Below are 57,671 nucleotides of genomic sequence, written 5' to 3'. Positions count from 1 at the left end.
GTGAAGATCTGCACCGGCTATCGCCTCAACGGCAAGATCCTCGACTATCTGCCCAGCCACGCGGGCGATCAGGCGCGGGTCGAACCGATCTACGAGGAAATCGAGGGCTGGAAAGGCACGACCGCCGGCGCGCGTTCTTGGGCCGATCTTCCGGCGCAGGCGATCAAGTACATCCAGCGCGTGCAGGAACTGATCGAAACGCCTGTGGCGCTGGTTTCCACCAGTCCCGAGCGTGAAGACACGATCCTGGTGCGCGACCCGTTCATGGACTGAGGCCTTTAATGGACTGAAAACAGGTGTTTCGATCCGGAACGGATCAGAAACATCCTTGACTTGTTTTCAATTTGTTCTCTACTTGTTCGTGTTTAGAACAGGGGAGCACGATTCCATGTCTCAGGCCGCCGAAGCATTCCTATTCGACGAGACGGCCCCGGCCCAACGCCCCGCGCGTTCGGCCGCGGCCGGTATCTCCATCTTTGCTAGCCGCGATGCGGTGCGTTCGGCGCTTTGCGATCACGCGCTGGAACTTGGACTGGTGCTGCGACAGGCCGAACCGCTTGCCCGCCTGACGGGTGGAGACGCTCTTGTGTTGGGCGATGTCGTGATCGTCGATGCCCCGATCATCGATGCCGAACTGCTTGCCGCTCTCGCCCGGCTCGACATGCGCGCCGCGCGCAGCGGGTGCCAGATGATCGTATCGACCGCGCCTGATGCGCTCGACAGCGTGTTCGGTTGCGTGGACCAGTCGTCGGCCCAGATCCTCGTCTCTCCGTCAGAGAGTGAGCGGGCGCTGGCTCTGGGCACCGCATTGTCCCGCCTGCCTGTGGGCACGGTAAACGAACTGACGGGTGAAGACCGTCTCGCGCTCGTCCGCCTGACCGAACAGGTGGAACTGCTCGCGCGCAAGATGGACGGCTTCACCGGGCAGGATGACCTGCTTCCCGGCGAACGCGAAGAAGACAGCCGCTCGGTCCGCTCGCCAGGGCTTTCCTACATGGCTCCCGAGACGCAGCAGGCGGCACCTCGTCCGGATGGCGATGTGGCCCTGCCGTCGCCCGTCTTGGTTCGCGAAATCATCCGCCAGCGTCAGCTGCGCGCGCGCTTCTTCGAAGGCGATCTTTTCGCCGACCCTGCATGGGACATCCTGCTCGACCTCACCGCCGCAAAGGCAGAGGGACAGCAGGTCAGCGTGTCCAGCCTGTGCATCGCGGCCTGCGTCCCGCCGACGACGGCGCTGCGCTGGATCGGGCAGATGACCGAATCCGGACTGCTGGACCGCGTGCGCGATCCGCAGGACCGCCGCCGCGCTTTCATCGAACTCAGCGACAAGGCTGCGCGCGCCATGGCCGCCTATTTTCACCGCCTCGACAACGGGGCGGCGGTGGTTTGAAGGTAACGATGACAAGGCCAGGTAATTCAGTGCGTAAAAAGCGTGATGATTGCCTTGCCTTGTCGCGATTGCGGCGCTAGTTCGCCCCCTCTGCCGTCAGGCATGCGGAGCGGTGGCCGAGTGGTCGAAGGCGCACGCCTGGAAAGTGTGTATACGGTAACCCCGTATCGAGGGTTCGAATCCCTCTCGCTCCGCCATTCACCCCAGCACTAGTCTCTGTTAGTGAGACCCCTGCGCAGAGTCGCGGAACAGGCCGGTTTGCGGGTCGCAATCCGTAACGCTTACGAGAATGGCGGCATGTCTCTGGCGCTATCAGGCGCGTCGGCCTTGTCAGAGCAAATGCACCTGATTGAAAATTGAGTGTTCGAGGGTAGGGCAATTGGATGCCTCGTCCTCGAAAACCGGCCAGTCCGTTCCGCTACTTCAACTCCTCACCCGAGATCATCCGGCTCGCAGTCCTGATCTATGTCCGGTTTCCGCTGTCACTGAGGAACGTCGAAGATCTGCTGTTCGAACGAGGCATCCACATATGCCATGAGACGGTTCGGATGTGGTGGAAACCGGTTCGGTCCGATGTTCGCCGCGGATATTCGTAGGCAACGTGTCAGCCGGATGAAGGGCTCAAGGCATTGGCACTGGCACCTCGACGAGGTCTTCGTGCAGATCAACGGCGAGCGACATTACCTCTGGCGCGCCGTCGATCACGAAGGTGAAGTGCTGGAGAGCTTCGTCACGAAGAGACGGGACAAGGCTGCGGCTCTGGAGTTCATGAAGAAGGCGCTGAAGCGACACGGAAGAGCTGAGACAATCGTCACGGATGGGATGCGTTCGTACCCTGCTGCTATGCGGGAACTTGGAAATCTTGAACGTCGCGAGATGGGAAGGTGGTTCAACAACCGTGCCGAGAATTCACACCTGCCATTTCGACGAAGAGAGCGAGCGATGCAGCGATTTCGGCGCATGAAGTCATTGCAAAAGTTCGCCTCGGTTCATGCCTCTTTTCACAACCACTTCAATTCCGAACGCCACCTCGTCGATCGACAGACCTCTAAGACCCGCCGCTTGGCCCCCTTGGCCGAGTAGCAGAAGCTCGTGGGCTAAGATCGGCTGCTTCCAGGGGTCGTCGTGTCAATCGGAGACGAGTTGCTGTTAAACTGACACCACCCCTTCCAGTTCCAGACTACTCCAGCCCCGGCGTCATCCTACGCTGCGTAACGCCGAAATGATCAGCCAGGTCCTTGCCGGTAAAACCGCTGGTGAATGCTTCTAGGTCGAGCGGCAGCATCCGCCTCTCCCAATCTTTGTACTTCTTCACGAGATCCTGGTAGATGTCCGGACGGCGCTCTTTCATGTTCGCACGCTCCAGCGGGTCATCCGCGACGTTGAACAGAAACGTGTTGTCGAGAATCTTAAGGTATTTCCAGTCACCGCTGCGACAGGCCTCCTGGGTGAGGTTGAGATAGCGCCAGCAAAGCGTGCGGGATGTCGGTGCGGCACCTGCAAGCACGGCGCTGAGGTCGATGCCATCGGGTGGATAGGCCGGGTCGGGCCAGGTGCCGGCAAGCGAGAGCAGCGTCGGCACCCAGTCCATGGTCATCATGGTCTGGTCGCTCTTGCTGCCCGCCGGAATATGACGCGGATATTGCACGATCGCGGGTATGCGCAGGCCGCCTTCGAGAAGCTCGGTCTTCTTGCCGGAGAAAGGCCAGGTATCGGAAAAGCGTTCTCCGCCATTGTCACTGGTAAAGACGACGATGGTGTCGTCGCTCATCCCCGCGGCCTCGATCGCGCTAAGGATTTGCCCGATCTGTTCGTCCATCGCGGTGACCATGCTGGCGTAAACTTCGGCCGAGCCACCGTCCAGATGCTGGTAATCGAGGCTGGGGTCAGCCTGCAGACGCTGCGATTCCGCCTGATCCTCTGGCCCTTCCCATGGCCAGTGGGGCGCGGTGAAATGCAGGCTCAGGAAAAACGGTGTGTCGTCATCGCGATGGCTCTCGATGATTTCGATGGCCTTACGCCCCAGGAGTTCGGTCGCATAGCCCGGCTCAACGATCTCCTCTTCGTCGTCCCAAAAGTCGCGTTTGCCCATGAGGCTGTGGCTGAAATAGTCGATCGCACCGCCGCGAAGGCCCCAGAAGTGGTCGTAACCGCTCAGTCTTGGACCGTAATCGGGAAGTTCGCCGAGATGCCATTTCCCGACCAGGTAGGTCCGATACCCCGCGCGGCCGAGCATTGACGGCAATGTCGGATGCGAGGGAGGAAGGCCGACATCGCGGGTGTGAATCAGCGGTTCTTCCAGGCCGATCGCGAGCCGATCCTGATAACGCCCGGTCATCAGTGCCGTGCGCGTGGCCGAACAGACGGCCGAGTTGGCGTAACCTTGCGTGAAGAGCATTCCGCGCGCCGCGATGGAATCGATCGCGGGTGTCGCGTAATCGCGCCGCCCGTAACAACTCACGTCCGCATAGCCGAGATCGTCGGCCAGAATGAACACGATGTTGGGACGCCGACGGCGCCCCAACATCGTTGCAGAAGCGTTGCTTGCACCTGCGGCGGCAAGGCTGATCGTCGCAGTGCCGATCAGCGCCTGGCGGCGTGTCATGCGGTGGCGCTGCGATCCAGCTTCGGGGCGAAGCTTCATTTGCGATTCCTCGACTCTCGGATTCTGACGGAATTGAACATCATTGGGATCAGAAGCTTACGCCCACGCGCACGCCGTATTCGGCGCCGAAGGCCGGCGCGATGAAATCGCCGAAGACGTTCGCGACACCATAGCTGTAGTATTCGGTGTTGAAGATGTTTCGGCCGAAGACGGTGATGCGATACTTCTCGTCTTCGCCGATCGCGACGTAGGCCGAGGCGTTTACCAGTGTGTAGCTATCTTGCCGAAAGCGGTTCGCGAATTCGTTGTAAAAGCCGTCATTGTAATAGACGTTGGCCGCACCCCCGACCTTGCCGAACGAAGTGGGCACGTCTGCGCGGCCACCGACCGAGAAGGTGAACTCCGGTGCGCGGGGCAAGCGGTTGCCAGCCGCATTCCCGAATGTCGACGTATTGACGAAGGGCGGCGGTGTTCCAGTAAAATTCGGATTCGGCGCGGTCAATTCCGCCCCCGGGAAATCTCGGAACTTCGCATCGACATAGGAGAAGCTGGCGTCGAAGCTTAAAATATCGGTCGGATACCAGTTCGCTTCCAGTTCGAAACCCTTCGACCGCGCCTTGGCGGCATTGCGCAGTATCGCTTTCCCGTCGGTCTGGCTCGTCAGCTGAAGATCGCTGTAATTATAATAGAATGCAGCCCCGTTGAGCCGGAAGCTATAGCCGAATTCCGACTTGAAACCGACTTCGAAAGAATCGAGCGTTTCGGGATCGACGGGGTCGCCTGCCACTGTGAATACGCCGAAAATGCCGCTCTTGAAGCCCCGGCTGTACGAGCCGTAGACCATGATGTCATCGTTGAGCCGCTGGTTGAGAACGGCCCGGTAGGTCGGTTCGGTATATTTGGCAGACAATTCGACCACCGGCGGAGTTATCACTGTTCCGCCGACCGTGGTCAGCACCTGTGAACCGGTGAAAGTCCGCTCATCACGCGTCAGCCGCGCGCCCACTGTCAGGTTGGTGCTGTCGGTGAAATTCAGAACTGCTTCGCCGAACACGGAATAGGACTTGGTGTTCTGTTCGTTCGTGCGATCGATGCTGCTGTAGGGTCCACCCGGGGCTGGCAATACAGGAACGCCCGGGCCGCCGATCGCGAATGGATAAACTCCCGCACGGTTGTCCATGTAATACAGCCCGCCGATCCATTCGAGGAAGCCGCCCTGCGCAGATGTCAGTTGAAGCTCGGCCGTGAACGTGTCGCTTTCCAACGGCAGGTCGATATTGATGAAGGGGATCGGGTCGGAAATCTGATCGTTGCTGGCGAACGTGCGGTTCTCGCGATAGGATACGAGACCCATCAGGTCGACACCACCAAGGTCGAGCTCGGCCCGGGCGTATCCGCCCCACTGCTCGTTGCTGGAGGGGTGCGATTGCGCCTGGTTGATGCTCCAGAAATTCTCTGGCGGCGGCGTGCCGAACGATGTCGTCGAACCTTCCGGAATCCTGAGGTTGCTGCCGAGATCGGTATCGGTCTTGGCGTAGTCGGCTGAAAGGGTGAGGGACAGATCGCTCGATGGTTCGACCAGAATCTTGGTGCGTACGACCCGTTCGTTTCGATAGGTCGCATCCTCGCCGGTCACCAGGTTGGTGCCGAAGCCCTTGCCCTGCTCGCGCAGAAGCCCCGCGAAATCGATGGCTATCGTGTCGCTTAGCGGTCCGCTAAGATAACCCTTGAGCTCGACCGTTTCCTTGTTGCCATAGCTGACTGAAAAGTCCCCGGTGGGCGTGAAGCTTGGCGTGCGGGTGATGACGTGGATCAGGCCGCCGGTCGCATTGCGGCCGAACAACGTGCCTTGCGGCCCGCGCAGCACCTCGATCCGGTCAATATTGGCCAGCGCGAGGACCGCGCCATGGGCATCGGGCTGATAGACACCATCGACATAGACAGCGACCGCCCCTTCGGCACCGGGTGCCGAGTTGTAATTGCCGACGCCGCGGATGATCGGCGCGATGCTGGACAACTGGCGGGTCACGTTAAGGCCGGGCACCGCTGCGCTGAGATCCGCCGTCGTCGTAATCCCGCCGGAAACCAGAGCGTCGGATGTTACGGCAGTGATCGAAACCGGAACGTCCTGCAGGTTTTGCTCGCGCTTCTGCGCGGTGACGACGATTTCCCAAGCGGCTGGCTTGGTCTCGGCCTCATCCGCCTTGAGCGCGGGGAGCGGTGCAGGAGCCGGAGTGGGCTGCGCACTTGCCTTTACATAGGCAGCCCGCTTCGCACGCACGGCAAGCGTATCCGGAGACGGCCAGACCGTAACGACATTCTGGTTTCCGACCAGCCGGCGAAGTGCTTCGGCGCGGGTGAATGTCCCGACGACCGGATTTGCAGGCAGGGTCTTGATCTCTGCCACGTTGACGACGAGCTGGATGCCAGCCTGCTTCGCAAAGGTAGTCAGCGCCGTGTTAAGGTCGTTGCTGCGAATATCGAAACGCTGGGCCTTCTCCGCATTCGGCGAAGCGCTGATTTGCTGCTTGGCTTGGGCTGGAACGGCAACCGCAATTGCCAGCAGGCTGCTTAATGGAAGGGCCACGCCCCATGCTGCGCGGTACAAGGACCCCGATGTCTTCATATTCCCCTCCGTTTTGTTTCCGGCTGCTTGCCGGTTACAACAGGAACGCCGCACGGCTTCAGATTGGGAGGGAAATCCGAGTTTTTTTTGCGATGGGCGTAGCCAGCGGGACGTTCGCTCCGTTCGACCGTAGCCGGATCACGGCCGGATTGCTCGTGTCGACACGGATATCGAAGGCGACAGCAAGCCCTGCCAGCCAGTTTTCGATGTCCGCCGTCCGGATCGATCCACTGACGCGTATTTCGCCCACCCCTTCGTCTATTGTGATCGGCCGCGGTGAATATCGATTGAGGTCGCCTACAATGGTCTTCAGTGTGGCATCCTCGTAACTGAACTGGCCATCCCGCCAGGCAAGGACTCGCTGGACATCGACCGGTGCGGGCTCGCTCACTGTTCCGTCTGCCAGAACGTGCATCTGCGTGCCTGCCCGCATACGGACATCGAGCGGTAGTGCGGCATTTGTGGCGGCGACTTCCACCACGCCGTGCACCAGCGTAACCGTCATGTTATCAGCATTGCGATCAACGTCGAACGCCGTGCCAAGCGCGGTTATCATGCCATTGCCGCTCCTGACCACGAAGGGCCTTTCGCGATCCCTGGCGACATTGAACAGGGCCTGCCCCTCCACCAACTCAAGCCGGCGGGCATCCTGACGATAGGCGACAGTCAGTTTTGTCTGCCCGCCCAATACGACGCTGCTTCCATCGGGCAGCACAACCGTTCGGGTTTCGCCGATCGCAGTCGCATAGCGATCGGTGAAGGCGAGACTGCTGGCGGCATCGGGGCGCGACTGAAGAAAGCCGCCATTCATGACCAGCATGGCGATCGAGGCGATAGCCAGGAAGAGGCTTGCCGCAACGATCCAGCGATGCGCCGATGCCGGCCTATATCGTGTCGCTGTCGGACGAAACTCGTCGAAGCCATCGGGCTGTTGATCCCACAGGTCGAGCACCTTTTGCGCCCTGTCCAGTGCAGCCTGGTTTTCCGGTGCGCGCGCAGCCCACGCCAGTGCCTCCTCCACCATGTCGAGCGTCGCATCGGGATCATGGAGGATCGCGACATAAAACGCGGCCTTGTCATGCGTGTCGGGGGCGGTGTTCATTGCCCTTCCTCCCGTTCCAGCAACCGGGCGGCACAATGTTTGATCGCTTTGATCACGTGCTTTCGAACCATGCTCTGGCTCACACCCATGTCCCGCGCGATGTCTTCATATTCATGGCCATGGACGCGATGACGGACGAACGCCTCGCGGCATTTTGCCGGCAGCTCCTTCAGGCTTTCCTGCACAACCTCAAGCTGCTCACGCGCTTCCAGAACGCGATCTGGAACTTCTGCGGTGGAAATGTCGTCATCGACATCACTGGAATAGGCCTTCAGCATCGTCCTGCGGCGCATCCGTCCGCGAACCAGGTCGTTCGCGATGTTGCGGGCCGTCACGAAAAGCAGCGCGTCCAGATTCTCGCAATGCAGCGTTTCTCGGCGTTCCCAAAGGCGGACGAAGGTTGCCTGCACCACGTCATCCGCTGCGACGCGATCGCCAAGGCGATACCGCAGATAGGCTGACAACGTGGCACGCTTGCGACGAAATGCATCGTCCAGCGCAGCCGAAACCGACGACGTCGCATGCGCGAACATCGGAACGACGTTTGACGTCTCGATACGATTTTTCCCAGACTGCACCATTGCGTACCTACCAACGCTATAACGCCGCAGCTCGGTGATATGGGAACAAAATTCTGCGGCTCGTGGATTGTAATGAGATGGCAGGGCCCTGTCAGAGCAAATACACCTGCTGGTAAGCACTGAGTGGGCGGGCCGGCCTCATGCTCAGACCGCGCAAGCCAGCCAGCCCGTTCCGCTATTTCAGCTCCTCGCCTGAAGTCATCCGGCTCGTGGTGATGATGTACGTCCGGTTCCCGCTGAGCCTGCGGAACGTCGAGGACCTGCTGTTTGAGCGTGGCTACGATCTTAGTCACGAGACGGTTCGGTTGTGGTGGAACCGGTTCGGTCCGATGTTCGCGGCAGTCATTCGCCTCCGTGCACGCTTCCTTCCACAACCATTTCAATTCGGAACGCCACCTCGTCGATCGACAGACTTACAAGGCTTGCCGCTCTGCTGCGTTTGCAGAGTGGCAAAACCTTGCGGCATAAAGGCGTGATCTTTCGGAGATCCTTGCGCCAAGTGGAGACGAGTTGTCATCCGACTTACAGCACCGTTCAGCGTTCAATGACCCGATCGGTAGTTCGACTGCCGGATGCACCTCTAGCGCGATGCCGACACGCGAAGTTCGGCGCGGCGGCTTTGCCAATCTGCCTTGCCTGTCGGCTTTGCGACGTCATCGATGACTTCGAGTTTTATCGAACCCTCCGCCGCACCGAGCCCGATCAGGATACCGGCAATCTTTTCGCCGCGAAGGCGTGCCATGTCTTCGCGCTCTGTAAGGACCTCGCCATTGTCCAGCAAAGTGGCCCCGCGAAATGCACGAACCGAGATTGTCGTACCGGGCGTGGATTTCGCCAGCCGCGCAAGCTCCAGCAATTTCATGGCATCCGGGCCGGAGGCGCGATCGCGTTCGAAGGGAAAGTAGATCGTCTCTGTCCGGCCCAGCGCCACTTTGGGCACAGGCAAAGCGGGCAGGCGCATGATCTGCAACGAACGAGACGGATCGGCCAGGATCATCGCGCGCTGTTCGTCGGTGATGCCCGGCCTGCGACCCAGTTTGAGTGCGAGAATGTCCGGGGTGGCAGGCGCGATTTCGCTGCATTCGAGCGAGAGTTCCGGCATGACCGATGCGCGCCCGTCAATGCGCACGCCGCCGCATTCCTGCGCGCTGTCGTCGACGACGCCTTCGACCAGCAACTTGTGGCCCAATTGCGGCTTGCCCCAGTCTATCGGCAGCGCCACGCCGTATCGCACGCCGGCATGCACCACGAAAAAACAGACGTCGCTGCGATCGCCGGTATCCTGCGCCACCGGGCAGGTGACGAAGCTGAGATGCTGCTGCGCGGTTGCCTGCGCGGAAATGGCAAGCGAACCGAGCGCGAGCCATGAACAGATCGGACGCATGGGAAGCATCACAAGACACTCATGAAGTTGATCAGGTCCTGCTTTTCCTGATCGGTGTAACCGATGTTGAAGCGGCGGTCGTAGAAATCCACCATCTCGCGCAAGGTGTCGGAATCGCCGCCCATGAAATAGGGCGCACGGGCAGCAAGGCCGCGCATCTGCTGTGTCATGCTGGCGCCGATGTCCCGGCACTTGCCGGTGACGAGGGCGCGCCCCGGATCGTGCGTGTAGATGACCCGGCCCAGATAGGACTGCGGCACGGCGTCGTCGTGGCACGTCGCCTTGAACAGGGGAAGATCGTCCCGCTTATTCCACGGCCAGTTGTTCAGCCCCAGGTCCATGAAGCCCGGTGCCAGGTCCATGCCCGTCAGCACCGTGTTGTGACAGCCCGATGCGCAGCTGCGCTTGAAGGGGTTGCCCAGCCCCTTGTCATTGTAGACGCCGACGTCCTTGATGAAGAACCGCTTGTCGAAGAATACGTTGGCCCCGCGCGCCACGGATGCGCGAAATTCTTGCTTCGGGGTCGGTTTCGCGCCTGCCTTGCTTTCCGGGTTGAGCCACATGTCGAATGTGCCGAAAACGCGGTTCACCGGATTGTTGCCCAACTCTCCGGGCGGGCCGTCGCGCAAGGCTTCGGGGCCGAGACCCGGCGGATTGCCAGGGCCGCCCAGTTCTCCGGCCCGGTTGCTGTAGCCCTGCGCCACGTAGATCGCGCGTTCGAACGCCTCGATCTGGAGAAGCTCGTCCTCCGTCAGGTCGGCCAGCATTTCCAGATGGGTGAATCCCGCATCGCCCGCCTGGCCGCGCAAGGTGGGCAGCCTGCCGTCCGACATGAGCTGGACCGAGACGAATTCGCCCGTTTCGGGATCCTTGGGCAGCAGCGTCTTGTCGTTGTAGAGGAAATATTCGTGCGGGGTCACGCCGTGCGGCAGGCTGAGCATGTACTTCATGTTCGCCACCGGTCGCGGCCGACGGAACACCGATACGGTCGGATTGGCGCTGGTGAGGCCGTATTGCGGATCGAGATTGCATCCCGTCGGGTCGCTGACGACTTCCAGTTCGAATTCGCGCTCTATCTCGCTCCCGTCGGCGGCCTTGGGCGGCCATGGGCGGGCGATGCGGAAAAGCCCCTTGGTCAGCAGCAGCGAATGCGATGCTTTCTCGCCCTGGGGCAGGCTCGGGCAGTTGGAGCCGTCGATGGCCGCGAACAGCGGGTCCTTGCCGCCGGTGGCATCCCACCGTTCGCGCGCGGTCTTTGCCGAAAGGCTCATCGCGTCGGTCGGCTGATGACAGGTGACGCAGGCACGCCCGTTCTCTCCGATCGGCGCGAAGAAGGGGTGGTTCGCAGTGTTGATCGGATCGCCGGTATTGATGAGGCGAAGGCGTCCCTCGGCGTTGGGGAATTCGAGCGCGTCACCGATCACGTGCTCCTCGCCCGGTGACCACCACTGGCTTTCGCCGTAGTCGCCGCTCTGGCTCATGGCGGAAGCGCCGAAAACCAGCGTCGTGCCGACAAGCAGCATTCTCGACATCCGGTGCAGCGACAAGGGGCTCACTGTGCGTCTCTCGGCATAGGTTCGTTACGATGGCTCTTTATCATATCCATCCTGAACCGCACTTATTCGGCCTTCAATCAGCCCGCGCTCGTACATCCAGTCGATCAGGCGGCCGCCCCAAAGGTCGGGCGTCATCGTGAAATTGGGCACGTCGTATATGTGCAGTTCGGCCGGTTTGCGCTGATCGTTCCACATCCGGAACAGGGCGAGCAGACCGTCGGTCACCGGGCCGTGCCATGCCTCCGTTATCAGGAACAGCGGCGGGGCATCTTGCGGCACCGCGATATCCTGAAGCGCGGGTCCGAAGTTGGAGACGATGAAATCGGGCATCGCGCCATCCGCACCTGCCATCATCGTGCCGAACGCAACGCCGCCCCCGGCAGACGTGCCGAACATGCCGACGCGATCGGGATCGATATGCCACTCCCCGGCCTTGCTGCGCACCAGCCGTAGCGCGGCCTGTCCATCGGCCACGGCAAGGCGCAGCACTTCGTTCATCGCAGGGTCGTTTGGCGAAGGGTTTGCATTGGCGTTGCGGATTTCCATCTTCGGAAATTCTACCGGTGCGGACGAAGGCGGACGCGGCGCCGTGGCCTTGGCAACTTGTTCGGGCGACAGCTGCAACGTGCGATATTCCAGCACGATCACGGCGACGCCTTCTTCGTTCAGCATCGCGATCGTGTCGTGCATGTCGATGCCGATGCTCAGCTGGCGCAGGCCGCCGCCCGGCAGCATGACGATCGCCGCGCCATCGGCCTTGTCGGGTTCCGGCAGGAACACCCGCAATCGCGGCTGGGTGGTGTTATAGCGAACTTCCCTGCCATCCTCGCAGTGCACCACCAACGGCTCCGACCAATCCTGAGAGCCAGCGGCGGGGCCATTATAGAGGTCCATCGTGTCCTGTTGCGCCAACGCGGGCGTGGCAGGGGCGAAGGCGAGCATGGCCGCCGCCAGACCGGGCACGAGAAGCTTGCGCAGGACCATGTCAGAGGCCTTTCGCATCGTAAGTCCATTCCGGGGCTCGGCACAGGCCGCAATCGGCTCCGACGAACCAGCGCGAGGCGGCCTCATTCCCGCGCAGCTGCCATTCCAGCCACTGCACCGCGACCGGCGCGACCTTGCCGCCGTTCGGGTCACGAAAAGTGCCGCTGTGGCCCACGTCGAGGTTGGCCACGGCCACGGGCACGTGATCGATGCGGGCAAAGTCGTCCATGCCGTTGGGATAGGCGATATCGCTCTCCCCGCCCAGAATATAGAGAACCGGCGTATGGATGCGGTTCAGTGCTTCCTTGGCGACGGAAAAGCCGGTGATGGGGTTGAACGCGCTGGGATCGAGCACGCCGCTGTTATGAACGATGGCCGTCGCGATGCGCGGATCGGAGGCCACGCTGATCGCCTGCAACCCGCCGCAGCTATGCCCGGCAACCGCGACCTTCTTCGGATCGATGCGACCGTAAAACGGGCTGTCGGCCCGCTGGTTTTCCGCGAGGATCCAGTCCAGCTCTGACAGCAGGTCGGCCGGCAACGTCTGGACAGGTGGGAAGGCACCTTCGCGGGTCGGCGCTTCACGCGGCGGGGCGGGCAGGGCGCCGGGGCCGCTATAGGCCTTGCCGGGCGCAATCGCGATATAGCCGTGCGATGCTATCTCCAGCAGGTGAAAACGGGCAGAAGTGGCATCGGCAGAGCATCCGCCGTTCCCCCACAGTACTACGCCAAGCTTGCCAGCCACCGGCGCGTCCAGATCCTGCGGGCGATAGACGATGTGGTCTGGAAGATCGGGCCGAACATCCCGCATGGCGGGGTAGGGGCCGGTGCCCGGCGCATCGGGTGCGACGGCGAAGGCGGCATCGGATGCTGCTCGCGCTTCAGATGGCGCGCCGTGTATCGCGGGCTTGTCGGCATGCGAGCAGCCAGCCAGCACCGCCGACAGGCCGAGGAAGGCGTAGCGCAGCGGTGCAGGTCTCACATTTGTCTCCATGAAAAAGAAATGGCCGGCAAGTGAGGGAACTTGCCGGCCATCCCCATCAGAACCCGACGCGGACGCCGATTGCGACCGTGCGACCGATCGCGCTGTGCGCGTTGGGATCGAACGCGAGGTTGCCGTTGGGCACGTAGGGCGGATCGTTGTCGAAGATGTCCTGCACATCCAGCGAGAACGTGATGCCGTCGGCAAAGCTGGACGGTTCATCCACCCTCAAACGCAGGGCCAGGTCGAATTCCGTGTGTGACGGCACGTCCTGAACCGGGGTGACGGTGTTGTTGTCGTAGCTGCCATAGTGGTTGGCGTACACGGTGGCCGAGAAGTTGCCGACGTCTGCCCCGGCGTAGGCGCGGGCGATAAACGATGCCGGGTTGTTGATCGTGTCCAGCACGTCCTGCAGCGGCGTGCCCGAGATGATCGAGCGATCGAAGCTGAGGATCTTGGTGGCATTGAAACCGATCCGCCATGCGCCCCAATCCGCATCGGCTTCGTAGCTGCCGATGAATTCCAGACCGTCGGTCTTGTTCGCACCCAAGTTCACCTTGCGGCCGTCGACAATGGCGTCGACATCGCTTGGCGATGCAGGCGGGGCGCTGAACAGCCCACCGGCGATGATCGCGTTCACCACGTCAAGCGACGGGTTATAGGTGACGATCGGGGCCAGGTCCGGATTTTGCAGTGCTGTGAAATCGTTGCCCGGGGTCGCGATACGGTTCGTGTAGTCGACGTTGTAGTACGTGACGGAGAGGCTGAGCCCCGGAACCGAATCCGGCTTCCAGTCTGCGCCCAACGACCAGGTGGTCGCCTCTTCGGGCGCAAGACCGGGGTTGCCGCCGCGCAGGAACAGGACGTTGGCCGGGTCGCCATTGGCATCGATGAACTGCCGGTACTGGTTGAAGGGCAGGCCCGTATCGGACAGCGTCGGCGCGCGGAACGAAGTGCCGTAGCTGCCGCGCAGCGTCAGCGAATCCACCGGGCGGAAGGTCACGCCGAACTTCGGATTGAACGTGTCGCCAACGTCGTTGTAATCGTCATAGCGACCGGCTGCCGATACGTTCAGTTCCGGCCCGTCACCGCCCAGGATCGGCAGGAAGACTTCGCCGAAGACGGAGTTGATCTTGCGGTCGAAATTGGTCTGGAACGGGGCAAGATCCTGGAAATTGATTTCCTGCCTTGCGGCGCCCAGAGCAACCCGGACATCGCCCGCGGGTAGAGCGAACAGCGGACCGTCCACCGACAGGCCGTATTCCTGGATGCCATAGTCGGTATCCACGCGGAAAGGACTGACGAACGAAGCGATGGTGGCAGGATTGTTGTTGCCCGTCGAACTGAACGGGTTGAACGCCGTTGCCGGATCGGGGTCAGCCAGTGCAGCAGCCAGCGCTGCACCCGCCGGACCGGATCCCAGGCTAAACGTCAGCGACCGTTCCTTGTCGTGACCATAGGCATAGAAGGCGTTGCCGGACCAGCCTGAGCCCAGTTCCGCGTTCAACCCGCCCGTGATGTGATAGGCTTCCTGAGAGGATGGCGCGCGTTCGTTACCGAGCTCGTTGATGAAAGAATACGACACGGTCACGCGCTCGCCGGGGGCGCCTGGATTGACGTAGAAGGGGTTGGATTCCGGCACGTCGAACTGCGCGGTCAGCGCGGTGCGGTTGAGGACGCCCTTACGCTTTGCGTAAAAGCCCTGTGCGTAGAATTCGATGCCGTCGGTGATTGCCTGCTGGAACGTGGTGGCCACGCTGTAGCGTTCCTGGGCCGGCAGGGCGTCCACGCCCAGGTAGGCGCTCTGCAGATTGCGCGTCCCCGCGACGAAATCGCCGGCCGTCAGGTTGGTGCCGTCGCCGTCGGGAATGGCGTAATTCACGCCGCCCACGGTCACGTTGCCGGGGGCCGAATTGAGGGAGCGAAGATCCGGCCCACCGAAAGGCGTGAAGTCGTCGGTGTAGAAATCACGCTCACGGGCGGCCAGCGCACCGCGGTCGTTATACTCGCCAGCGACCATGATGGAGCCGGTGCCCCACGTCTTGCCGATCGCCGCGCCAAGCTGATATTCCTCGAAGCCATCGGCAAGGCGCACGCGGCCCATTGCCTCGGCGCCGTCGAAGTTCTTGCGCAGCAGGATGTTCACCACGCCGCCCACGGCATCGGAACCGTAGATGCCAGAGCTGCCGTCGGCGAGGACTTCCAGTCGCGAGATCGCCATCGTCGGGATGACCGAAGGGTCGAAGAACTGGCTCTGCGTGCCGGCGGCGGGCAGGCGCCTGCCGTCAAGCAGGGTCAGGGTGGATTCGGCACCCAGCCCGCGCAAGTTGATACCCGTACCGAATGTACGGTTCGCGTTCTGGTTGTTGGCCGAGGTGAACGATGCTTCGCTCGCCCCGAAGTTGAACACCTGCGGCAGTTCGGACAACAGCTCGGTGGTGGTCGATGCGGTGCTCTGCTCGATGTCGTCGCGGCTCAGCCCGATCACCGGCGAACCCACCGGATCGATGCCGCGGATACGGCTGCCGGTCACGACGATCGGATCGCTCTGCGTATCAGGCTCGATGCCTGCACCGGCATCCTGTGCCAGCGCCGCGGCCGGAAGGCAAAGCGCGATCAGCGAGCCCGTGCCCAGCAAGGCGCCAAGGTTCGCCGACAGATTTTTGCGCATGTTATTCATCCTCATTTCTCCCACCATCGTTCCGATATTTCTTGTGAAGTTGTTCCAGGTATCTGCGGTTGTGCCGGCGGCGTTTGCGATGCCCGCGGCAGGCGTGAATTTGGTCATTTTGGTTATCTCCCCTCCCGGAAATGCGTTTCGCGATCTGCTGTCTCGTGCGGCCACATGGCTCACATCCATTCCGGATCGCGGTGGTTGGCCTGTGCGCTGAGGCGCGTGGCGGCGTTTGATGCGCCGAACGCGTCGTAATTGCGGCGCTGGACGACTTCGAAAAACACCCGCTTGGCCACGGCGCGGCTGTAGAACTGGAAGTACTCGCCCTGCTCGTCGCGGTCGTAGAGGATGTTCGCGGCGCGCAGCTGTTCCAGAAAGTCCGGCTCGAGCCCGAAGCGCGCCTCGATATCGTCGTAATAGTTGGGTCCGATGGATAGCAGCGGCAGGCCCGCGTCGGCCGCTGCCTGCGCCGCCCGAAAGATATCGTCGGTCGCAAGCGCGATATGCTGCACCCCCGCCCCGAAATAGTTGCGGATGAAGCGCGACGTCAGCGACTGGTGCGCCAGCGATCCGTTGAGCGTGAAGCGCACGCTGCGATCAGCGTTCTGCACGGCCTGGCTGTAGATCAGGCCCATGGGGTCCGCGATTTCCAGCTGCGCGGTCGTATCCATGTCGAACAGCGATACGTAGAACAGCAACCAGCTAAGGAACTCGCCCTGCTGCATCGTCTGGGCAACGTGATCGATGCGCGTCAGTAGGGGAGAGGCGTTTTCCGGTTCCTTGAGGTCGGGAAATTCCTGCTCCCACATCGCCGCGCTCTGCGCCGCATCGACAAGGTAGAGCAGGCTGCCCCCCAGGCCGCGCAGGCTGGGAATGTCCCATTCGTCGGGGGCCGCGGCCTGTTCGAAACGTTCGATGCCCAGAGCCTGTGCGCGGTCGAGCGCGGCCTTCTGGTCGGTTACGCCAAGTCCGATTGCGCAGACCGATCCGCCGTGGACCATGTCGTGGCTATGCGCATAGCCATCGGGCTCGGAATTGAGCACGAAGTTGATGTCGCCCTGCTTCCAGCGCGTCACGTCCTTGTTGCGGTGCCTGGCGACCGGCGTGAAGCCGAGGGCGCGGAAATAGCGGGCGAACTCCTCCGCCTCATCATGGCTGGCGGCAAATTCGATGAACTCGGTGCTGGTCACGGCGACCCGGTCGGGCAACGTCGGCGTGCGGCCAAGCTTGCGCGCCGCCTCGTCCTCCAGGAAGTGTAGCGAGCGAAGGCCGTCCACCGCGAGTTGGGAGGCCGCGCCGGCGCGGAACTGGTCGTTGAAGATTTCGAGGCTGAACCAACCGTCGTAACCGGTGCGCTGGATGGCGGCGACGTATTCGGCCACCGGCCAGTCGCCCTGTCCCGGGAGCACGCGGAAATGGCGGCTCCAGCTCAGCGGGTCCATCGACAGGCGCGGGGCATCGGCAAGTTGCACGAAGAACAGCTTTTCCGCGCGGATATCGCCGATGCTGCTGCTGGGAATGTCGCGGGCGAGCGAGTGGAACGAGTCGAGCACGAGACCGATCGCGGGGTGATCCACGTCGCGCACCAGCGACCACGCGTCGCGATGGTCGTTCACGTGGCGGCCCCATGCCAGTGCCTCGTAACCGATGCGCTTGCCGTGACGGGCTGCCAGTTCACCGAGTTCGTGCAAGTCGTCCAGCATGCGTTGGCGTTCGGGCAAGGCGATGGGCGAACAGTTCGAACACAGCAGCACGAGGTCAGTACCAAGCGCATCCATGATCTCGAACTTGCGCTCCATGCGCGCGAAGGCGGCGGTGCGCTGCGGTTCTGGCATCCCTTCCAGATCGCGAAACGGCTGGAACATGGTGCATGCGAGGCCAAGATCACGCATCATCTGCGCGATCGTGCGAGCGTCCTGCGGTGCGCCGATCAGGTCGTTCTCGAAAATCTCGACGCCGCCGAAACCGGCGTTTGCTGCGGATTGCAGCTTGTCGGCAAGCGGACCGCTGAGACAGACCGAGGCGATCGAAGTCTTCATGCCGCACCTCGCTTGGCATCGCCGTCGCCGGAGTCGAGCGCGGCGAGCATCCGGTCGCGGTCGGGTTCCATTCCGGTGAACTGGCGAAAAGCCTCGGCAGCCTGCCCGATGACCATGGGCGCGCCGTCGGCCGTTGCCAGCCCGCGTTGGCGTGCGGCCTTCAGCAGCTCGGTTTCCCGCGGAAAGTAGATCACGTCGGCAAGCCATTGACCGGCTGAAAGAAGGTCGGGATCGAACGGCATGCCGGGATGGCGCACCATGCCGACCGGCGTGGACTGGACGATGCCGCGCGCGCCGTCGATCGCCTCGGAAGGCGACGCGCAGGCGACGATCCGGGCTTCGGGGAAGGCTAGCCGGAGGCGGCTGGACAGGGCCTCGATCCGGGCGGCGGAAGAATCGTGAATGCGCAACTCGCGCGTTCCGGACTCGAGCAGTGCGAAGGCCGTGGCCGAACCCGCGCCGCCGGCGCCGATCTGACCCACGATGTCGCGCGGCTCGTTCGGCAAGGACTGGTCGAGCAGGAACTGGAACCCGATCCAGTCGGTATTGCTGCCCACCATCCGCCCATCGCGGAAGGTCACGCAGTTTACCGCGCCAAGGGCCGCTGCGGTCGGGTCCACATCGTCCAGCAGCGGAATGACCGCCTGCTTGAAGGGATGCGTAACGTTGACCCCGCTGAAACCGCGCTGCTGCAACTGGGCCAACTGGTCGGCCAGGGCATCGTCGGCAAGGCCGAGGACATCGAAGTCGAACAGGTCGTAAGTCAGCGCGAGGCCGAGGCAGGCCGCTTCGGCTTCGTGGATTGCCGGCGAGGACGACGCGGTAATCGCGCGCCCCAGCAGGCCGACCTTCAAGGGGGTGCTATCGCTTGTCATGACTGCCTCTTGGGAACCGCGACGAGCAGGACCAGCAAACCGGCAAGCACGGCGGGGACGGCATAGATCGCGAAGATCGCGCCGACCGGAAGATCGGCTGCGACGAGATAGCCGCCAACCAGCGGGCCGAGCACGGCACCGATGCGGCCCACGCCCATCGACCAGCCGATGCCGGTGCTGCGGATCTCGGTGGGATAGAAGCGCGCGGACAGGGCCCAGAAGCCGTTGAAGCCGCCCTGTACCGTGACACCGACCGCAAGGGCCGAAAGCAGCGTGAGCGCCAGCGGCATCGAAATGTTGCCGAAGATCAGCATCGCCACTGCGGAGCCGAAGAAGAACAGCGAGATCACGCGTGGCAGGGCAAAGCGCACGGCCAGCCAGCCCATCGCGCTCGTGCCCAGGAAAGCGCCAAGGTTATACGTCGCCCCGGCATAGATCGCCTGGTCGACCGGCAGCCCGGCGCGGGTGGTCAGTTCCGGGATCCAGTTGATCACGAAGTAGAGGACGAAATAGCCAAGCGCGACGGCCAGCCAGAGGGTAAGGCCCGAACGCAGCCGGCCATCTTCGAACAGGCGCAGCAAAGGCAGTCTGGCGGCAGCTGCCGGCTTTGGCGGCAGGGCATCGAGCGGTTCGCGGCCCAGCCGAGCGCCAATCCTGTTGGCCCGTGCCAACGCGTTCCTTGGCTGGCGACGGAGCAGGAAATCGACCGATTCCGGCATCAGCAGCACCGCGATGAGCAGCAGGACGAGGCTGAGGACACCGATGGTCAGCAAGACCACGCGCCAACCGTAATCGGGCAGCAGCGCGACAGTGAGAAACGCAGTGATGATCGAGCCGAAAGGCCAGCCCGCCTGCACGAAGCCGACAGCGAAATCCTGATAACGCGGGGGCGCGAATTCCGAGGCCATTGCCGTCATCGTGACGCCGATCGTGCCGACGCCGAGGCCAACCACGAACCGCGCGAGAACCATCGCCTGAACCGAGTGTACTTGCGAGGAAATGACCATCGCCACGGCGACGACGGTCAGCGCGCCGATGATAAGCGGACGGCGGCCGAATCGGTCCGCCAGCGGCGCGATCAGCAGGCAGCCGCCTGCCATACCGGCAAGGCTGGCGCTGAAAATCACGCCGAGATCGGTGGGCGCGATCGCCCATTCGTCGGACAGGACAGGTGCGACGAACGACATGACCAGCAGGTCTGCCCCGTCGAGCATGTTCAGAAGGAAACACAGGCCGACAGCGATAATCTGCAGCGGCTTCCAGCCACGCGCACCGTCAGCCTGGGAAAGGCCGGTCGCTCCGCTCATCGGATCGTCCGGAAGGCGGCTGGTGCCGCACGGCAAGTGCTGAATGCGATCATGACGTCCTCTCTCCATCCGCCCCCAATTCAGGAAGGTCGGTTGCCGACTCATTAAACGTACCGGTTTGTCCGGTCAACAACGAACATACCAGTTGGAATGTTATTGCGTGCGGTTCCTCTTTTTGCCTATGAGACATGCAGAAGATGACCGTGGGAGAGGATGAGAGCCGTGGCACAGGCCATTACCAAGGAGCGCCGTAAGCGTGATTCGTCGGCCACCCGGGCCGAGCTGATCGCGATCGCGACCGACGAATTCGCCGAAAAAGGCCTTGCCGGTGCGAGGGTCGAGGAGATTGCTGCGCGTACCGCGACCAGCAAGCACATGATCTACTACCACTTCGGCAGCAAGGACGGGCTGTATCGCGCGGTACTGGAGCAGGCCTACGACGAGTTTCGCGTTGCCGAGGGATCGTTCGATTACGATGACCTGACAGCGCTCGATGCCCTTTCGGCACTGGTAGGCGCCACGTTCGACGTGCACGCCCGCTGCCCGCAGATCGTCCGCATCATCATGGCGGAAAACATCAATTGCGGTCAGCAGATCAGGTCGATCGACAGTTTCCAGCAGCGTGAACTTGCCCTGGATACGCTTCGGCGGATCCTCGATCGCGGGGCAGCGGACGGCACGCTGCGAAGCGGCCTCGATCCCTTGCAAATCCACCTGACCGTGAGCGCGCTGTGCTTTCACTATATCGCGAACGTGCACACGTTCGGTCACGTCTTCGAATTCGATGCCCACTCCGCCGAGCATATGAAGGCCCGGCGTAAAGAGGTTGTCGCAACCGTAATCAGCCGTTGCGCGGCGACGGCGGGAGAGGAAAAACGATGAACTATCGCGCTGTTCTGGCGACCACTTGTCTCGCCACCCTGCTGGCCGGTTGTGCCGGTTACGGCGAGCCTGCATCCGGCCCCGTCGCCGGTGTATCGTCCCTTTCCGATCGGTGTGCCGCCCTGGGCGCAGACCTGATGGCAGGCGCACCGGTCGACGATCTCGTCATTACGACCGGCGCTTGGAAGGAAGCAGCCGCAGTTGAGGGCACCGGCCCGGATACGCAGCCAATGACGCCCGCGCACTGCCTCGTCGAAGGCTATTACGGCGGACACGAAGGCCTTGTCGGCGGCTCGTACCGGACAGGTTTTCGCATGCGCCTGCCGCTCGACTGGAACGGCCGCTTCCTGTTCGAAGGCGGGGGCGGATCCAACGGCCTGATCCGCGATGCCACCGGTCAGAACGGGTTGGGCAACACCCCCGCGCTGTCACGTGGCTATGCCGTGATCGCGCAAGACAGCGGGCACGACAACGATCGCAACAACGTGCCTTCGCACGGCGGGCAACTGGCATTCGGGCACGATCCGCAGGCCCGGGCCGACTATGGCCATGCCAGCCTGAAACCGACTTACGATCTTGGCCAATTCATCGTGACCACTTTCTACGGCCGCAAAAGCGATACCAATCTCTTCTGGGGCTGTTCGAAGGGCGGTCAGGAAGGGATGGCTTTCGCCCAGCGTTATCCCGATGCCTTCGACGGGATCGTCGCCATGGCGCCGGGCATGTCCCTGCCGCGCGCTGCGCTGGCCCAGACTTGGGATACGCAGGCGCTTGCGAAAGTGCTGACCTCGCGCGGCGAGACGCCGACGGTGAACGGATTGCGAACGCTGTTTTCGGATGCGCAATTCGACCTGGTCGGCAAGGCGACACTGGCCGCCTGCGACCGGCTTGACGGCGCAGAGGACGGTATGGTGACCGCGATCGGCCAGTGCACCACGGCGCGCGTCGAACCGGAATTGCGAGCGCGTCAGTGCAAGGCGAATGGCGAGAGCGAGTGTCTCGACAAGGCGCAGGTGGATGCCCTGATCGAGATCATGGCCGGGCCTCGTGATGCTGCCGGCAATTCGCTCTATTCCAGCTGGGCCTGGGATGGCGGCGTCGGTTCGCAGGGCTGGCAGGTCTGGAAGACCGGCTTTGTCGGCGGGCCACCGTCGCTGAACGTGGTGTTGGGCGGGAACGCGCTGGCTTCCATCTTCACCACTCTTCCCACGCCGATTGAGGCGGATGAGGAGGCACTGCTCAAGTGGCAACTGGCCTTTGATTTCGACAAGGACGCGCCGAAAATCTATGCCGTGGAGCCGCCTTACACGACCAGCGCGTGGCAGGATGTCGGCATGCGATCGACAGACCTTTCCGCCTTTCGCGAACATGGCGGAAAACTGATCGTGCCGCATGGCAGCAGCGATCCCGTGTTCTCCGTGCTAGATACGATCGACTGGTGGAACGGGGTCAACGCCGCAAACGATGGAGCCGCCGCGGACTTTGCGCGGGTCTTCCCGGTTCCGGGCATGACGCATTGCCGGGGCGGGCCCTCGACCGACCATTTCGACGCGCTTGCTGCGCTCGAAAGCTGGGTGATCGACGGGGTGGCACCTGCCGCGATTCCGGCGACCGCGGCGGACGAAACACCGTGGCCGGGTCGCGAGATGCCGCTTTGCCCGTACCCGCAAATTGCCTTGGCCGATGGTGACGGCAGCTATCGATGCGGTGTTCCGGGGCAGTAAGGCTTGCCGGGCTCAGGCAGACGCCGCGAGGAGATTTGACAGTGCGGATGATCATGATCGCGTTTGCAGGGCTGGCTCTCTGGTCCGCTCCGCCCGCGTCGGCTCAGCAGCAGGACATCGACGCAGAACTGGATGCTTACGCGGCGATGCCCAATGGTCCCGGATCAGGGAAATATCCGGCGATCATGGAAGTCGATCCCTCACTGCCGGACCATGTCATCTACCGGCCTGCGGATCTTTCCCGGCTGGATCGCCGCAAGCTGCCTGTCGTCGTTTGGGGCAATGGCGGGTGCAGCGCCGATGCGGCGAGCTCTCGCCTGCATCTGCTGGAGATCGCCTCCCACGGTTACCTCGTCATCGCGGCCGGGCAGATTCTGAGCGGGCCCGGTGCCGAGAATGCGCGCGAAACGGTGGCCAAACCTGCGGCCGATGGCGGGCTGCCTGACGCAGCGGTGACCGCAGACGATATGGTGGCGGGTATCGACTGGGCGCTGGCCGAGAACGCCCGGCGCGGCAGCCGTTATTTCGGGCTTGTCGACAAACGGCGGATCGCCGCCTCGGGGCGCAGCTGCGGCGGCCTTCTTGCCTTGCGCGTTGCGGCCGATCCGCGTGTGAAGGCGGTCATACTGCACAACAGCGGCACCTTTCCGGTCGGCAACACGCTCATGGTCGGCGGGGTCGATGGCAGTCGAACCTTGTTGCAGGGCCTCCATACACCGGTGCTCTACGTCATGGGCGGGAAGATCGATATCGCCTACCAGAATGCCCTCGACGACTTTGCCGCGATAGAAGCGCAGCCGGTCTTCCTGGCCAGTCAGGATGTCGGCCACGGCGGTTCGTTCCGGCAGCCGAACGGCGGGGAAGGCGCGCGCGTCGCGGTCGCCTGGCTCGATTGGCAACTCCGCCACTCGATCTGTGCGGGCATGCTGTTCACAGGCGAAGAGTGCGAACTGTGTCGTGCACCCGGCTGGACCGTGATGCGCAAATCGCTTCCAGACGCGAACTTACGTGGCTGGTAACGATTACTCCATCGGGGGCATGGCGATCTACCCATGGGTCGCCTGCCATGATTGTTTGCACGCCGATATCGACCACCGGCCTGCCTGAGCTCTACAGGCTTTGCTTCCTGCCTAAGACGGCTGGGCCGCTTCGTCGCTGTCAGTCTCGATCGAGACCTTGCCCAGAAACTTCCGGTTGATGCCCGTGAATACCACGGCGAACAGGATGACACCTGCAAAGATATAAAGCTCGAGATCGTTCTTTCCGGACAGGTGCCACAGGAAAAACGCCAACAGCCCCCCGTTCAGCAGCGCTCCCAGCCACAGGAGCACGAGGCGGCCGCCTGCGGTGTTCCGGTTGTTGTAGATCGCGCCCAGCGGGATGAACGTGTGCACCAGCAGAAAGGTCGCGCTTGCGACATCGCCTATCTGCGAAAGGTCCAGCAGCATGATCATTGCGATCACGATGGCGACAGTCGCCACCATTGCGATATTGCCCTGACGCAGGAAAACGGGCCGGGCCAGTACCTGGCTCACCTCGTTATGTTTTGCCATGTAACTGACGGTGTTCGAGCCGGAGAAGATGTTGGCATTGATGTTAGTCATCGTCGAAATCATCGCGGTGATGCCGATGATGAGGAAGCCGGTGGTCCCAAGATCCGGCTTGGCGGCGGCGGCCAGGGCATAATCCTTGGCACTTTCGATGGTCGACAGGTCAATGCTGCCGAAGACGGCCACGTCGAGAGCGATGTAAACAGCGCCGACGAGCAGGATCGCGATAAGGATCGCCTTGGCTATGACAGACTTGCTCTCCACGCTGCCGCCTGCATTCGCGATGACTGCAAAGCCGGCAAAGGAAAGGTTGGCAAGTCCGACAGCATTAATGAAATTGCCGAAGCCAAAGCTGACCGCGCTGTTGTTCGCTGAATATGTAGCGGCATCGAACCGAGTGAAGGCGATTGCCGTAAAGCCGACCAGAACGATCAGCTTGGCGATCACGAGGATCTTTTCTGCGACCCCCATAAGCTTGATGCCAAGCGCATTGACGAGCAGGAACGCCAGCATCACCCCGATGGCGAAATAGTCCACCCATCCCGTGCCAAGCGACAGGACCTTTGCCGTGTAATGGCCGAAGCTCTCGGCCACGAGGCCCAGGACGATTGCGATGGAGAGAAAATAGCAGAAAGCAATCGCGCTGCCGATCAGGCCGCCGTTCCAGCCGCGCGTCAGATATTCGGCCACGCCGCCATTGCTGTTCGAGATTTTGGAGAGATCGTAATAGGCATAGCCTGCCAGCGCGGAAACGAGCCCTGAAACAAGAAACGCAGCCCATGCATAGCCGCCGGCCAAAGTAGAGATTTGTCCGAACAGGGCAAAAATACCCGCTCCAATCATCGTCCCGACACCCAGCGAGACAACTTCGACCAAAGAGAGCGTGGCTCGGCCCGTCTTGTTCATGCATTCGGCCTCTCAATCAGCAAGAGACCGCCATTCGATCTCCCACGGTAAGGCCAAGAGGAGGCGTGTTATCTTGTTCTTGCGCCTCTGCCATAAGGCCTCAGCCCTTTTTTGACGAGGGGTCCTGCCAAAGACAACATGAATTTGCACGATTCGCGCATACTCGCGCGGGAAGCATTCAGGTCGCGCGGGTTCTCGTCAGACTGTCGAAGTTGCAGCGGTGCCCAGGGAAGCCGGGTCTTGCACTGCATCTTTGGTGCGATACCGCGACCAACTGATGTTTCCTTGCCTGAACTGCCAATAGAGCATCACGCTGACGATGGCGGCATAGAGGCACCAGACAGACGAAAACGCATACTGCTTTACGATTGCCACCACAGTCAGGCCGACAAGATTGAGGATGCCGAACCAGCGAACGACCTTGTGCCCGGACAGGACCAGCGCACCGCAGGTGACAAATATATAGAGAGCGCCGGTTACGAGGCTTTCGGTTTCCGGATTGCGATAAGCGATGGAGTGATGCTCCGCAGCGACCTGTGTCTGGAAGCCCATCACGCCATACGTCATATAGATCATCAGCCCGAAAGCGATTGCAACGATCGCGCCGATGACATTCCGCCGCCATCCCTCCCGCTCTATCAGCAGGACGCTTAGGGGCATCAGAAAGGGCAATATCGCCTGCGCGTAGAGAACGAATAGCAAGGACGAGTTTTCCAACGCCAGGGAGCCAATTTTCTGATCGAGCCCAAGCCAGACAAACCCTTCGATGAACTGGTGAAGCGCGAACAGGAGCGGCATTGAGGCTAGCAGCACTTCACGCGGATGCTCCGCATGTCGCAATGTCGCAATTCCGACCGTTCCGATGATCGCCGCCGCAGCAAAATTCACTTCCGCCGAAATGCACACGTTAACGCCCAACCTTCTTATCGCAGGAAAGCACCCACACACCGCACCTCGTTAATGCCTCTGCAAAAACCTTTGCAACAGGCCTGATGCTTTATTCGCGCGACAAATCCCCGTCATCTGTGCCCGCCTAGTGCTGCTGCAATGCTCTCAAGGCTTCCTTGTCCGAGACATAGAGCAGGGCCACTCCGCATCCCGCCAGCAAGGCAGCCAGTCCCGCTCCGGCAGCGAAGTCCACCAATCGCGCGACGGCGAGCTGTTTCAACGGAGAGTGTTCGCTGACGATGAGGATGATCGCCAGGGTAATCGAGGCAGATCCGAAGATCTGGGTTTTGGGGATGTATCTTTGGGTGAAGACAAATCCGGTGATCGCGATCGCCGCCACCAGCATAGGCGGCAGTGCCATGCTCCCGATCAGATAGGCCAACCCGCAACCTATGGCCGTGCCGATCACGCGTTTGGCGGCGCGGGTGAAATATCGGGTGTGCGGTGGCAGGCTCAGGATTGCGAGGCATAAGGGGAACCAGAAGCCGTGTCCGGACAGCAGGTTCTGCCCAACCCACGTGGCAAAGGCGATGCCGACAGCGAACAGGGCGCCAAAGATAAGCGCATAGGCGCGCGATGGCTTGGAATCGGTCTCGTCCCCGCCCCCTCCGAACAGTCTGATGATCGTGAGGCTCCACGCTAATCCAGCGATCTGGGCAGCGGCGATGACCAGGTCCTTGTCGACCGGGAGGATTGAGCCTGTGTATATCGTCCAAACCACCATCGAGATGATCGCCGGCATGGAAATTCCGCGCCGCCCCGCCAGTCCGGCGACCATTGCTAGGCCCGCGCCGATGGCCGGTGCCCATGCCTCGTGGTGGAGCGTGAAATAGCCCGCGATCACAGCCAGCAGAACGAATGGCGCGGTGTAGAATACGCCGGCTCGCCGTGCGCCCATGGTTCCTGGAAACGCCCCCATGAATGCGCCGATGCCTGCAATCATCCCGAATGCAAGCCCGATCGCCAGCGGAGGTATCAGGATCGCGACGCAATTGACCGCGACCGATTTCCAGGGGGTCGCATCGCCGTCGAGCAACCAGAACTTTAGCGAAGTCAGATCCTGCCGCGGCACGGAATCGTTCAGCTCCGGCTGAAATTCACTGTTGATTTGCGGATTGCTCATTCAACGTCCACTCTTGCCGAGTTTAGCCGACTGTCGCGCGTGCTGACCGGGGTGGTCAAGATCGTAGCGCCGTGGTTCGTGATTATGGTCTGCTGCAAATCTCAGATCCGGTCAAAAGTTCCGAAACCGATCGCGACCGTCAGCGCATGTTGCGATCTGGAGCCGGGTGGCAACAATCGGTTGATGCTCGGGTAGTCATCTCGGGCGCAGTGAACGATAGAGCGCGGTCATGCTGCCTGTTCTTGAAGGGTGGTTTCAATCGACCTTGGACCAGGTCTGCGACTTGCAGACAAGACCGCCGAATTCGCAGCCCGAAATCTTGAGATGATCGGCGTCGATCAGCGAAATATGGGCCGCGACATGGATGTTCATGTCAGGCACGAAAGCCGTTCCGGACCAGGCAGTTGAATCGACGCGGACGAAACTCTGCAAGAGGTCTGTGCCAACCAGATTGGCGACCCCTGCGCGTCGGGCATCTTCCTGTGCCTTGGGCGATGCCGTCACAACGACGCCGCACAGGTTTCTTCCGCAGTATTCCGTCCGAACCTCGACTGTTCCGTCCGGGTTTTGCCAGACACCCAGTATCGGATTGGAGCCTTCGGCTTGCTGACCCCTTGCCGTGGCCGGCGCAGCCATCACGGCACCGGCACACAGAGCGAGCGAGAGAACGCGAACTCGCCCTGACATTTCTCTACCCATCGTTGAGCCCGCCTTCCCGCTCTCTCGTTGATCTGAATTCAGACGAGGCCATGGCGGCCCTCACGATGACTTAACGGCGAATTGTCGCCGAATGCAACGCCCGCCTCAAGCCGATGAAGGAAGAGGCGAACGCGTCCGACTGCGCGGCGGCGGTCAACGCAGCAGGCGGCAAAGCGATAGGCTTAACCTGCGAAGTGACCGACGAGGCACAGGTCAAGGCCGCCGTGCAAAGGGCCGTGGCCGAACTGGGCAGGGTGGATATCCTCGTCAACAACGCCGCGATCTTCAACCAGAAGGGCGTGCTCGACATGCCTCTGGATGCGTGGCGGCAGCAGACCGACATCATCCTCGGCGGCACGTTCCTGTTCACCAAGCATGCCGCGCAGGCGATGATCGACTGCGGCGAAGGCGGGGTGATCGTCAACATCATCTCGACGGCCGGTCATCAGGGAGAGCCCGGCAATATCGCCTATTGCACGGCCAAGGGCGGGCTACTGAACTTCACCAAGTCGACAGCCATGGAACTGGCCCGGCACGGGATCCGCGTCGTCAGCCTGACCCCCACGGCGACCGATCCATGGGAAATGTTCGACCGCGCCGGCAAGTGGGGCCGCGACATGAAGAGGCCGGAGGGCATGGCAGCCCTGATCGACAAGTTCCGCAAGCGCATCCCGATGCAACCGCTGCCCAAGCCTAGCGATTACGGCCGCGCGCTGGCGTTCCTCGTCTCGGATGATGCGGCGATGATCACGGGCACCGACTTGCGGGTGGATGCAGGGGCGGTGGCGCGCTATTGGGCCTGGGATCCAGCGGCCGAGAGCTAAGGCAAGCCGCGTTACAGGCAGAAGTGGAGCGCGGTATGAGCGATGACAGGTCAGTAGAGGCGGCGGTGCGGGCGCGGCGATCCATACGTGCTTTCACGGCCGAGCCTGTGCCGGACGCAACGCTGGAAGCGATCCTGTCTGCGGCGCTGTGTGCGCCATCGGGCGGCAACCTGCAGCCATGGCACATCCATGTCGTTCGCGGCGATACTCTGGACCGGCTCAAATCGGCCATGCGACTGGCGCACGAGGCCGGCGAGAGCGAGGTGCCCGAACACGCCATCTATCCGGAGAGCCTGTGGGACCCCTATCGTACCCGCCGGTTCCAGAATGGCGAGGACCTCTATCGTACGATCGGGGTCGAGCGGACGGACAAGGCGGCGCGATTGAAGCAGCTGTCGCAGAACTTCCAGTTTTTCGGAGCGCCGGTCGGCCTGTTTTTCACGATAGACCGGCGCATGGGCGCGGCGCAGTGGATGGACCTCGGCATCGTGATGCAGACGGTGATGCTGCTTGCCGTGGAACACGGACTGGGCACGTGCCCGCAGGCTGCATGGGCGCTGTGGCCCGACACCTTGCGAAGAACGCTGAACCTCGATGCGGACATGATGGTCGTTGCCGGCATGGCACTCGGCCACGAGGACAAGGCGCATGCGATCAACACGCTTCGAACGACGAGACAGAGCGCCGATGAAGCGGTTACCTGGCATGGCTAGCCGAGGGTTCTGAGCCCGCTGCCGGTGCTGGCTTTCAGGGCTTGTTGCGGCGTTCGCCCTGTATCGCTGACGAAGCGACGAGATCGAGGTCGTGAAGCTGACGCGCGCGATCGGCCACCTTGGCCTGAAGCTGCGCCATGTGCGTTTTCATCTCGGCAGCGGCGGCGACGCGATCGTGCGCACGCAGGTGTGCGAGGAGACTGCGCCGCGACGCGATAACCAGATCGTAGACCTCGGGCTGCGTCTTCAAAAGGATCTGCGCCACCACTTCGGTCAACGACTGTATCAGCAACGCCAGGACTTCGTTGTGCACAGCGCGCCCAAGGTATTCGTGAAACGAGCCGACGAGCCTGACTTTCTTGTGCAGATCGGTCTCGTCCCGACATAGCTCGGCCTGGCGAATGTTCGCCTCCAGCGCATCGAAATCCGCGTCCGTTCCGCGATCGGCTGCCTGTTCGGCGGCAATGCACAGCAGGCAGGTGCGTGCCTCGGTCAGGTCGTCGAGTGAGATCGCACCCAGAAAAATAAGATCGGTAATGGACCGCGTGACGGTGCGGGTGTCCCTGCTGCCGACGAATGCGCCCCCTCTGATCCCCCGGCGAAGCGGGGTAGTACATTACCACCGGCGCGATTACTGGAGTCCACGAGAGCGCAAACGGCCAACTGGTTCAGGCTCGCTTCGAAACGCTCGGCACGATTGGCGCAAGGATCGCCTGACAAAGACTGCCTGTGGAACCGACAGGCTATCCTGCGGGCAATGCGTGACTTGCATGGCTTTCCGGCCGGTGCCAATCGTCCTCTATGCGTATTGCCCTGTTCGAACCCGAAATCGCCGGAAACGTTGGTGCCATCCTCAGGCTCGGTGCCTGCATGGGTGTGGCGGTGGACCTGATCGAGCCGATGGGCTTTGCGTGGGATGATAAACGTGTTCGCCGCACGGCTATGGATTACATCGATCACGTCACCATTGCACGACACACCGGATTTGATGCGTTCATGCGTACGGCCGGGTCGAGCAGGCTGATCCTGTTCACCACAAAGGCCGCCCAATCGGCCTACGAATTCGACTACACGGCTGATGACATCCTGCTGTTCGGCAAGGAGAGTGCAGGCGTACCACTTTCCGTCGCCGATGCTTGCCACGCCAGAGTTCGTGTTCCGATGCGGCCCGAAGTTCGTTCGTTGAACGTCGCCACGTCGGCGGCGCTCGCGGTCGGGGAAGCCTTGCGACAGACAACCGCGCTGCCCCGGTAAGCAGATGCGCGAGGGCCGTGCGAGCGATCGCGGTGCTGCCCCCGACGAGCCCTATTCGCCCAGCCGACCGTGCTGGTCCAACCGGATCGGTAGGGGTGATGGCAGCCAAGTAGGCAGCCTCGCTATCAACTTACTTGCGTATGCAAGTTATATCACTTGTAGATGCAAGTTGTTTTGGTTATGCCATGGTCAGTTCTGGCGAGATGAGGATCATGGCAGTTTCCCTGAAGCATCGCGGCGACCCGGCCTCTGAATTGTTCGAGGTCGAGAGTTATCCGTTTTATCGGCTCAACCGCGCTGCAAGCCGCTATAACCGGCTGATCGAGGCGGAGCTGCGCAAGATCGATCTGGAGGTTCTCGCCTGGCGCGTGCTGCTGATCCTTGGTGAAACATCGCCGCTTCCGGCAGCCAAGGTGGCCGAGTTGTGCTTCATCAATATCTCGACGCTAACCCGCCTGATCGAGCGGATGAAGCGGGCAGGGCTGGTCCTTACCTCGACCAGTGAGAGTGACAGGCGGGTCACGCAAATCGACATGACCGACGATGGCCTGACCAAGCTTCGCGAGGCGCGGACCATTACGGCGCCGTTCTACCAGCGCGCCGTGAAAGGCTTCAGCGAGCGAGAACTGTCCTCGCTCTTGAGGATGCTCGACCAGCTTCACGACAACCTCGAAGAGCCGGCAATTCAGGACGCGCCGAGAGCGCGCAAGCTCGCCAGCACCGTGTAAGTTTCGGACCTGAGTCTGGGGCGGGGGCTGACAGTGACGACTAATTATTTTAGGTATGAAATAATCTGAGAAGGATAGGCCAAATGCGTATTGCATGTCTGGGTGGAGGGCCGGCAGGGCTCTATTTCGCCATTTCGATGAAGCTTCGCGAGCCTGCGCACGAAATCCACGTTTTCGAACGCAACAAGGCCGGAGACACGTTCGGATGGGGCGTGGTCTTTTCGGATCAGACGCTTGAAAACCTGACCGGCAACGATCCGGTCAGCGCCAGGACGATCATCGACCGTTTCGCGCACTGGGACGATATCGAAGTGGTCGTCGGCGACCGTTCGATGAAGTCGGGCGGCCACGGGTTTATCGGCATCGGGCGCAAGCAGTTGCTGGTCATCCTGCAGGAACGCGCCCGTGAACTGGGGATCTACCTGCATTTCGAATACCAGTTCGACGGCGATCTGGAGCCCTGGTCGGATTACGACCTGATCGTCGCGGCCGACGGCATCAATAGCCAGGTCCGCAACCGGTTCGAGGACAGGTTCGACACCGACATCCAGGTGCGAGAGAACAAGTTCATGTGGCTTGGCACGACGCGGATGTTCGATGCCTTCGCCTTCATCTTCGAACAGACCGAGCATGGCTGGATCTGGGCGCATGCCTATCGGTTCGACGATACGCACTCGACGTTCATCGTCGAATGTTCGCAGGAAACTTGGGATGCCTTCGGGTTCGAACATTTGAGCCAGGACGAATCGATCGCGGCGTGTGAGAAAATCTTCGCCCGGCATCTTGATGGCCACGCCCTGCTGACCAACGCCAGCCACTTGCGCGGATCGGCGGCGTGGATCAATTTCCGGCGCGTGCTGTGCCACAAGTGGTCCTTCGACAATGTCGTCCTGTTGGGTGACGCTGCCCATACGGCGCATTTCTCGATCGGCTCGGGGACGAAGCTGGCGCTGGAAGATGCGATGAAGCTTGCCGAAGTTCTCGACCGGCCCGGCCTCGACAACCGGGCGACGATGGCTGCAGCGCTCGAAGAGTACCAGGAGGTGCGCCAGCTGGAAGTGCTGAAAATCCAGAACAGCGCCCGCAATTCGACCGAGTGGTTCGAGACGCTCGATCGCTATCTCGATTTCGACCTTCCGCAATTCACATACTCGCTGATGACGCGAAGCCAGAGGATCAGCCACGACAACCTGCGCGAACGCGATGGCGCCTGGCTGGCCGAGGTCGAGCGTTGGTTCGCGGGCGAGGCCGATACGGGCGAGGGCGAGCGCCCGACCGAACCCATGTTCCTGCCCTATCAGTTGGGCGGGATGCACCTCGACAACCGGATCGTCGTCGCCCCGATGCTGACTTACAGCTGCGACGCGCAAGGCAGGACGACCGATTTCCATACCGCGCACTATATCGCACGCGGCCTTGGCGGTGCCGGGCTGGTGATGACGGAGATGGTCGCGGTTTCGCCGGAAGGACGGCCGACGCCGGCGTGTCCGGGGCTGTGGAACGACGATCAGATCGACGGCTGGGCGCGCATCAACCGCGCGATCCATGAACAGGGCGGCGCGAAGACGGGCATTCAGCTCGGTCATGCCGGGCCCAGGGCCGCTTGCCAGGTGCCGGACCGCGAACACCCGGCCTACGACGTTCCGATGGAGGACCCCTGGGAGATTCTTTCGGCAAGCACCACTCCGTGGAGCAGGGACGGGACCATCCCGAAGGAAATGTCTCTTGCCGATATCGACCGGGTCGTAGGCGCCTTTGCCGATGCCGCGCGCCGCGCCAATCAGGCCGGCTTCGACATGGTCGAGATTCAGGCCGGGCACGGTTTCCTGTTGTCCAGCTTCATCACGCCGGTTTTGAACCAGCGCACGGACGACTACGGCGGATCGCTGGAAAACCGCATGCGCCTTACCCTGCGGATCGTCGCAGCCGTGCGCGAGGCCTTGCCTGCGTCCAAACCCATCGCCGTGCGCATCTCTGCGTCAGACTGGATGGGCGATGCGGGAATTCAGCCGCATGACGCGGTTGAGATCGCCGCGATGCTGAAATCGGCAGGCGTCGATATCGTCGACGTTTCAAGCGGCGAGATATCGCCCGATGCAAAGCCGGTCTATGGCCGCCTGTATCAGACGCCGTTCGCCGACCGCATCCGCAACGAAGCGCACATACCAACCATCGCGGTCGGCAATATCACCGAACGCGACCAGGCCAATTCGATCCTGATCGCCGGACGCGCCGACCTTGTCGCCATCGGGCGGCCGCACCTCAGTGATCCGGCATGGACTGCGCGGGCCGCGGCAGAGGCGCAGAATAAAGCGTTTCGCGTGCCTTTCGCTTATGCTCCCGGTCAGGCACAGCTGCGGCAGCTTTTCCGTCGCCGTCAGGAGATGGAGGAGAGCATGCACGCATGAACGAGACGACTGCGCACAGGAGTAGGCACGATGCGAGAGAACAAGGCTGGTCGCCCTGACGGTGCACTGGAAGTGCGGGTATGGCTGCGCCTGCTGCGCTATACGATGACCGTTGAAAAGCGTCTGCGCCGCAAGATGATCGTGGACTTCGACACGACCCTTCCTCGCTTCGATGTCCTTGCCGCGCTCGACCGAGCGGGCGGGGAAGGGCTGACCATGGGGCAGTTGTCGTCATCGCTGCTGGTTTCGAACGGCAATGTCACCGCTCTTGTGCGCCAGTTGCAGGACCGGGGCTGGATAAACTCCGTCCGCAGCGCGCAGGATGCCCGGACCACTTTCGTGCAGCTCACCGCGGCCGGGCGCGCGGCGTTCGAGGAACAGGCGCAAGCGCACCACGAATGGATAGAGGCGAGCATGGCCCACATGCCGGAGGATCGCTTGACGCTGCTTTACGAAATTCTCGGCGAACTTCGCCGTAAGGACAAGGGATCTGCCGACTGACTTGGCAATCCGTTCACCCGAAGTAACTGAACAGATGCCCCGTCAGCCAGGTAACGCCCATCGCCGCTACGCCCCAGAACACCACGCGGGAAATGCCGCGAAGCGTCACCTGCGAACCCGCTTTACCGGCGAGGTAGCCCAGCAACACGAGGGCGAGGATGCAACTGGCCAGGATGACCGGTTCGACAGAACCGGCAGGCGCGAAATAGGCCGCCGACAGGGGCAGGATCGCTCCTGCGGTAAAACTCGTGGCGGAAGACAGGGCGGCGGATATCGGCCTTGCCTTCAATTGCTCTGAAATACCCAGTTCGTCGCGTGCATGGGCGGCCAAGGGATCTGCCGCCATCAATTGCCGTGCCACTTGCGCGGCGAGGTCCTGCGACAGTCCTCTCGTTTCATAGATTCCGGCCAGCTCCGCTTCCTCGGCCTCCGGATCGTCAGCCAGTTCCTGGCGTTCCTTGCTCAGCTCTGCTTCTTCGAGGTCGTGTTGGGCGCTGACCGAGATATATTCGCCCGCCGCCATCGACATCGCCCCGCCGACCAGCGCCGCGACGCCGCCAATCAGGATGTGCGTGCGATCCCCGGATGCAGCCGCGATTCCCAGCAACAGGCTGGAAACCGAAACGATTCCGTCGTTCGCCCCCAGCGCGGCCGCCCTGAGCGACCCTCCGATGGCAAGTCTGTGTCTTTCTTTGTGAACCGGGCATCTGCTCATTACGAAGGGATAGAGCCATCATTTGGGTGATCGTCAACGATGTTTAACCGATCTTAGAAATGGGGTGGAGAGCGGCAGTCTGGTTCCCATCCGCCACCTTGTAATGGCAACCTGCTGCTCGCATTCACCTTCTCGCTTCCTCAGCGGTTATCCAGTTCAGCCAGCTTTCGGGCGACGAGCGTGGAAGCACCCGGAATGTGATCCACGAGCATGAGCAGAGTGTTTCTCACATGCCGTGCAGGGCCCGACTTCAGTGTCGCTGCTCGGGTCATCCTGTCCGTCGTTTCGACGACGTTCTGCGCAATCGAATGCCGGCTTTGCGCCCAGTCCGTCAGACCCGAATTCGATCCACCGGCAATTGCCGCCCGCAGCGGATCGGCAAGTGAGACCGCGTCCTGAATGCCGGTGTTCATACCTTGTCCGCCGGCTGGACTGTGCACATGGGCCGCATCTCCGCAAAGCAGAACGCGCCCCTGCATCGGCGAACCTGCGATACGATGCTGGATATGGAATCTTGAGCTCCAGACCAGATCTTCAACGTGCGGCGCGGCGCCGCTTACGCCCCGTTGAGCGAGCAGGGATTCGATAACTTCACGGCCGGGATTCTCAGGTGCTTCGGCGACTGTCGCGACGATGCGAAAGCGGTCATCCGGCAGTGGAGCAACGACAAGCAGGCCATCCGGGGAAAAGAAGAGGCTGACCTCATCGCGCGTGATCGGCCAGTTCATGCGGACATCGGCAAGGATAAAGCTTTCTTCGTAGCTTCCGCCTTCGAACGGTATCCCGAAAATCTCCCGGATACGGCTATGAGCGCCGTCGCAGCCCACAAGCCATTTCGTCCTTATCACCCGCGACCGCGCGCCATCGTCGAGTGTGACCGCTATTTCGTCGTCAATTTCTCTTGCGGCTGTCGCCTCGACAGGTCTCAGCACCTGGCCGCCAAGCTCCTCGAGCCGGTTCAGTAGGACTGTCTCGGTCTGGTCCTGCGGACACATGAGCGTGAACGGGTAGTTGGTATCGAGGGACCTGAAATCGGCCTCCATCAATATCCGTTCCTTGTCCCTGATCCGAAAGATCGGAACGATCACGCCTCGCGCTCGCAGGTCTTCGACGATACCGAGCGAATCCAGGACTTCGAGCGTACGGGCGTGAATGACTGCTGCGCGCGATGTATTCGCGCCTGCCGCCAACCGGTCCACGATAACCGGGCTTACGCCAAGGCGGCATAGCTCACATGCCAGCGCAAGGCCGCTGGGTCCGGCTCCTACGATCAGCACGTCGGTTGTTTCTGGAAACTCGGCCACGGTTGGCCTCCTTCTTGCGTCACTTAACTCTTGGATCGAGGCGGGAAAAAAGGGTGGTGAACCGGGCCCCGAGGGAGGGGAAACCAAGGGGCTCCGGTTCACCGGGGGCTGATATCAGTGGATGACCCTCACCGTGCCGATGAGTTCCGAATTGTCGGGAAGAGGTCCGGCGGGCTTGATCTTGACCTGCTTGGCGTCGAACGCGAGGCAGTTGCCGGGCCAGATCGTCCCGACGTCGCTGTCCCAGCTAACCTGGATAGGAACCGTGTTGACGTTACCGTCGATGCTGTCGGGATTGGAGCGGGCTGCGCAGATCTCGATGTCGCGCGGTGTCGTGAAGCGGACGAGTTCGATGTCCTGGTCGGATGTGAGAGCGAATTCGTTGCGGGGCAGCATCTGGTCTGCCCACTGCATGAGCGGATCAGATGGCATCGGCCCTTCGGTGCGCATCGTTTCCGCGGCGGCCGGACCGGCAGCGCCGAGCAGTATTGCCGAAGCGGCAGCAAGGGCGAAAAATTTCGTGGTACGGGTTGTCATGGTCTGTCTCCTGTCTTCGAACAATGGAAGCCTGTGTTGGTGATGCCGGGTACTCAGCAAACACCGTGCCATTTTTCTATGTCATTGATTTCAGTCGTATTTCCTGAAAACCGATCCAAGACCAGCATTCGATTTGGTTCAAAGCCACCGCGCTTCCGGGTGATTTGAACCAGTCGGCCCAAGCCCGTCGTGAAAACCCATCGCCATATGACTCAAAGGCGATGTCCGGCTGAGCAGCGGGTCCGGCCGGGCACCGGGATTTACCGTTTTTGCCTTTAGAGAGCCGGATCAGGGGAGGGGGCGATTACCGATGGTTGAAAACCACCAGTCACTTGGGGGAAATCAACCAGTCTCTCCCGTTCGGGTAGACATTCCCTAAAAATCGTAAATAAAATCAGTTACTTGATGATTGGCACGTCGTTTGCATTTCCGGAACCAGGCAGGCGCCAGCAGATGGCGCCACTTGAAAGTTGCAGGAAAGTGGGAAGCAGATGAACAAGGCTGGAAAGATAACCCTGGGCGTTGCCGCCATTGCCGTAGTCGCCGCAGGCGGGTTCTATTATTATTACAAGACGAGCCCGGCCGAAGTGCGCAAGTACGGCGGCCTCGCGCTCAACGAAATTCGCACGCTGACCGCCCCGGACGGGACGATTACGATCGAACGCAACGCCGATGCCGGTGGCGGCAATGGCGCGACGACCGATACGTCGGCGGTGCCCACGTCCGATCCGCTTTCCGGCCAGTGGCCAAGCTACAACCGCACGCCGTCCGGCGACCGTTTCTCTCCGCTGGGGGAAATCACCCCTGCCAACGCGGCGGCGCTTGAGGTCAAGTGCTCCTACGACACCGGTGATCTTGTCGCCTTCGAAACCGGGCCGATCATGGTGGACGGCGCGCTGGTGATCACCACGCAGAAAGACATCATCAGGCTTGATCCCGACAACTGCAAGGAAGTCTGGCGCACGCACGAAAACGTGCCCGATTCCGGTATCCTCGTGAACCGCGGCGCGGCCTATGGCGACGGCACGCTTTATCGCGGGATGGAAGACGGCGACGTCATCGCCTACGATTTCAAGACCGGCAAGAAGCTGTGGACCACCAACATCGCCGACGCATCGATCGGGGAATCCGTCCCTTCGGCGCCGCTCTTCTGGAAGGGCAAGGTCTTCGTCGGGACCGCTGGCGGTGACAACAAGGGCGTGAAGGGCCGCATGTATGCCCTCGACGCCAAGACCGGCAAGATCGATTGGGAGCTTTATCTCGTCCCCTATCAGAAGGGCGACAAGACGCGTGGCCCGCTGGTCAATACGCCGCTTGATGGCAGCACCTGGAAGACCGGCAAGGGCATCCCGATCAGCGGTGGCGGCACCTGGACCCACTACACGATCGATCCGGCCAGCGGCACGCTTTACATCCCGGGCGGCAACCCCGCGCCCGATTTCGATATTTCCGTCCGCGAAGGCGACAACCTCTATTCCGGCTCGGTCCTGGCGGTCGATGCCGAAACCGGCAAAGTCAGGCAGAACTACCTGGCCACGAACCAGGACTGGCACGACTGGGACGTGTCGAACGCGCCGATCATCGCCAAGACACGCGGCGGACAGGACCTTCTGGTGGCGACGCCCAAGGACGGACAAGTCTATGGCTTCGACCGCGCGACGGGCAAGCTGGTTTACAAGGTTGCCGCGACCACGCGCAAGAATCCCGACGAACGGTTCGCCGTGGGCAAGAAAGTCAGCTTCTGCCCCGGCACGGTCGGCGGCGCCGAATGGAACAGCCCGTCCTATGCCCCGACGAACAACCTGATCCTGACCGGGCAGGTCGACTGGTGCTACTCGGTCACGCTCGACGAGCCGAAAGACCTGGCGCAGCAGAAGAACGGCACGCCTTGGACCGGCATGGCATCGATCAACCCGCTCAATACCTTCGGCCGGGCCGAGCAAAGCGACAAGACCTGGGGCGGCTGGGTCTATGCGCTCGACGCCGATACCGGCGAATGGAGCTGGCGCGCGCACCTCAACTACCCGGTGACCAGCGGCGTCACGCCGACTGCGGGCGGGGTTACCTTCTTCGGTGATATGGGCGGCAATATCTATGCGCTCAACACCGCGACGGGTGACGAGCTGTACCACTACGATGCCAAGACCGCCGTTGCAGGCGGGGTGATCAGCTACGAGGCACCCTCGGGCGGCCAGCGCATCGCGGTCGCGACCGGCATGACCTCTCCCATCTGGCCGACGAAGAACGGTACGGCCAAACTCTACGTCTTCGGCCTGCCGAACAGCTGAAAAGCTGCAACAACGACAGCCGAATGACCAAAGTGCCGTCGGCGACTTCGAACCCTTCCCCTCAGGTTCGGTCGTCGGCGGCACTTTGTTTTATGCCATAGTCGGGCCGTAGCGAACGGACGGGAAGGGCTAGACCTTCCGGTTCCGGCTCGGTGCCATGGCAATCGCAGCTTCAGTTTTGTCGCGCTCATGATCGCGGTATGCGTATGCAGACCGAAGACGGAGGCGGTTGTAGTATGCGAAATCGCTGATAAGCGGGCGGAAACCCGAACCGTAGATTTTACGCAGCGACGGCCGAAATGAAGCCGCCCCGAAAAGCATGGATGGAGCGACGCGATGAACTGGCATTCCTACCGATCGAGCGAGGGGCACGGCCTTCGCCATAATCCGTTGAAGGCCATTATCGGACCCCGCCCCATCGGGTGGATTTCCACGCTATCGGACAGCGGCGTCGCCAATCTGGCGCCCTACAGCTTCTTCAACATGATCAACGACAGGCCGCCGCTGGTGATGTTCAGCAGCACCGGTTACAAGGACAGCGTCACCAATATCGCTGCGCGCGGCGAATTCGCATGCAACCTTGCGACGCGCCCGCTGGCGGAACAGGTGAACCTCACGTCGGGCGCTTTCGAACCCGACGTGGACGAGTTCGAGCGCGCCGGACTGGCCAAGGCGGACTGCATGGAAATCGACGTACCGCGCGTTGCCGATGCGCCTGCATGCCTCGAATGCCGCATGGTCAGCATCCAGCAATTGAAGGGGCTCAATGACGTGAAAGCCGATAGCTGGATGGTCATCGGCGAAATCGTCGCGGTTCACCTGGCGGAGGAATACCTGGCCGACGGCTTGTTCCAGACCGACCGCGCCGAACCGATCCTGCGTGCGGGCTATGCCGGTGACTATTGGGCCATCGGCAGCGAAGGCAAGTTCACGATGTACCGGCCCAAGGTCGATGAGAGCCGGTGACCCTCACAAGGGTGCCGTTCCTTCGCCAAGACATCGCGTCATATTGCTAGGGGCATCAAGAACGGGTTAGGTTTGGCCATGAACCTTTCCGACTGTCACAATATCGATGATTTTCGCCGTCTTGCGAAACGGCGTTTGCCCTGGCCGGTCTTCGATTACATCGACGGCGGCGCCGATGACGAGATTGCGATGCGGCGCAATACGGATGCGTTTGCCGATTGCGACCTGGTCCCCAACGTGCTGGCAGGGGTCGCGAGTACCGATGCGTCGGTCACGGTCATGGGGCGCCAGAGCGCTCTGCCTCTCATGCTTTCACCTACCGCGCTGCAACGGCTGTTTCATTGGGAAGGTGAACGCGCGATCGCGCGGGCGGCCGAGAAATTCGGGCTCTGGTTCGGAATTTCCAGCCTTTCGACCGTGAGCATCGAAGAGATCGGGGCGATGGTGACGACGCCCAAGTTGTTCCAGTTCTACTATCACCGGGACCGGAGCCTGAACCGTGCGATGGTCGAGCGTTGCAAGGCGGCGAATTTCGATGCCGTGGCCCTTACCGTCGATACCATCGTCGGCGGTAAGCGCGAACGCTGCGCCCGCAGCGGCTTTACCTCCCCGCCGCGCTTCACCGTGTCATCGGCGCTTTCCTATGCGGCAAAGCCCGCATGGGCGTTGAACTACCTGTTGCGCGAGAAATTCGCCCTGCCGAACCTTGACACCCATGTGCAGGAGGGAACCGGAAAGCCGATCTCCATCGCCGATTATTCCAGTTCCATGCTGGAACCCGGCCTCGACTGGAAAATGGCCGAACAGTTGCGGGACGATTGGGGCGGTGCCTTTTGCCTCAAGGGTATCATGAGCGCGGCCGATGCCCGCCGCGCGGTGGAGATCGGCGCCGATGCGATCATGATTTCCAACCACGGAGGCCGGCAACTGGACGGAAGCCGTGCGCCTTTCGATCAACTGACCGAGATCGTCGATGCTGTTGGCGGAGAGGTCGAGATTATCTGCGACGGCGGCGTCCGGCGCGGTACGCACGTGTTGAAGGCTTTGTCGGCCGGGGCGACCTGTGCATCGGGCGGACGGCTCTATCTCTATGCGCTCGCCGCGGCCGGGCAGGCAGGGGTCGAACGCGCCATTGGCCTGCTGAAGGACGAGATAGAGCGCGGCATGACGCTTATGGGGGCGAGCAGTGTCGGGCAGTTGAATCGCGACCATCTGCGTTGGCGACAAGGGGCCGTGACGGGCACATGATGGCACGTGATAACGTGAATTAATTGTCAGACCCCATAACTCTCCATACCTTCCTTCGGGATAGGGAGAGGTGCAGAAAAGCCTGTCGCCGAAAACAAGTGAGAGAGGCAGACTCCGGCTGCGTGTCGGCGTCGATCAACGACGTTCCCGGATGACCTGAACCTGCCCGATTGCTGCTGCGCGTCCTTTGGCAGCGCAGATGCGGGCGGCGTTTCCGTCGCTCCCCACCCGTGCGGCAGTGCAAGCGGCACTCGCCAATCTCAGATGCCGGACGCCGCGTCAGATCGCCGTGTAGCCGCCATCCACGGCAAGCTCCGCGCCGGTCATGTAGGGAGTCTCGTCGCTGGCGAAGAAGATCACGGCGTTTGCCAGTTCCTCGGGGTCGCCCGCCCGATCGAGCGGCACTTTGCCCAGAAGGAATTCGCGCTGCTGCGGGTCGGCCAGAAAATCACGGCTAAGGTCCGTTTCGTGCACGCCCGGATGGATCGAGTTTACCCGGATGCGGTCTTCGGCAAAGTCCGCCGCCGCCGACTTGGTCAACATGCGTACCGCTGCCTTCGCCGCGGAATAAGCGCCGAAATTCGCGCGCCCGGTCAGGCCCCAGCTGGATGAGATATTGACGATGGCACCGCCGCCGGACTTCTTGAGCAAGGGATGCGCATGCTTGCAGCCGAGAAACGTGCCGCGCGCGTTGACCGCGAAACAGCGTTCCCATTCGTCGAGAGGCTGGTCCTGGATCCTGGCAGAGGCGAAAAGCCCCGCGTTGTTCACCAGGACGTCGAGCCTGCCAGCCTTATCTTCCACCGTGCGCATGGCCGCGATCCAGGAATCCTCCTGCGTGACATCAAGCGGGATCGCCGATGCCTTGCCGTAACGCGCGGCCACGTCCGCCGTTGTCTGCTCGAGCTGGTCGGCAAGGATATCGGCAAGGAAAACGTGCGCGCCTTCGCCTGCGATCTTGCGCGCGAACACCGCGCCAAGGTTCCTTGCCGCACCGGTCACGAGGACCACTTTATCCTTCAGCCGATCCGCCATGACGGCGCGACTATTCGATGATCGTCGTGGTCGATCCGGGCACGACCCGGTTTTCGATATGGCCCAGCGTGTCGATCTCGACGCGGACGACATCGCCGGCCTTCAGATAGGCTGGCGGCTTGCTGCCCATGCCCACGCCGCCGGGCGTGCCGGTAAAGATCACGTCCCCGGGCTCCAGCGTCATGGCCTGGCTCAGCATTTCGATTTGCGCGAGGCAATCGAACAGCAGGTGTCTCGTATTCGAAGATTGCCGCACTTCGCCGTTCACCAGGCAGCGGATGCCCAGGTCGCTTCCGTCGGTTTCATCCGATGTGGTGATCCAGGGGCCGAAAGGCGCGTGGGTATCGAACGACTTGCCGACGATCCATTGCGACACGCGAAGCTGCCAGTCCCGCACGCTAACGTCGTTGCCGGTGCAGAAGCCGAAAATCACCTCATGCGCGCGATCGCGCGGGACGTTGCGTGCGCGCTTGCCGATCACCATGACAAGCTCCGCCTCGTAATCGAGGTCGTCGGAAACGGCCGGCAGTTCGATTGCATCGTATGGGCCTGCGACCGAAGTCGGCATCTTGGCAAACCACGTCTGTTGGTCGGGCGTTTCCATCCCGGTTTCCGCGATATGGTCCTTGTAATTCAGGCCGATGGCCAGCACCTTGCCCGGACGCGGCACCGGCGCGCACAGGCGTACCGCATCAAGATCCACGTCCGCAGCGCGGCCCTGCAGTTCGCCTACTGGCCCTGCGTACTGCGACCAGTTCTGCACAAGTTCGATCATGGTCCGGGGCGCATCGGGCAGGTGTTTCGCGATCGACACGACGCCATCGCCGACGACGACGCCCAGCTGTTCCTTGCCGTCCACACTATAGGTCGCCAGTTTCATCGATTCGTTCCTTGTTCAATGCGTTCGTAATCGCGGGTGCCGTGCGAAAGGGCACCTCGGGTTATTGCTCTCTAGGCGAAAATCTTGCCGGGATTCATCAGGTTCAGCGGGTCGAGCGCCTGTTTTACCGCGCGCATGGTGGCCACGGCCTCGGCGCCCGTTTCCTCCACGAGATAGGCCTGTTTCATCATGCCAATGCCATGTTCTCCGGTGCACGTGCCGCCCACGGCCAATGCGGCGCGGATCATGCGCGAATAGACTTCCTCGGCGCGGCGTTTTTCGTCTGCGTCGTCGGGATCGATCATGAAGGAGACGTGGTAATTGCCGTCACCGACATGGCCGACGATGGGGGCGCATAGCCCGTTGCGTTCGATGTCCGCGCGAACGGCCAGGACACTGGCGGGCAATTCGCTGATCGGGACAGCGATGTCGGAAGGCCAGAGCGTGGCATTGGGGCGTATGGCGCGATTGGCGTGATAGGCGTCGTGCCGGGCCTTCCACAGGCGATTGCGATCCTCGGTCGAGGTCGCCCATGCAAGCGGGCTGCCACCGTTTTCCTGCACCAGTGCGGCCACGGTGCCGGCCTGATCCTCGGTCCCGGCGGGGCTGCCATGGAATTCGAAGAAGAGGTGCGGTTTTTCCGGCAGGCCGAGCGCGGAGAAGGCATTGCATGCGCGAACCTGCGTTTCGTCCATGAACTCGACACGTGCGACGGGGATGCCCATCTGGATGGTCTGCATCACGGTGTCCACCGCGCCTTCCAAGGTATCGAAGCTGCAAGTGGCCGAAAGGATGGATTCCGGAATGCCGTAAAGCCGCAGCTTGACCTCGGTAATGATGCCCAGCGTGCCTTCAGAGCCGACATAGAGCCGCGTCAGATCATATCCTGCCGATGACTTGCGCGCCCGTCCTCCCGTGCGGATGACGGTGCAGTCCGGCTGCACCACGGTCAGTCCCAGAACGTTGTGCGCCATCGTGCCATAGCGGACGGCATTCGTGCCCGATGCGCGGGTCGAAGCCATGCCGCCGATCGAGGCATCGGCACCGGGGTCGATGGGAAAAAACAGACCGGAATCGCGAAGGTGGATATTGAGCTGCTCACGCGTGACGCCCGGTTCGACGGTGCAATCGAGATCGGCGCCGTCCACGTGCAGGATGCGGTTCATCCGCGCAAAATTGATCGCCAGCCCGCCGAACGGCGCCGCGATGTGCCCTTCCAGCGACGTCCCCGCACCGCTGGGCACCATCGGCATGCGGTGGCGATGGCAAATCGCCGCGATTTGGCTCACTTCCTCGGTCGAGGTTGGAAAGGCGACGCCGTCAGGCGGATAAGCGGCGGGGAAAGATTCGCCCGATGCATATTGCCGCGTCACGCCGGCAGAAGTGCTCAACCTGTCACCCAGCAACGCTTCGAGTTCGACCAGCGCCGCCTCTATTCCCGAGGCTGGCGTGTCCGGGCGCGCTGTCATGCCATCCCCCTTGCAGGGACGTACTCAGCGGGGCGGCTATCGCGCTTCATCCCGCTGTCCAGCCGCCGTCGACGGCCATTTCGGAACCGGTGATGAAACTGGCCGCTGTCGAACTCAGGAACACGACGGCATTGGCGATTTCGCTCGGCTTGCCGGTGCGGCCGATCGGTTGCAGCCGCGCCGAATCCGCTCGTGCCGCCGCCATGTCGGGGGCCATCCCCATGTCGACGAACGTCTGGCAGATCAGCTCGCTCATGTCCGTTTCGACCCCGCCGGGGTGAACCGAATTCACGCGGATGTTGTAGCCGAGCGCCGCGAATTCGAGCGCTGCCGCCTTGGAGAACAGCCGGACCGCGGCCTTGCTGGCGCCATAGGCCGCGGCAAAGGCATTGCCGACCAGGCCGCTGACCGACGAAATGTTGACGATAGAGGCGCCGCCCTCCCGGTTCTTACCCGCTTCGCGAAGCAGCGGCAGCATCGCCTGGTGGCCCAGCAGGATGGCTTCGGCGTTGACGGCCATCATGCGCCGCCAGTCCTCTATCGTGGTCTGTTCGATCGAGGCGATCTTGACCGTGCCGGCATTGTTGACCAGCACGTCGAGCCTGCCCCAGCGGTCCCGGATCGTGTCGGCGACCTGCTGCCACTGCGCCTGATCGGTGACGTCGTGCGCCAGCGACAGTGTTCCGCCCGCCGGTGCCTGAAGATCGGTTGCGATCACCTCGGCACCTGCATCCATCATAGCCTTCACCGTGGCGGAACCGATACCGCCGCCCGCACCCGTTACCAGCGCGACAGTGCCTTCCAGAACTCCACCCATGACGATCTCCTATTTCGCGGTATAGCCGCCATCGACGACGAGTTCCGATCCGGTGACGAAGCTTGCATCGTCGGAGGCAAGGAACGCGACGACGGCGGCAATTTCCTCGGTCTGGGCCACGCGGCCCAAGGGCGTGGACGAGGTCATGAAGGCTTTCAGTTCGTCGGGGAAGGCGGCGAACAGTTCGGTCGCGACAAAGCCGGGGTGCACCGAGTTGACGCGGATCGGCATCTTGTCTTCGGCAAATTCCAGCGCGGCGACCTTGGTGAACAGGCGAACGCCGCCCTTGCTGGCGTTATAGGGCCCGCCTTTCGGCAGCGCGATCAGTCCCATCATCGAGGAGATGTTCACGATGCTGGCGCCGCCTTTCCAGTCGCGTCCGCTTTTTGCCAGCAGGTCGGCACAATGCTTGGTGCCCAGGAACGTGCCGTCGAGGTTGACGGCTATCGTCTTGCGCCAGTTTTCCAGCGTTTCCTCGCGCAGCGCGCATGGGGTCCCGATCCCCGCGTTCGACACCAGGATGTCGAGCCTGCCGAACCGCGCCTCGATCGAGGCGACCGCGTTGGTCCAGGCATCCTCGTCGGCGACGTCGAGGCGGACGTAATCCACGTTCTCGCCGTAGGCGGAAAGGTCGACGTCTTCCGCGTCGGCCAGGTCGCCGATCATCACCGACGCGCCTTCATCAAGCAGTCGTTCGACGCAGGACAGGCCGATCCCTCTCAGCCCGCCGGTTACCAGCGCGACGCGCCCTGCAAGCCGGCTCATGGGCGGATCGCCTGAATGGTGCGGACATTGGCCGTGCTGTCTTCGAAGTTGGCAATGGTGCCTGCGTTTCCGCGCGGACCGGTGCTGGCCCGGCGGGATACGATGTCCGCTTTCATGCTTGCTCTCCATCCACGCCGTCTGCGCAGCGCTTATTGCTTGGAGAGACTATGCGTGTCGCCAATTCCGAGTCAAACTAATTTATGCGGGGTGTCAACCGTTGTGGAAGGGTTGGGGCGACGGGAAAGAAAGGCTGGAATGAAAGGGAAGGGCCGGTTATCCGGCCTGCCGATGACACGCCTGGTTCGCGAAAACAGCGCCAATAAAAATTGGTGATGTCATTAATTATAGACCTCGCATCACTTCCGGGGAACGGGCCGACTTTGGTCGGGAAGCATTGTGCGCAAACTCCCCTTACTGGCTCTTTACAGGATGCTTGCGCGTCTGACAGAGAGTTCATACGGGTCTGCCCGCGGTGTGTCGCACCGCGCAATGTTACAGGGATCGGGGCGTGAGCAGTACTAGCAGCAAGACCGGCAAGGCGGACGGTGCCAAGAAACCGCGCCGGGCATCTGCCAAGGGTACGACCCGGAAACCCGGTCGTCCGCCCTCAAGCGAAAAGGGCGGGACCAGCCGGCGCAGCATCCTGCGTACGGCTCTGAAGCTTTCGAAATCGGTCGCGCTGCAGGATATCTCGATAATCGTCGTCGCCCGGTCGATGGGCGTAACCCCGGCGCTGATCCATTACTATATCGGCGGACGCGACTGGCTGACCTCCGGTATCATGAACCTGTTCTACCAGAACGTGCTCAAGAAGTGGCCGGAACCGACCGGCGACTGGGAACAGGACGTGCGCAACGGGGCCAAGCGTTTCTACGATTCCCTAATCGAATATCCGGGAATTGCGGCCTACCTGGTTTCGAACCACCAGTTCCGCATCTTTCAGCTGACGGCTTTCGGTGACCGGGATTACGGCGCGGAAATGCTGAACCGACTTGTCGGGGACATCCGCTCGGCAGGATTGTCGGCCCAGCGGACCGGCATTCACACGCAGATCATTCACGAATTCGTGATGAGCACGGCCAACCAGGCCACGCACGACCTGATGCCGGCGGACCACAACCAGTTCTACGAAGAGAAGCTGGCCGCGCTAGATCCGGTCAAGATGGAGCATATCATCTTCGGCAAGGTCGCGCCGCTACAGCTCGATGCGGACAGCCTTTTCAATGAGGGCATGTCCCTGTTCATCCTCGGCATCAACCGCGATCGCGAGATCGAAGGCGTGTCCGACGCGAAGGGCTGATCGGCAAAGCCCCCGGGCGCAGAAGTTACGGCGCTGACCGCTCGTTGGCAAAGGCGATACTGCACCGTTCATCCCCAAACCTCTCCGCATGCGAACGTGAAACGCGGATTTTCGCGGCGTCGCATTTTTCCTTTTGAGCAAGCGGTTCGAGATTTCCAATGGCATGGTGCGGCATAATAATTTATGCCCATCTCAAACAATAGCGCCATGGGAGACATCGATGACCTCGGGCAGCACGCCGCAGACGAATGGGCATTTCATCAAGGATCTGGGGCCGATCTTCCAGGTGGCCTATGTCGAAAAGGATTTCCGCGAGGCGATCGGCCGGTGGAATGCGCTTGGCGTGGGGCCGTTCTTCGTCATCGAACGCGTACCGGTCCCCAATATATACAAGGGGCAGGAGCGCGAAGCCACGCTCACCCTGGCGTTCTCTTATTGGGGGGACATGCAGGTCGAAATCATCCAGCAGTATGACGAAGGTCCCTCGGTCTATCGTGACTGGATGGACGGTTCACAGGCGGGCATTCACCATGTCTGCATCCTGGTCGACGACATGGCTGGCATCCCCGAACGCTGCGCCCGCGAAGGGCTCTCGGTCGAGCAGGAAATGAAGACGGCATCGGCGCACGTGATCTACGCACGGATGCATGAGGGCGCTTCGCACTACGTCGAATTTGCCCAGTATGCGCCCGGTACGGGCCCGCTGTTCGACCGTATCCGCGATGTCTGCGCGAACTGGGATGGTAGCGACCCGATCCGGTCTTTGGGCGACTTTATCTGACGGAATGCCGCCCCGCCGGCGACTGCGCTCCCTTATCCGCTATTGTAGTTATGGCCCGGAGCACGCGCGGACCCTGCGCTATCGGCTTGCATCGGCGATCCCGCGCCGAAAGCGTTTGACAAAATTGATAGGCCCATCATACTCCGACTGCCTCAGATAAGCCGAGAATCCGCAAGAGATCCGGTCGAGGAGTGGCGGTGAATATTGTCTTCATCGTCAATGAAAAGAGCCCGAAAGGGCCGAGGGAGAGAGAGTGATGAAGGCAGGATTCTATTTTCTGTGCGGGGTTTCGGCCTCTGCGTTTCTGGTTCAGCCGGCGCTTGGTCAGACTGCAGATGCCGGTGTGGACGAAACGGAAGAGATGTATCAGCCGATTGTCGTCACGGCACAGCGCCGTGAACAGCGGCTGCAGGACGTTCCCATCACGATCAGCGCGATCACCTCGGACTCGGTGGCCAACGCGGGCGTCACTGGTATCTCGCAGATCCAGGCGGTTGCGCCCGGTGTGCAGGTCAATGCGCAAGTCGGCCCGACCAACATCTACATGCGTGGTATCGGTGCCAAGTCGGGTGATCTTACGTCGGAAAGCTCGGTCGCGATTTATGTCGACGGCGTCTATCAGCCCGCTTCCGTCGCCAACGTCTTCGAATTCAACGGCCTCGAACGGGTCGAAGTGCTGAAAGGGCCGCAGGGAACGCTGTTCGGCCGCAATGCGACCGGCGGTGTGGTGCAGGTCATCACCAAGGCGCCTTCGTTCGATCCCGAAATGGATTTCGCCGTCGGTTACGGCAATTACGATACAGTCAGGGCCTCGGCCTATGTTTCGGGGGGCTTGTCCGACCAGCTGGCCGCGAATTTCGCGATCCAGTACAAGAATCAGGGCAAGGGCTGGGGCGAAAACGTCTTTACCGGCGAGGAACGTTTCTATTCGCGCGACTTCAACATGCGCGGCAAGATCCTTCTCGCACCCAGCGCCGACACCGACATCACGGTGTCGGGTAACTATGCCGAATTCAACAACCAGGTGGATCCGCAGAACCCGCCGGGATCGGTTCTTGCCACAGGTCAGGGATTTCTTGGCCGCTACCGTGTTGCCGGGGATTCCAACACCGGGGCCAATGGCAAGACTTACGGCGGATCGATCACCGCCATGCATGACTTTGGCGGTTTCCAGATCCGCAACATTGCGGCTTACCAGAAGGTGGAAGCCTATCAGGGACTGGATCAGGACGCGTCACCGATTACCCTGGTAAGGGGCGACTTCTTCAGCCGGTCGCGCATGATTTCGGAAGAATTCCACGTCATGGCGCCTTCGGATGCCAGGTTCCAGTGGCTCGCGGGCGTCTATTACTTTGATTACAACACTTATAACGAGCCTGTGCGCATCACCGGCCTCGTATTCGCGCCAATTCCTGGCGTGGACGTTTACGGGCTTGCCAAGTCGAAGTCGCTCGCCGGGTTCGCGCAGGGCACTTATCCGCTGACGGATGACCTCAACTTCACCGCGGGTCTGCGCTATACCAAGGACAAGGTTGACTATACCGGGTCGGTCGCCATCGCGAATACCGACATCGTCATCGATCCAGAGCAGACCAAGTCCTTTTCGAAGGCAAAGCCGACGTGGCGGCTTTCGCTCGACTACAAGGTCACGCCCGACGTTCTGGCCTATGCATCCTATAACCGCGGTGTGAAATCGGGCGGGTTTTCGCTTGGCACGACGGTTTCGGCCAACGAGCCTTACGATCCCGAAAAGCTCGACGCCTATGAAGTCGGCCTGAAGACGGAGCTGTTCGACCGGCGGATCATATTCAACACCGCCGCTTTCTATTACGACTTCCAGAATATCCAGTTTCAGCGGGTGCTCGCTGGCAGTGTTGTCACCGTCAACGGGCCTTCGGCAAAGGTCTATGGTCTCGAAGCGGAAATCACGGGCCGGGTCACGCCGGAACTTTCGATACATGCGAACGGCAACTACCTGCATTCGCGGATCGGCGACTTTCCCAACGCGCCGAACGTGAACCGCCTGCCGAACGGCCGGAATGGCTTCGGCATCCCGCCTTGCGACCTGTCGGACCCGGCATGCGTGCCCTACAATGCGAAGGGCAACCGCCTGCCCTATGCTCCCAAGTTCACGGGTAATATCGGCTTCAATTATCGCATTCCGCTCGACAGCGGGAACGTGAAGATCAGCAGCAACCTGCTTTACACGGGGTTCACTTATAGCGAACTCGATAACCGCCTGATCGACGATGCCTATGAACTGCTTTCGGCTTCGATCGGCTGGGAAGGGGACAATGGGCTCAGGCTGTCGGTGTGGGGCAACAATCTCACCAAGTCGTACTACTACACCTTGCTCAACGGCGTTGGTGGAGGGAACGACATCGCGATTCCTGCCGCACCGCGCACTTATGGTGTGACGCTCGGTTACAGCTTCTGATTGACCGGCCGGAACGGTTGGTTCGCCAGCCGTTCCGCCGACAGCACCTGACACGTTGAAAAAGGCCCCGGTGCGACCATTCGCGCCGGGGCCTTTTCATGTCGATGTGTCCTTATGGGGGTGATAATTGATTTGCGGTTTTTCGCTGCAAGAACGTCTCGAAGCAGGCTGTGACCCGCTCAAGCTGGCAGTGCGTCCGACAGGAATGTTTCCAGCCGATCTGCCAACCATTCCGGCTGTTCTTCGGCGATCCAGTGCCCGCACTCGGGGGCGACATCGCTGACGACGTTTTCGGCAACTTCGCCCAGCTTGGCGCCGACCAGCGCCCCGATACTGGCGGACCCGCCGATGCCCAGGGCGGGCATGGTGAGCTTTACCTTTCCCGATGCGCGCGCCTGCTCACCACTTTCGTGGAAGGCCGCGTAATAGGCCAGCCCCGCGCGCATGGCACCGGGCTGCGAATAGGCGCGAACGTATTCATCGACATGATCGGGCGGGATCGCACCGGGCGCATAGGCCATGTTGCGGAAGAACCATGTCATGTATTCGCGCTCTCGCCCCTGGATCAGGAACTCTCCCATGGGCGAGGCATGGAACGGGAAATGCCAGATGCCCCAGCCATCGGCCGACAGGCGCACCAGCTCTTCAAGGCCGTAACCGGGCAGTACCGCATCCAGCAGCACCAGGGCCTTGACCCGGTCGCGCGCCAGCGCCGCCACGGCATATGTGACAAGGGCGCCGTTGTCGTGGCCGACCACGCCGAAGCTCTCGGCACCAATCGCGTCGGCGAGTTCGATGATGTCGCGGCCCAGCGTCTCTGCGTCATACCCCGTCGTCGGCCGCGTCGTATCGCCCAGTCCGCGAAGGTCGGGTGCGATGACGCGATAGCGCCGGGCCAGACGCGGCATGACCTGCGACCATGCGAGCGAGGTCTGCGGCCAGCCATGCAGCAGCATCAGGACGGGCGCATCGGCTGGCCCCGCCTCAACGTAGTGCATTCGGACTTGCGATAGCTGGACCTTGTGGCTGCGCAAGGCGGCCTCATCTTTGCTCACGTATCGTCTCCAAATTTGGTTGCCGTGCGATCCGATGCGATGCCGCGGCCTTGGCCGGGGGCAGAGGCAAGGTCGGGCTCAGTAGGCGCCCAGCGCACGGGATTCGAAGATGCGCCGGGGGTTGCCGATCATCATCTGGTCGATCTGTTCGTCCGTGACGCCATTTTCACGCAGCAGCGGCAGGAAACTCTCCGAAAGTTCGCACCAGCGGGGGTAGGGCGCCTTGTGCCGCTTCTGATCGATTTCGGGCGTCAGGTCGGTAAACCCCTGGTTGTCGTGCGACAGCAGGATTTGTCCGGCATATCCGCGGCGGCACAGCTCCACCACGCGTGCAAGGCGGCTCTCGCGATTGCCGAAGACGTCGGCCATCGACAGCATGTCGAAACCGACGGTTGCTCCGGTGTCGAGCAGTTGCTGGATTTCGCCCAGATCGTCGCCGGGTGTGCGGCAGATGTGACCGAAATAGACGCGGGAAAGGTCCACGCCTTCGGCCCGGAACGCTTCCATCTGTAGCAACCCGGTGTGCGCGCCGTCGGTATGCGTGCCGATCGGCACGCCGGTGCGGCGATGAACGCGCGCGGTTGCCTTTAGCAGGATTTCGACGCCTTCGGTCACGCCGTGCTTGTCGGTGGCGACTTTCAGGACGGCAGCGCGCACGCCGCTGTTGCCGATGCCTTCCTCGATGTCCTTTTCGAAGAAGTATTCGAAGCTGCGCTTGTCCTCCAGCATCGGCTTCATCTGTTCGCGGAATTCGAACATCAGCGGAAGATCGCGCCAGGTGTAGAACCCGGTCGTAAGGATGATGTTGACCTTGGTCCGCTCTGCCGTCTTCTTCAGCATTTCGACATTGCGACCAAGGCCGGGAATGGTCCGATCCACGATCGTATCGACGCCATGGGCCCTGGCATTTTCAAGCGCGGAAACAACGTCGTCGATCCGCTCTTCCGGATCGCCCAGCGTTTCGGGCCACTGCAGATTGACCTCGGTATTTATGTTGTAAAGGTTCTCAACCATCAGCGTGAAGCCAAGCTGCGCGCTGTCGATCTCGTCACCCCGAGCGGTAGGGATCTTTACCATGACCATCCTCTTTCGTGCAGAGGTCCGGTTCATGCCGCCCCCGTCTTGTCGCCGCGTGCCTTCCGGGGCCGCTGAGAACCCATTTCCCGGGCCTCAGGAAAGCCCGAAAACAAGCTGTAATAAACATGAAGGGGGCTCTTAATTATGTCAAGCAATCCGGGGCGGTCCGGGCTTCCGTTTTGGGCGGGCCGTGCGGCAAGGACGGGGCGGCCGTGTTCCCCATCATGATGAGTGATCGAGTTGCATACGGGCCGCGTTTTTGAGAAGGCTGGATCATCGGGCTGCCAACTGAAAAGCCGTTATGGGAAACAGGACTATCCAACACTTGCTTGATGACATGGTCCGCCTGGCGGGCGGCACTTTCACGATGGGTTCGGAAAAGTTCTATCCCGAAGAACGGCCCCTGCGCCGGGTGAAGGTCGATCCGTTTCTGATCGATCCGAAACCGGTCACCAATCGCCAGTTTGCCGAATTCGTTGCGGCGACGGGTCATCGTACCTTTGCCGAGATCGCGCCCGATCCGCGCGATTACCCCGGAATGGACCCGGCGCTGGCCCATCCCGGTTCGCTCGTCTTTCGCAAGACGAACGGGCCCGTTCCGCTGAACGACTGGAGCCAGTGGTGGGAATTTTGCCTGGGGGCAGACTGGCGGCATCCGCTGGGGCCTGACAGTTCGATCGAGGGCATCGAAGACCATCCGGTCGTCCACGTCACTTTTTCGGACGCGCTGGCCTATGCCAAGTGGGCCGGCAAAAGCCTGCCGACCGAAGCGGAGTGGGAGTTCGCTGCGCGAGGAGGCCATGACGACCGGGAATGGCCCTGGGGCGATGAGCTTGCGCCCGGCGGAAAGATGCTTGCCAATTACTGGCAGGGTGCGTTCCCATATGAAAACACCATGGAAGATCAGTGGGAGCGGACCAGTCCGGTCGGGTTTTACCCTCCGAACGACTTCGGGTTATTCGACATGGTCGGGAACGTCTGGGAATGGACCCGAGACTGGTATGGCCTGCCGGATACCCGAAAGAAAGGCGCCGACGCCTGCTGCGTCGTCAGCAACCCGCGCGGCCCGGCCAAGGGCGCAAGCTACGATCCCTGCACGTCAGATCTGAAGATTCCGCGCCGCGTCACGAAGGGCGGCTCGCACCTTTGTGCCGAGAACTATTGCCAGAGGTACCGTCCGGCAGCACGGCAAGGGCAGCCCGTCGACAGTTCTGCCAGCCATGTCGGTTTCAGGTGCGTGGTCCGCCGCTAGGGCAAGATCAAAGACGGAAGCGGGGGCAGGGGCTGCGTTGCAGGACCAAGGCGGACCAGCCGCGAATCTTGCAACCTGAGATTCCCTTGTGATCCTGTCGTTCCAGAACACCGCAAGTCGCCAATTTACATGGCCGACGGACAGCTTTGTCGACTATTCAGGACTGGTGACGGTCAGATGTGCGGAAAATGTTCGCTCGACCAATTATGCGCACGGGCGGAAATTCGTTTAAACCAGAGCGCCATTAATTAGGAGCCTGCTGTCGGACCTGACATTCTTGGTCTTCGGTAATGCAGCTTCAAAGGGCGCAGGCAGGACCCCGGCTACGACGAGTTCGCACTCTCCCGCAGACATTGAAATTCTAGGTTGCGTTTTATGCTGCAATATTGTGCGATTTTTCGGTTGAATGCATTAATTTGACATGCCAGTTTGTTTGGGTCGATGCGATGCGAGAGGGGGTATGCATTCCATGACTGAGGTATCCGTTTGGCAAATCGGTATCCATCTCTTGGCCAGCGTTGATGGCGAAGTACGCTAACCACGGATCGGATCGATGTGCGGCGATTTTACCGAAGACGCCGGACCAAACACGCCTGATCGGCAGGGTTTGGTCCGAAGAGGGTGGTGCTGGTCCCCGACCCGTCTGCGTTCGCGGACACGATCTGATCGATTTGACCTCGCTGGCGCCGACTGTATCGGACCTACTCGAGATACTGGACCTTCCGCAACGAATTGATGCCCTGGATGGGCCGGTTGTCTGCAGTCTGGATGACGCGATCGAGCAAGACCTTTTGCTCTCGCCGATAGATCTTCAGGCCATCAAGGCATCAGGCGTCACTTTTGCCGAAAGTGCGATAGAACGGGTCATCGAAGAAAGGGCTGCCGGCGACCCGGCTACTGCTGACCTTTTGCGGGCTGACCTTGCCGAAGCGCTCGGTGGTCGGATTGAAAGCATAAAGCCGGGATCGGCCGAGGCGTTGGCAGCGAAGGATCTCTTCCGGGCCGCAGGCCTCTGGTCTCAGTATCTTGAAGTGGCGATCGGCAAGGATCCCGAGATCTTCACCAAGTCGCAGCCCATGTCGTCCGTTGGCTATGGTGCGAAGATCGGAATTCGGTCGGACAGTGAATGGAACAATCCCGAGCCAGAGGTCGTGATCGTACTGTCATCCGACGAAAGAGTGGTCGGCGCTACTCTAGGCAATGATGTCAACTTGCGCGACATCGAGGGGCGTAGCGCATTGCTCCTCGGCCAGGCGAAGGACAACAATGCATCGTGTGCCATTGGCCCCTTCATCAGGCTGATCGACGATCAATTTACGGTCGATGATCTGGCTGATCTTGAAGTGAGCTTGGAAATCGAGGGGCGGGACGGATTCCGGTGCCAGGGCGTCAACCGCATGAGCCAATGCAGCCGCACCGTTGCGGAACTGGTTGCTGCGGCGATGGGGGAACATCACGATTTTCCCGACGGGGTGGTCCTGTTCCTCGGCACCATGTTTGTCCCGCACGAGCCGCGAGATCCGAATACCTCCGGCTTTACGCACAAGTTGGGCGACCTTGTGCGTATCAGCAGCCCGGAGCTGGGCTGCCTGGAGAATACCGTTGCGCTCACCACGGATGCGGCACGGTGGTCGTTCGGAGTTCGAGCGCTCTACAGAACGCTAAGCCAGCGTGGCGTTTTATGAAGCTTGCCGGGCATGCCATCGGGCGTTCGCCGATGGCATGCTCTTTCGTTCTGGCAGCGATATCAGTCCAGGCCTAGCCGAGGACGCTATCTGCATCGTTCCGGCCTTAATGACTGCCCCCGAACCTAGTCGCCATCGGCAAGAGCCCGGGCGCGTTCGCCGACGTAAACCCTGATCGCTTCCACCTCCTCGGGCGAGAGCTTTCCCTTGAAGCCGATCATTCCTGAATCTTGCAATGCTCCATCGTAGACGATGGACTTCCAGATCATTGGATCATTGATCGCTGCCGAGCGCCTGAGGTCGGGGAGAACTCCGCTCGACCACCCCTGCGCTCCGTGGCAGGACATGCAGTTAACGGCAAACAGACCAAACCCTTCCTGTGCCTTGGCTGGGTCGCCCTTTTGGCTAGGTGGCACCGGCTTCGACATGGTGCCGTCGAACTCGGGCAACTCATCCTTGCCGCCTATCGCGAAGACGAGCAGCCTTCCAATGGGCTGGTTCTGCGGTTTGGGCGAGTATCCGTTGAACAACGAGAATATCCCCCCATAGCCGGCGAGCAGAGCCACGTACTGCTTGCCATCGAGAATGTATGACGATGCCGCCGCGATCGGTGGAGCCTGCGTGTCGAAGGACCAGAGTTCCGATCCGTTACGAGCATCGTAGGCGACGAAGTGCCCATCGGCCTTGCCCTGGAAGATCAGCCCGCCAGCGGTCGCTAGGATGCCGCCGTTTCCGGCGCTGGGATGCTGCACGCGCCAGGCGGCTTCTTGTTTGACCGGATCCCAGGCGACGATCGCGCCGGTTACGTTTTTCCGCGCCTTGGCCAGATCGCTCTCGCTCGCCTGGCCCAGGTTGGTTGGCGATACATTGCCAAGGTTCCATTGACCGGGCCGGAACTGGAAGTTCGTGTCATCCTGATAGCCGAAGGGAATGTCCTGCACCGGGATGTACACGAGGTGCGTTTGCGGGCTGTAAGCCATCGGGTGCCAGCTGTGCGCGCCATAGGCTCCGGGACGGGCGACGAAATTGCGGTTCGATCCGTCCGTCCATCGTGCTTCTGGTCGTTCGATCGGCCGACCGGTCTCGAGGTCGACCCCTTCGGCCCAATTGACGTCAACGAACGGCTTGGCGGAAATCAAGCGCCCATCGTTGCGGTCGATCACATAGAAGAACCCGTTTTTCGGGGCATGCATCAGCACTTTCCGGGGCGTTCCGTCGATCTGGAGGTCTGCCAGAACGATCGGCTGCGTCGCCGTGAAGTCCCATGTTTCGCCCGGCGTTTCCTGGTAATGCCAGCGATAGTCGCCCGTGTCGGGATCCAGCGCGATGATGGATGACAGGAAGAGATTGTCACCCTTGCCCTGGGATCGGATGCGGTGATTCCATGGCGAACCGTTGCCCGTGCCGATCAGGACCTGATCCAGCTCTTCGTCATAGACGATAGCGTCCCAGACCGTGCCGCCGCCGCCATAATCATACCAGTTGCCGTGCCATGTGGCGGCAGCCTTTGCCATCTGGGGATCAGATGCGGCGTTATCGGGTCCGTCTTCCGGGTTGCCCGGCACTGTGTAGAAGCGCCAGGCCAGATCGCCGTTCCGGATGTCATAGGCGCTGACGTAGCCGCGAACGCCATATTCGGCCCCGCCGTTTCCGATCAGGACCTTGTCCTTCACAACGCGGGGTGCTCCGGTGATG

Annotated in this window: 47 protein-coding genes, 1 tRNA gene and 2 pseudogenes (2 of these 50 only partly in view); 22 read left to right on the top strand and 28 right to left on the bottom strand. The window is 61.6% G+C overall.

The annotated features are described in order from the left end of the window. The 4 genes and pseudogenes from FAX90_RS11750 to FAX90_RS11735 form a co-directional block, all read left to right on the top strand. Positions 1 to 273, top strand: partial view of an adenylosuccinate synthase gene (locus FAX90_RS11750; RefSeq protein WP_144097605.1) — the 3' portion only. 1,017 nt of this gene lie to the left of the window's left edge; 273 of the gene's 1,290 nt are visible here — the last part of the coding sequence; its start codon lies beyond the left edge, outside the window; the stop codon is at positions 271 to 273. Between the two features lie 115 nt (positions 274 to 388). Beyond that, positions 389 to 1,390: a winged helix DNA-binding protein gene (locus FAX90_RS11745; RefSeq protein WP_144097604.1), complete on the top strand. Its 1,002-nt coding sequence runs from the start codon at positions 389 to 391 to the stop codon at positions 1,388 to 1,390. A gap of 106 nt (positions 1,391 to 1,496) precedes the next feature. Then, a tRNA-Ser gene (locus FAX90_RS11740) sits at positions 1,497 to 1,587 on the top strand. A 186-nt stretch (positions 1,588 to 1,773) separates the two neighbouring features. After that, positions 1,774 to 2,473: pseudogene (locus FAX90_RS11735) on the top strand (IS6 family transposase). A 97-nt stretch (positions 2,474 to 2,570) separates the two neighbouring features. On the opposite strand, the gene FAX90_RS11730 reads toward FAX90_RS11735, so the two are convergent. From FAX90_RS11730 to FAX90_RS11715, 4 genes are read right to left on the bottom strand one after another with little or no spacing between them, the layout of a single operon-like run. Next, complete coding sequence (locus FAX90_RS11730) at positions 2,571 to 4,034, bottom strand: sulfatase family protein (protein ID WP_240704880.1); 1,464 nt, start codon at positions 4,032 to 4,034, stop codon at positions 2,571 to 2,573. A 49-nt stretch (positions 4,035 to 4,083) separates the two neighbouring features. Then, on the bottom strand, positions 4,084 to 6,621 hold the full coding sequence (locus FAX90_RS11725) for a TonB-dependent receptor (protein WP_144097603.1): 2,538 nt from the start codon (positions 6,619 to 6,621) through the stop codon (positions 4,084 to 4,086). A 58-nt stretch (positions 6,622 to 6,679) separates the two neighbouring features. Further along, positions 6,680 to 7,759, bottom strand: a complete 1,080-nt coding sequence (locus tag FAX90_RS11720) for a FecR family protein (RefSeq protein WP_144097602.1) — start codon at positions 7,757 to 7,759, stop codon at positions 6,680 to 6,682. Next, positions 7,720 to 8,424, bottom strand: a complete 705-nt coding sequence (locus FAX90_RS11715; RefSeq protein ID WP_144097601.1) for an RNA polymerase sigma factor — start codon at positions 8,422 to 8,424, stop codon at positions 7,720 to 7,722. The genes FAX90_RS11720 and FAX90_RS11715 overlap by 40 nt, the downstream gene beginning before the upstream one ends. A gap of 20 nt (positions 8,425 to 8,444) precedes the next feature. Between FAX90_RS11715 and FAX90_RS16925 the strand changes: the two are divergent. After that, a pseudogene (locus tag FAX90_RS16925) lies at positions 8,445 to 8,654 on the top strand (IS6 family transposase); the annotation flags it as partial. Between the two features lie 230 nt (positions 8,655 to 8,884). On the opposite strand, the gene FAX90_RS11705 reads toward FAX90_RS16925, so the two are convergent. The 8 genes from FAX90_RS11705 to FAX90_RS11670 all read right to left on the bottom strand — a co-directional run bounded on the left by FAX90_RS11705 (position 8,885) and on the right by FAX90_RS11670 (position 20,105). After that, on the bottom strand, positions 8,885 to 9,697 hold the full coding sequence (locus tag FAX90_RS11705) for a hypothetical protein (protein ID WP_144097600.1): 813 nt from the start codon (positions 9,695 to 9,697) through the stop codon (positions 8,885 to 8,887). Continuing rightward, complete coding sequence (locus tag FAX90_RS11700; protein WP_240704879.1) at positions 9,697 to 11,244, bottom strand: hypothetical protein; 1,548 nt, start codon at positions 11,242 to 11,244, stop codon at positions 9,697 to 9,699. The genes FAX90_RS11705 and FAX90_RS11700 overlap by 1 nt, the downstream gene beginning before the upstream one ends. Before the next feature lie 24 nt (positions 11,245 to 11,268). Continuing rightward, positions 11,269 to 12,246, bottom strand: coding sequence for an alpha/beta hydrolase (locus tag FAX90_RS11695; protein ID WP_205700682.1), 978 nt, complete (start codon positions 12,244 to 12,246; stop codon positions 11,269 to 11,271). Further along, a complete protein-coding gene (locus FAX90_RS11690) occupies positions 12,230 to 13,222 on the bottom strand; it encodes an alpha/beta hydrolase (RefSeq protein ID WP_240704878.1) in 993 nt (330 codons plus the stop codon). The genes FAX90_RS11695 and FAX90_RS11690 overlap by 17 nt, the downstream gene beginning before the upstream one ends. A 46-nt stretch (positions 13,223 to 13,268) precedes the next feature. Further along, positions 13,269 to 15,881, bottom strand: a complete 2,613-nt coding sequence (locus FAX90_RS11685; RefSeq protein ID WP_170234966.1) for a TonB-dependent receptor plug domain-containing protein — start codon at positions 15,879 to 15,881, stop codon at positions 13,269 to 13,271. 179 nt (positions 15,882 to 16,060) lie between these two features. Beyond that, complete coding sequence (locus FAX90_RS11680; RefSeq protein ID WP_144097597.1) at positions 16,061 to 17,923, bottom strand: bifunctional sugar phosphate isomerase/epimerase/4-hydroxyphenylpyruvate dioxygenase family protein; 1,863 nt, start codon at positions 17,921 to 17,923, stop codon at positions 16,061 to 16,063. Continuing rightward, positions 17,920 to 18,798: a shikimate dehydrogenase gene (locus tag FAX90_RS11675; protein ID WP_144097596.1), complete on the bottom strand. Its 879-nt coding sequence runs from the start codon at positions 18,796 to 18,798 to the stop codon at positions 17,920 to 17,922. The genes FAX90_RS11680 and FAX90_RS11675 overlap by 4 nt, the downstream gene beginning before the upstream one ends. Then, complete coding sequence (locus FAX90_RS11670; protein WP_144097595.1) at positions 18,795 to 20,105, bottom strand: MFS transporter; 1,311 nt, start codon at positions 20,103 to 20,105, stop codon at positions 18,795 to 18,797. Before FAX90_RS11670 ends, FAX90_RS11675 begins: the two co-directional genes overlap by 4 nt. Positions 20,106 to 20,327: 222 nt before the next feature. Here FAX90_RS11670 and FAX90_RS11665 point away from each other — a divergent pair, with 222 nt between their 5' ends. The 3 genes from FAX90_RS11665 to FAX90_RS11655 are packed head-to-tail and all read left to right on the top strand — an operon-like array spanning position 20,328 to position 23,730. Then, positions 20,328 to 20,987 carry a TetR/AcrR family transcriptional regulator gene (locus FAX90_RS11665; RefSeq protein ID WP_205700681.1) on the top strand — a complete coding sequence of 220 codons (660 nt, stop codon included), beginning with the start codon at positions 20,328 to 20,330 and terminating at the stop codon, positions 20,985 to 20,987. Beyond that, entirely contained in the window at positions 20,984 to 22,711 is a 1,728-nt protein-coding gene (locus tag FAX90_RS11660; RefSeq protein ID WP_144097593.1) for a tannase/feruloyl esterase family alpha/beta hydrolase, read from the top strand. Before FAX90_RS11665 ends, FAX90_RS11660 begins: the two co-directional genes overlap by 4 nt. A gap of 53 nt (positions 22,712 to 22,764) precedes the next feature. Next, positions 22,765 to 23,730 (top strand): alpha/beta hydrolase family protein, encoded by a 966-nt coding sequence (locus tag FAX90_RS11655; RefSeq protein ID WP_240704877.1) that lies wholly within the window; start codon positions 22,765 to 22,767, stop codon positions 23,728 to 23,730. Positions 23,731 to 23,841: 111 nt separating this feature from the next. Here the strand turns inward: FAX90_RS11655 and FAX90_RS11650 are convergent, their stop codons facing one another. The 4 genes from FAX90_RS11650 to FAX90_RS11635 form a co-directional block, all read right to left on the bottom strand. Beyond that, positions 23,842 to 25,167 (bottom strand): APC family permease, encoded by a 1,326-nt coding sequence (locus FAX90_RS11650; RefSeq protein WP_144097592.1) that lies wholly within the window; start codon positions 25,165 to 25,167, stop codon positions 23,842 to 23,844. A 198-nt stretch (positions 25,168 to 25,365) separates the two neighbouring features. After that, positions 25,366 to 26,085, bottom strand: coding sequence for a DUF6629 family protein (locus FAX90_RS11645; protein WP_205700680.1), 720 nt, complete (start codon positions 26,083 to 26,085; stop codon positions 25,366 to 25,368). A gap of 115 nt (positions 26,086 to 26,200) precedes the next feature. Continuing rightward, entirely contained in the window at positions 26,201 to 27,238 is a 1,038-nt protein-coding gene (locus FAX90_RS11640) for an FUSC family protein (protein ID WP_144097591.1), read from the bottom strand. Between the two features lie 255 nt (positions 27,239 to 27,493). Continuing rightward, complete coding sequence (locus tag FAX90_RS11635; RefSeq protein ID WP_170234965.1) at positions 27,494 to 27,874, bottom strand: DUF2147 domain-containing protein; 381 nt, start codon at positions 27,872 to 27,874, stop codon at positions 27,494 to 27,496. 176 nt (positions 27,875 to 28,050) lie between these two features. On the opposite strand from FAX90_RS11635, the gene FAX90_RS11630 reads away from it, so the two are divergent. Together FAX90_RS11630 and FAX90_RS11625 are read left to right on the top strand one after the other, a co-directional pair. Continuing rightward, entirely contained in the window at positions 28,051 to 28,761 is a 711-nt protein-coding gene (locus FAX90_RS11630; RefSeq protein ID WP_144097589.1) for an SDR family NAD(P)-dependent oxidoreductase, read from the top strand. A 35-nt stretch (positions 28,762 to 28,796) separates the two neighbouring features. After that, positions 28,797 to 29,474: a nitroreductase gene (locus FAX90_RS11625; protein WP_144097588.1), complete on the top strand. Its 678-nt coding sequence runs from the start codon at positions 28,797 to 28,799 to the stop codon at positions 29,472 to 29,474. A 34-nt stretch (positions 29,475 to 29,508) separates the two neighbouring features. Here the strand turns inward: FAX90_RS11625 and FAX90_RS11620 are convergent, their stop codons facing one another. Beyond that, positions 29,509 to 29,970 (bottom strand): FadR/GntR family transcriptional regulator, encoded by a 462-nt coding sequence (locus tag FAX90_RS11620; protein ID WP_276612354.1) that lies wholly within the window; start codon positions 29,968 to 29,970, stop codon positions 29,509 to 29,511. Positions 29,971 to 30,275: 305 nt separating this feature from the next. On the opposite strand from FAX90_RS11620, the gene FAX90_RS11615 reads away from it, so the two are divergent. From FAX90_RS11615 to FAX90_RS11600, 4 genes are all read left to right on the top strand, one after another. Beyond that, positions 30,276 to 30,728, top strand: coding sequence for a tRNA (cytidine(34)-2'-O)-methyltransferase (locus FAX90_RS11615; RefSeq protein WP_144097586.1), 453 nt, complete (start codon positions 30,276 to 30,278; stop codon positions 30,726 to 30,728). Between the two features lie 212 nt (positions 30,729 to 30,940). Continuing rightward, on the top strand, positions 30,941 to 31,456 hold the full coding sequence (locus FAX90_RS11610) for a MarR family winged helix-turn-helix transcriptional regulator (protein ID WP_144097585.1): 516 nt from the start codon (positions 30,941 to 30,943) through the stop codon (positions 31,454 to 31,456). An 83-nt stretch (positions 31,457 to 31,539) separates the two neighbouring features. Then, a complete protein-coding gene (locus FAX90_RS11605; RefSeq protein WP_144097584.1) occupies positions 31,540 to 33,864 on the top strand; it encodes a bifunctional salicylyl-CoA 5-hydroxylase/oxidoreductase in 2,325 nt (774 codons plus the stop codon). Between the two features lie 30 nt (positions 33,865 to 33,894). Further along, positions 33,895 to 34,365 carry a MarR family winged helix-turn-helix transcriptional regulator gene (locus FAX90_RS11600; protein WP_144097583.1) on the top strand — a complete coding sequence of 157 codons (471 nt, stop codon included), beginning with the start codon at positions 33,895 to 33,897 and terminating at the stop codon, positions 34,363 to 34,365. Positions 34,366 to 34,378: 13 nt separating this feature from the next. On the opposite strand, the gene FAX90_RS11595 is transcribed toward FAX90_RS11600, so the two are convergent. The 3 genes from FAX90_RS11595 to FAX90_RS11585 form a co-directional block, all read right to left on the bottom strand. Next, positions 34,379 to 35,080 carry a VIT1/CCC1 transporter family protein gene (locus FAX90_RS11595; protein WP_144097582.1) on the bottom strand — a complete coding sequence of 234 codons (702 nt, stop codon included), beginning with the start codon at positions 35,078 to 35,080 and terminating at the stop codon, positions 34,379 to 34,381. 140 nt (positions 35,081 to 35,220) lie between these two features. Beyond that, entirely contained in the window at positions 35,221 to 36,384 is a 1,164-nt protein-coding gene (locus FAX90_RS11590; RefSeq protein WP_144097581.1) for an FAD-dependent oxidoreductase, read from the bottom strand. Between the two features lie 114 nt (positions 36,385 to 36,498). After that, on the bottom strand, positions 36,499 to 36,921 hold the full coding sequence (locus tag FAX90_RS11585) for a hypothetical protein (protein WP_144097580.1): 423 nt from the start codon (positions 36,919 to 36,921) through the stop codon (positions 36,499 to 36,501). A gap of 491 nt (positions 36,922 to 37,412) precedes the next feature. On the opposite strand from FAX90_RS11585, the gene FAX90_RS11580 reads away from it, so the two are divergent. From FAX90_RS11580 to FAX90_RS11570, 3 genes are all read left to right on the top strand, one after another. Then, positions 37,413 to 39,209: a pyrroloquinoline quinone-dependent dehydrogenase gene (locus FAX90_RS11580; RefSeq protein WP_144097579.1), complete on the top strand. Its 1,797-nt coding sequence runs from the start codon at positions 37,413 to 37,415 to the stop codon at positions 39,207 to 39,209. Positions 39,210 to 39,545: 336 nt separating this feature from the next. Next, positions 39,546 to 40,175, top strand: coding sequence for a flavin reductase family protein (locus FAX90_RS11575; RefSeq protein WP_144097578.1), 630 nt, complete (start codon positions 39,546 to 39,548; stop codon positions 40,173 to 40,175). A gap of 78 nt (positions 40,176 to 40,253) precedes the next feature. Further along, positions 40,254 to 41,423, top strand: coding sequence for an alpha-hydroxy acid oxidase (locus FAX90_RS11570; RefSeq protein WP_144097577.1), 1,170 nt, complete (start codon positions 40,254 to 40,256; stop codon positions 41,421 to 41,423). A 279-nt stretch (positions 41,424 to 41,702) separates the two neighbouring features. Here FAX90_RS11570 and FAX90_RS11565 read toward each other — a convergent pair whose 3' ends face one another. The 5 genes from FAX90_RS11565 to FAX90_RS11545 form a co-directional block, all read right to left on the bottom strand. Further along, entirely contained in the window at positions 41,703 to 42,458 is a 756-nt protein-coding gene (locus FAX90_RS11565; RefSeq protein ID WP_170234964.1) for an SDR family NAD(P)-dependent oxidoreductase, read from the bottom strand. Between the two features lie 10 nt (positions 42,459 to 42,468). Further along, entirely contained in the window at positions 42,469 to 43,338 is an 870-nt protein-coding gene (locus FAX90_RS11560; protein ID WP_144097575.1) for a fumarylacetoacetate hydrolase family protein, read from the bottom strand. A 71-nt stretch (positions 43,339 to 43,409) separates the two neighbouring features. Continuing rightward, the gene (locus tag FAX90_RS11555; RefSeq protein WP_144097574.1) at positions 43,410 to 44,807 is read right to left on the bottom strand and encodes an FAD-binding oxidoreductase; all 1,398 of its coding nucleotides are present in this window, start codon (positions 44,805 to 44,807) and stop codon (positions 43,410 to 43,412) included. 46 nt (positions 44,808 to 44,853) lie between these two features. Continuing rightward, the gene (locus tag FAX90_RS11550) at positions 44,854 to 45,624 is read right to left on the bottom strand and encodes an SDR family oxidoreductase (RefSeq protein WP_144097573.1); all 771 of its coding nucleotides are present in this window, start codon (positions 45,622 to 45,624) and stop codon (positions 44,854 to 44,856) included. 9 nt (positions 45,625 to 45,633) lie between these two features. After that, positions 45,634 to 46,389 (bottom strand): SDR family NAD(P)-dependent oxidoreductase, encoded by a 756-nt coding sequence (locus tag FAX90_RS11545; RefSeq protein WP_144097572.1) that lies wholly within the window; start codon positions 46,387 to 46,389, stop codon positions 45,634 to 45,636. A 508-nt stretch (positions 46,390 to 46,897) separates the two neighbouring features. Between FAX90_RS11545 and FAX90_RS11540 the strand changes: the two genes are divergently transcribed. From FAX90_RS11540 to FAX90_RS11530, 3 genes are all read left to right on the top strand, one after another. Continuing rightward, positions 46,898 to 47,689, top strand: a complete 792-nt coding sequence (locus FAX90_RS11540) for a TetR/AcrR family transcriptional regulator (protein WP_144097571.1) — start codon at positions 46,898 to 46,900, stop codon at positions 47,687 to 47,689. Positions 47,690 to 47,909: 220 nt separating this feature from the next. After that, the gene (locus FAX90_RS11535) at positions 47,910 to 48,470 is read left to right on the top strand and encodes a VOC family protein (RefSeq protein WP_170234963.1); all 561 of its coding nucleotides are present in this window, start codon (positions 47,910 to 47,912) and stop codon (positions 48,468 to 48,470) included. 256 nt (positions 48,471 to 48,726) lie between these two features. Beyond that, positions 48,727 to 50,907, top strand: coding sequence for a TonB-dependent receptor (locus tag FAX90_RS11530; protein ID WP_144097569.1), 2,181 nt, complete (start codon positions 48,727 to 48,729; stop codon positions 50,905 to 50,907). A 179-nt stretch (positions 50,908 to 51,086) separates the two neighbouring features. Here the strand turns inward: FAX90_RS11530 and FAX90_RS11525 are convergent, their stop codons facing one another. Continuing rightward, positions 51,087 to 51,962, bottom strand: a complete 876-nt coding sequence (locus tag FAX90_RS11525; RefSeq protein ID WP_144097568.1) for an alpha/beta fold hydrolase — start codon at positions 51,960 to 51,962, stop codon at positions 51,087 to 51,089. A gap of 78 nt (positions 51,963 to 52,040) precedes the next feature. After that, positions 52,041 to 53,039 carry a phosphotriesterase family protein gene (locus tag FAX90_RS11520; RefSeq protein ID WP_170234962.1) on the bottom strand — a complete coding sequence of 333 codons (999 nt, stop codon included), beginning with the start codon at positions 53,037 to 53,039 and terminating at the stop codon, positions 52,041 to 52,043. Between the two features lie 337 nt (positions 53,040 to 53,376). On the opposite strand from FAX90_RS11520, the gene FAX90_RS11515 reads away from it, so the two are divergent. Next, positions 53,377 to 54,291, top strand: a complete 915-nt coding sequence (locus FAX90_RS11515) for a formylglycine-generating enzyme family protein (RefSeq protein ID WP_144097566.1) — start codon at positions 53,377 to 53,379, stop codon at positions 54,289 to 54,291. Positions 54,292 to 54,812: 521 nt separating this feature from the next. Then, a complete protein-coding gene (locus tag FAX90_RS11510) occupies positions 54,813 to 55,976 on the top strand; it encodes a fumarylacetoacetate hydrolase family protein (protein WP_144097565.1) in 1,164 nt (387 codons plus the stop codon). A 125-nt stretch (positions 55,977 to 56,101) separates the two neighbouring features. Here FAX90_RS11510 and FAX90_RS11505 read toward each other — a convergent pair whose 3' ends face one another. Beyond that, positions 56,102 to 57,671, bottom strand: the 3' portion of a protein-coding gene (locus FAX90_RS11505; protein ID WP_144097564.1) for a PQQ-dependent dehydrogenase, methanol/ethanol family. Its footprint extends 542 nt past the window's final position; 1,570 of the gene's 2,112 nt are visible here — the last part of the coding sequence; its start codon lies beyond the right edge, outside the window; the stop codon is at positions 56,102 to 56,104.

It is taken from the genome of Croceicoccus sediminis, assembly GCF_007570835.1.
Classification (GTDB): domain Bacteria; phylum Pseudomonadota; class Alphaproteobacteria; order Sphingomonadales; family Sphingomonadaceae; genus Croceicoccus; species Croceicoccus sediminis.
Note: the sequence above shows the minus strand (reverse complement) of the source record. Positions and strands in the feature narration are given on the sequence as shown.

Excerpts from the sequence above, each read along its gene's own strand:
- FAX90_RS11745 (WP_144097604.1), top strand. The coding sequence starts at position 389 with ATGTCTCAGGCCGCCGAAGCATTCCTATTCGACGAGACGGCCCCGGCC.
- FAX90_RS11730 (WP_240704880.1), bottom strand. The coding sequence starts at position 4,034 with ATGAAGCTTCGCCCCGAAGCTGGATCGCAGCGCCACCGCATGACACGC.
- FAX90_RS11725 (WP_144097603.1), bottom strand. The coding sequence starts at position 6,621 with ATGAAGACATCGGGGTCCTTGTACCGCGCAGCATGGGGCGTGGCCCTT.
- FAX90_RS11705 (WP_144097600.1), bottom strand. The coding sequence starts at position 9,697 with ATGCTTCCCATGCGTCCGATCTGTTCATGGCTCGCGCTCGGTTCGCTT.
- FAX90_RS11695 (WP_205700682.1), bottom strand. The coding sequence starts at position 12,246 with ATGCGAAAGGCCTCTGACATGGTCCTGCGCAAGCTTCTCGTGCCCGGT.
- FAX90_RS11690 (WP_240704878.1), bottom strand. The coding sequence starts at position 13,222 with ATGGAGACAAATGTGAGACCTGCACCGCTGCGCTACGCCTTCCTCGGC.
- FAX90_RS11685 (WP_170234966.1), bottom strand. The coding sequence starts at position 15,881 with ATGCGCAAAAATCTGTCGGCGAACCTTGGCGCCTTGCTGGGCACGGGC.
- FAX90_RS11680 (WP_144097597.1), bottom strand. The coding sequence starts at position 17,923 with ATGAAGACTTCGATCGCCTCGGTCTGTCTCAGCGGTCCGCTTGCCGAC.
- FAX90_RS11675 (WP_144097596.1), bottom strand. The coding sequence starts at position 18,798 with ATGACAAGCGATAGCACCCCCTTGAAGGTCGGCCTGCTGGGGCGCGCG.
- FAX90_RS11670 (WP_144097595.1), bottom strand. The coding sequence starts at position 20,105 with ATGAGCGGAGCGACCGGCCTTTCCCAGGCTGACGGTGCGCGTGGCTGG.
- FAX90_RS11660 (WP_144097593.1), top strand. The coding sequence starts at position 20,984 with ATGAACTATCGCGCTGTTCTGGCGACCACTTGTCTCGCCACCCTGCTG.
- FAX90_RS11655 (WP_240704877.1), top strand. The coding sequence starts at position 22,765 with ATGATCGCGTTTGCAGGGCTGGCTCTCTGGTCCGCTCCGCCCGCGTCG.
- FAX90_RS11650 (WP_144097592.1), bottom strand. The coding sequence starts at position 25,167 with ATGAACAAGACGGGCCGAGCCACGCTCTCTTTGGTCGAAGTTGTCTCG.
- FAX90_RS11640 (WP_144097591.1), bottom strand. The coding sequence starts at position 27,238 with ATGAGCAATCCGCAAATCAACAGTGAATTTCAGCCGGAGCTGAACGAT.
- FAX90_RS11635 (WP_170234965.1), bottom strand. The coding sequence starts at position 27,874 with ATGGCTGCGCCGGCCACGGCAAGGGGTCAGCAAGCCGAAGGCTCCAAT.
- FAX90_RS11630 (WP_144097589.1), top strand. The coding sequence starts at position 28,051 with ATGAAGGAAGAGGCGAACGCGTCCGACTGCGCGGCGGCGGTCAACGCA.
- FAX90_RS11625 (WP_144097588.1), top strand. The coding sequence starts at position 28,797 with ATGAGCGATGACAGGTCAGTAGAGGCGGCGGTGCGGGCGCGGCGATCC.
- FAX90_RS11615 (WP_144097586.1), top strand. The coding sequence starts at position 30,276 with ATGCGTATTGCCCTGTTCGAACCCGAAATCGCCGGAAACGTTGGTGCC.
- FAX90_RS11610 (WP_144097585.1), top strand. The coding sequence starts at position 30,941 with ATGGCAGTTTCCCTGAAGCATCGCGGCGACCCGGCCTCTGAATTGTTC.
- FAX90_RS11605 (WP_144097584.1), top strand. The coding sequence starts at position 31,540 with ATGCGTATTGCATGTCTGGGTGGAGGGCCGGCAGGGCTCTATTTCGCC.
- FAX90_RS11600 (WP_144097583.1), top strand. The coding sequence starts at position 33,895 with ATGCGAGAGAACAAGGCTGGTCGCCCTGACGGTGCACTGGAAGTGCGG.
- FAX90_RS11595 (WP_144097582.1), bottom strand. The coding sequence starts at position 35,080 with ATGAGCAGATGCCCGGTTCACAAAGAAAGACACAGACTTGCCATCGGA.
- FAX90_RS11585 (WP_144097580.1), bottom strand. The coding sequence starts at position 36,921 with ATGACAACCCGTACCACGAAATTTTTCGCCCTTGCTGCCGCTTCGGCA.
- FAX90_RS11580 (WP_144097579.1), top strand. The coding sequence starts at position 37,413 with ATGAACAAGGCTGGAAAGATAACCCTGGGCGTTGCCGCCATTGCCGTA.
- FAX90_RS11575 (WP_144097578.1), top strand. The coding sequence starts at position 39,546 with ATGAACTGGCATTCCTACCGATCGAGCGAGGGGCACGGCCTTCGCCAT.
- FAX90_RS11570 (WP_144097577.1), top strand. The coding sequence starts at position 40,254 with ATGAACCTTTCCGACTGTCACAATATCGATGATTTTCGCCGTCTTGCG.
- FAX90_RS11565 (WP_170234964.1), bottom strand. The coding sequence starts at position 42,458 with ATGGCGGATCGGCTGAAGGATAAAGTGGTCCTCGTGACCGGTGCGGCA.
- FAX90_RS11560 (WP_144097575.1), bottom strand. The coding sequence starts at position 43,338 with ATGAAACTGGCGACCTATAGTGTGGACGGCAAGGAACAGCTGGGCGTC.
- FAX90_RS11555 (WP_144097574.1), bottom strand. The coding sequence starts at position 44,807 with ATGACAGCGCGCCCGGACACGCCAGCCTCGGGAATAGAGGCGGCGCTG.
- FAX90_RS11550 (WP_144097573.1), bottom strand. The coding sequence starts at position 45,624 with ATGGGTGGAGTTCTGGAAGGCACTGTCGCGCTGGTAACGGGTGCGGGC.
- FAX90_RS11545 (WP_144097572.1), bottom strand. The coding sequence starts at position 46,389 with ATGAGCCGGCTTGCAGGGCGCGTCGCGCTGGTAACCGGCGGGCTGAGA.
- FAX90_RS11535 (WP_170234963.1), top strand. The coding sequence starts at position 47,910 with ATGACCTCGGGCAGCACGCCGCAGACGAATGGGCATTTCATCAAGGAT.
- FAX90_RS11530 (WP_144097569.1), top strand. The coding sequence starts at position 48,727 with ATGAAGGCAGGATTCTATTTTCTGTGCGGGGTTTCGGCCTCTGCGTTT.
- FAX90_RS11520 (WP_170234962.1), bottom strand. The coding sequence starts at position 53,039 with ATGGTAAAGATCCCTACCGCTCGGGGTGACGAGATCGACAGCGCGCAG.
- FAX90_RS11515 (WP_144097566.1), top strand. The coding sequence starts at position 53,377 with ATGGTCCGCCTGGCGGGCGGCACTTTCACGATGGGTTCGGAAAAGTTC.
- FAX90_RS11510 (WP_144097565.1), top strand. The coding sequence starts at position 54,813 with ATGGCGAAGTACGCTAACCACGGATCGGATCGATGTGCGGCGATTTTA.